Annotated in this window: 39 protein-coding genes (2 of these 39 running past the window's edge); 22 read left to right on the top strand and 17 right to left on the bottom strand. The window is 40.7% G+C overall.

Going from position 1 to position 57,671, the window contains the following annotated elements:
* Both AB3G73_RS18685 and AB3G73_RS18680 read left to right on the top strand, forming a co-directional pair.
* Window positions 1-1,279, top strand: the 3' portion of a protein-coding gene (locus AB3G73_RS18685) for an RNA-binding domain-containing protein (RefSeq protein ID WP_367745352.1). It extends 395 nt beyond the left edge of the window; only the last 1,279 of its 1,674 coding nucleotides appear in the window; its start codon lies beyond the left edge, outside the window; it ends in the stop codon at window positions 1,277-1,279.
* Between the two features lie 474 nt (window positions 1,280-1,753).
* The gene (locus AB3G73_RS18680) at window positions 1,754-2,692 is read left to right on the top strand and encodes a glycosyltransferase family A protein (protein WP_148364195.1); all 939 of its coding nucleotides are present in this window, start codon (window positions 1,754-1,756) and stop codon (window positions 2,690-2,692) included.
* Window positions 2,693-2,788: 96 nt separating this feature from the next.
* On the opposite strand, the gene AB3G73_RS18675 is transcribed toward AB3G73_RS18680, so the two are convergent.
* Window positions 2,789-3,793, bottom strand: a complete 1,005-nt coding sequence (locus tag AB3G73_RS18675; protein WP_148364196.1) for a glycosyltransferase — start codon at window positions 3,791-3,793, stop codon at window positions 2,789-2,791.
* A gap of 293 nt (window positions 3,794-4,086) precedes the next feature.
* Between AB3G73_RS18675 and AB3G73_RS18670 the strand changes: the two genes are divergently transcribed.
* The 7 genes from AB3G73_RS18670 (at window position 4,087) to AB3G73_RS18640 (ending at window position 10,771) form a co-directional block, all read left to right on the top strand.
* Window positions 4,087-5,076 (top strand): glycosyltransferase family 2 protein, encoded by a 990-nt coding sequence (locus AB3G73_RS18670; protein ID WP_148364197.1) that lies wholly within the window; start codon window positions 4,087-4,089, stop codon window positions 5,074-5,076.
* 305 nt (window positions 5,077-5,381) lie between these two features.
* A complete protein-coding gene (locus tag AB3G73_RS18665) occupies window positions 5,382-6,191 on the top strand; it encodes a glycosyltransferase family 2 protein (protein WP_148364198.1) in 810 nt (269 codons plus the stop codon).
* 1 nt (window position 6,192) lies between these two features.
* Window positions 6,193-7,242, top strand: a complete 1,050-nt coding sequence (locus AB3G73_RS18660; RefSeq protein WP_148364199.1) for a histidinol-phosphate transaminase — start codon at window positions 6,193-6,195, stop codon at window positions 7,240-7,242.
* Window positions 7,239-7,970: an NTP transferase domain-containing protein gene (locus tag AB3G73_RS18655; protein ID WP_148364200.1), complete on the top strand. Its 732-nt coding sequence runs from the start codon at window positions 7,239-7,241 to the stop codon at window positions 7,968-7,970. Before AB3G73_RS18660 ends, AB3G73_RS18655 begins: the two co-directional genes overlap by 4 nt.
* Window positions 7,971-7,985: 15 nt before the next feature.
* Window positions 7,986-8,798 (top strand): phosphorylcholine transferase LicD, encoded by an 813-nt coding sequence (locus AB3G73_RS18650; protein ID WP_148364201.1) that lies wholly within the window; start codon window positions 7,986-7,988, stop codon window positions 8,796-8,798.
* Window positions 8,799-8,828: 30 nt separating this feature from the next.
* Window positions 8,829-9,962, top strand: coding sequence for a glycosyltransferase family 1 protein (locus AB3G73_RS18645; protein ID WP_320974994.1), 1,134 nt, complete (start codon window positions 8,829-8,831; stop codon window positions 9,960-9,962).
* Window positions 9,959-10,771 carry an FkbM family methyltransferase gene (locus tag AB3G73_RS18640; RefSeq protein ID WP_148364203.1) on the top strand — a complete coding sequence of 271 codons (813 nt, stop codon included), beginning with the start codon at window positions 9,959-9,961 and terminating at the stop codon, window positions 10,769-10,771. The genes AB3G73_RS18645 and AB3G73_RS18640 overlap by 4 nt, the downstream gene beginning before the upstream one ends.
* Window positions 10,772-10,775: 4 nt before the next feature.
* Here the strand turns inward: AB3G73_RS18640 and AB3G73_RS18635 are convergent, their stop codons facing one another.
* The gene (locus tag AB3G73_RS18635; RefSeq protein ID WP_148364204.1) at window positions 10,776-11,687 is read right to left on the bottom strand and encodes a lipopolysaccharide kinase InaA family protein; all 912 of its coding nucleotides are present in this window, start codon (window positions 11,685-11,687) and stop codon (window positions 10,776-10,778) included.
* A 231-nt stretch (window positions 11,688-11,918) separates the two neighbouring features.
* On the opposite strand from AB3G73_RS18635, the gene AB3G73_RS18630 reads away from it, so the two are divergent.
* Entirely contained in the window at window positions 11,919-12,977 is a 1,059-nt protein-coding gene (locus tag AB3G73_RS18630; protein WP_217723339.1) for a glycosyltransferase family 9 protein, read from the top strand.
* Here the strand turns inward: AB3G73_RS18630 and AB3G73_RS18625 are convergent.
* The 3 genes from AB3G73_RS18625 to AB3G73_RS18615 are packed head-to-tail and all read right to left on the bottom strand — an operon-like array spanning window position 12,960 to window position 15,734.
* Window positions 12,960-14,036, bottom strand: coding sequence for a glycosyltransferase family 4 protein (locus AB3G73_RS18625; protein WP_367745351.1), 1,077 nt, complete (start codon window positions 14,034-14,036; stop codon window positions 12,960-12,962). The two genes, AB3G73_RS18630 and AB3G73_RS18625, sit on opposite strands and share 18 nt — an antisense overlap.
* A gap of 57 nt (window positions 14,037-14,093) precedes the next feature.
* The gene (locus AB3G73_RS18620; protein ID WP_148364207.1) at window positions 14,094-15,125 is read right to left on the bottom strand and encodes a glycosyltransferase family 9 protein; all 1,032 of its coding nucleotides are present in this window, start codon (window positions 15,123-15,125) and stop codon (window positions 14,094-14,096) included.
* 3 nt (window positions 15,126-15,128) lie between these two features.
* Entirely contained in the window at window positions 15,129-15,734 is a 606-nt protein-coding gene (locus AB3G73_RS18615) for a DUF4254 domain-containing protein (protein WP_004324325.1), read from the bottom strand.
* Window positions 15,735-15,851: 117 nt separating this feature from the next.
* On the opposite strand from AB3G73_RS18615, the gene pdxB reads away from it, so the two are divergent.
* Complete coding sequence (gene pdxB / locus AB3G73_RS18610) at window positions 15,852-16,892, top strand: 4-phosphoerythronate dehydrogenase PdxB (protein ID WP_217723344.1); 1,041 nt, start codon at window positions 15,852-15,854, stop codon at window positions 16,890-16,892.
* Here the strand turns inward: pdxB and AB3G73_RS18605 are convergent.
* Window positions 16,889-17,512 (bottom strand): phosphoribosylglycinamide formyltransferase, encoded by a 624-nt coding sequence (locus AB3G73_RS18605; RefSeq protein WP_217723346.1) that lies wholly within the window; start codon window positions 17,510-17,512, stop codon window positions 16,889-16,891. The two genes, pdxB and AB3G73_RS18605, sit on opposite strands and share 4 nt — an antisense overlap.
* Before the next feature lie 98 nt (window positions 17,513-17,610).
* Between AB3G73_RS18605 and AB3G73_RS18600 the strand changes: the two genes are divergently transcribed.
* Genes AB3G73_RS18600 through rnc form a run of 3 tightly spaced genes read left to right on the top strand, consistent with a single transcriptional unit; the run spans window position 17,611 to window position 20,047 of the window.
* Window positions 17,611-17,847 (top strand): acyl carrier protein, encoded by a 237-nt coding sequence (locus tag AB3G73_RS18600; protein ID WP_002558672.1) that lies wholly within the window; start codon window positions 17,611-17,613, stop codon window positions 17,845-17,847.
* Between the two features lie 15 nt (window positions 17,848-17,862).
* A complete protein-coding gene (gene fabF / locus AB3G73_RS18595; RefSeq protein WP_148364210.1) occupies window positions 17,863-19,125 on the top strand; it encodes a beta-ketoacyl-ACP synthase II in 1,263 nt (420 codons plus the stop codon).
* A complete protein-coding gene (rnc, locus tag AB3G73_RS18590) occupies window positions 19,091-20,047 on the top strand; it encodes a ribonuclease III (protein ID WP_148364211.1) in 957 nt (318 codons plus the stop codon). Before fabF ends, rnc begins: the two co-directional genes overlap by 35 nt.
* Here rnc and AB3G73_RS18585 read toward each other — a convergent pair.
* On the bottom strand, window positions 19,989-20,999 hold the full coding sequence (locus AB3G73_RS18585; RefSeq protein ID WP_148364212.1) for an ATP-dependent 6-phosphofructokinase: 1,011 nt from the start codon (window positions 20,997-20,999) through the stop codon (window positions 19,989-19,991). The genes rnc and AB3G73_RS18585 overlap by 59 nt on opposite strands.
* Window positions 21,000-21,136: 137 nt before the next feature.
* Here AB3G73_RS18585 and AB3G73_RS18580 point away from each other — a divergent pair, with 137 nt between their 5' ends.
* A complete protein-coding gene (locus AB3G73_RS18580) occupies window positions 21,137-22,663 on the top strand; it encodes a GH3 auxin-responsive promoter family protein (protein ID WP_367745350.1) in 1,527 nt (508 codons plus the stop codon).
* 253 nt (window positions 22,664-22,916) lie between these two features.
* Here the strand turns inward: AB3G73_RS18580 and mnmA are convergent, their stop codons facing one another.
* Complete coding sequence (gene mnmA / locus AB3G73_RS18575) at window positions 22,917-24,074, bottom strand: tRNA 2-thiouridine(34) synthase MnmA (RefSeq protein ID WP_258979019.1); 1,158 nt, start codon at window positions 24,072-24,074, stop codon at window positions 22,917-22,919.
* Window positions 24,075-24,127: 53 nt separating this feature from the next.
* On the opposite strand from mnmA, the gene AB3G73_RS18570 reads away from it, so the two are divergent.
* The 3 genes from AB3G73_RS18570 (at window position 24,128) to AB3G73_RS18560 (ending at window position 31,660) form a co-directional block, all read left to right on the top strand.
* Window positions 24,128-26,965, top strand: a complete 2,838-nt coding sequence (locus tag AB3G73_RS18570) for a DEAD/DEAH box helicase (protein WP_148364215.1) — start codon at window positions 24,128-24,130, stop codon at window positions 26,963-26,965.
* Window positions 26,966-27,109: 144 nt separating this feature from the next.
* Complete coding sequence (locus AB3G73_RS18565) at window positions 27,110-29,698, top strand: DUF4955 domain-containing protein (RefSeq protein ID WP_148364216.1); 2,589 nt, start codon at window positions 27,110-27,112, stop codon at window positions 29,696-29,698.
* A 21-nt stretch (window positions 29,699-29,719) separates the two neighbouring features.
* The gene (locus tag AB3G73_RS18560) at window positions 29,720-31,660 is read left to right on the top strand and encodes a PL29 family lyase N-terminal domain-containing protein (RefSeq protein WP_258979017.1); all 1,941 of its coding nucleotides are present in this window, start codon (window positions 29,720-29,722) and stop codon (window positions 31,658-31,660) included.
* A 74-nt stretch (window positions 31,661-31,734) separates the two neighbouring features.
* Here the strand turns inward: AB3G73_RS18560 and AB3G73_RS18555 are convergent, their stop codons facing one another.
* Entirely contained in the window at window positions 31,735-32,904 is a 1,170-nt protein-coding gene (locus AB3G73_RS18555; RefSeq protein ID WP_258979016.1) for an ATP-binding protein, read from the bottom strand.
* 166 nt (window positions 32,905-33,070) lie between these two features.
* Between AB3G73_RS18555 and AB3G73_RS18550 the strand changes: the two genes are divergently transcribed.
* From AB3G73_RS18550 to AB3G73_RS18535, 4 genes are all read left to right on the top strand, one after another.
* Complete coding sequence (locus tag AB3G73_RS18550) at window positions 33,071-33,883, top strand: Cof-type HAD-IIB family hydrolase (protein ID WP_217723357.1); 813 nt, start codon at window positions 33,071-33,073, stop codon at window positions 33,881-33,883.
* 231 nt (window positions 33,884-34,114) lie between these two features.
* The gene (gene cysS / locus AB3G73_RS18545) at window positions 34,115-35,596 is read left to right on the top strand and encodes a cysteine--tRNA ligase (RefSeq protein ID WP_148364218.1); all 1,482 of its coding nucleotides are present in this window, start codon (window positions 34,115-34,117) and stop codon (window positions 35,594-35,596) included.
* 242 nt (window positions 35,597-35,838) lie between these two features.
* Window positions 35,839-39,099, top strand: a complete 3,261-nt coding sequence (locus AB3G73_RS18540) for a TonB-dependent receptor (protein ID WP_342990992.1) — start codon at window positions 35,839-35,841, stop codon at window positions 39,097-39,099.
* 14 nt (window positions 39,100-39,113) lie between these two features.
* Window positions 39,114-40,754 carry a RagB/SusD family nutrient uptake outer membrane protein gene (locus AB3G73_RS18535; protein WP_342990991.1) on the top strand — a complete coding sequence of 547 codons (1,641 nt, stop codon included), beginning with the start codon at window positions 39,114-39,116 and terminating at the stop codon, window positions 40,752-40,754.
* 85 nt (window positions 40,755-40,839) lie between these two features.
* Here AB3G73_RS18535 and AB3G73_RS18530 read toward each other — a convergent pair whose 3' ends face one another.
* The 8 genes from AB3G73_RS18530 to AB3G73_RS18495 all read right to left on the bottom strand — a co-directional run.
* Window positions 40,840-43,701, bottom strand: a complete 2,862-nt coding sequence (locus AB3G73_RS18530) for a chondroitinase family polysaccharide lyase (protein WP_367745349.1) — start codon at window positions 43,699-43,701, stop codon at window positions 40,840-40,842.
* Window positions 43,702-43,833: 132 nt separating this feature from the next.
* A complete protein-coding gene (locus AB3G73_RS18525) occupies window positions 43,834-45,384 on the bottom strand; it encodes a sulfatase (protein WP_217723362.1) in 1,551 nt (516 codons plus the stop codon).
* A 151-nt stretch (window positions 45,385-45,535) separates the two neighbouring features.
* Window positions 45,536-46,738, bottom strand: coding sequence for a glycoside hydrolase family 88 protein (locus tag AB3G73_RS18520; protein WP_148364223.1), 1,203 nt, complete (start codon window positions 46,736-46,738; stop codon window positions 45,536-45,538).
* Window positions 46,739-46,941: 203 nt separating this feature from the next.
* Window positions 46,942-50,058, bottom strand: a complete 3,117-nt coding sequence (locus tag AB3G73_RS18515) for a GH92 family glycosyl hydrolase (RefSeq protein ID WP_367745348.1) — start codon at window positions 50,056-50,058, stop codon at window positions 46,942-46,944.
* A 62-nt stretch (window positions 50,059-50,120) separates the two neighbouring features.
* On the bottom strand, window positions 50,121-53,732 hold the full coding sequence (locus tag AB3G73_RS18510; protein WP_367745347.1) for a glycoside hydrolase family 38 C-terminal domain-containing protein: 3,612 nt from the start codon (window positions 53,730-53,732) through the stop codon (window positions 50,121-50,123).
* A 56-nt stretch (window positions 53,733-53,788) separates the two neighbouring features.
* Window positions 53,789-54,985 carry a glycoside hydrolase family 172 protein gene (locus AB3G73_RS18505; RefSeq protein WP_367745346.1) on the bottom strand — a complete coding sequence of 399 codons (1,197 nt, stop codon included), beginning with the start codon at window positions 54,983-54,985 and terminating at the stop codon, window positions 53,789-53,791.
* Between the two features lie 41 nt (window positions 54,986-55,026).
* Window positions 55,027-56,127: a DUF4185 domain-containing protein gene (locus AB3G73_RS18500; RefSeq protein ID WP_367745345.1), complete on the bottom strand. Its 1,101-nt coding sequence runs from the start codon at window positions 56,125-56,127 to the stop codon at window positions 55,027-55,029.
* A 1-nt stretch (window position 56,128) separates the two neighbouring features.
* Window positions 56,129-57,671 carry the 3' portion of a glycosyl hydrolase 115 family protein gene (locus AB3G73_RS18495; RefSeq protein ID WP_367745344.1) on the bottom strand. It continues 1,364 nt past the right edge of the window, so 1,543 of the gene's 2,907 nt are visible here — the last part of the coding sequence; its start codon lies off the right edge, out of view; the stop codon is at window positions 56,129-56,131.

The raw sequence follows: 57,671 nt of genomic DNA, 5'->3' as shown, positions 1-57,671 counted from the left end.
ATGGCAACGTGTGGAAGATTCGTTGGTGGAAATGACACAAGAACGACTTGCTGTTATTCTCGAAGAGCCTGTTTTTGAAGCAAAAGATTGGTCGGCAGAAATTGTACCAAATGCAACGATGGCAGATTTGGATGAATTAGCTGTGGCTAAGGCCCGTATCATGTTCAAAAAGGTACATTCCTCCAACATTTCGGCAGAGGAAATTGACACGTGGACTGTGGAAGATTTTCTTTCCAATAGCGGAATAATGATAGATAGGAAACTGACTCGTACCGCCATTATTCTGTTAGGCAAACCTGCTTCTGTATTCAAACTTCGTCCTGCTGTGGTTGAAGTGACATGGACTTTACGAGATGAGCATCAGAATGTGGTCGATTATGAACACTTCACTGTTCCATTTATTCTTACCGTTGACAAAATTTTGAGTAAGATACACAATCTTACAATGAGGGAATTACCAGGAGGAACATTGTTCCCTGAAACAATGAAGCAATATGACGACTACACTATTCGTGAAGCACTACATAATGCCATTGCCCATCAAGATTACACATTGCAGCAACGCATCAATTTTGTGGAAAACCCGAGCTGGCTTTATTATGCCAATGGAGGCAGCTTTATTCCCGGTACTTTGCAAAAGGCATTGGAAACCAAAGGCCCTCAACGCCATTTTCGAAATGAATGCCTTTGTCGGGCAATGGTGAATTTTAACATGATTGACACCGTAAGTCGTGGTATTAAAAAGATGTTTAACGAACAAAGGCGTCGTCACTTTCCTATGCCTGATTATGAAATAGATGTATTAAATAAAGAGGTGGGTGTAACAATATATGGAAACACCATCAATGAAAAATACACTCAATTACTCAAAGAAAACGATACACTTACATTGGAAGATTGCATTCTCCTGGATGCTGTGCAAAAGGGACACAGTATCTCTGAAGAGAATGTGATTGCCCTAATAACCAAAGGACTTTTAGAGGGGAATACCTCGGAATATAGTATATCACTTGATATTGCTAAAAAGACAAAACAGTTACCCGATTATACCCGCAACAGAGGATTGGAGAAAGCAAAACTCCAACAAATGATTTTACAGTATCTACAAAATGCGGGATCGTCAGGAGCAAAGCGTGATGCAATATTCGATTATTTGAAAGATGTTCTTCCCAAAACTAAGACTCAAGAACAACAAGAACGAATGGTCGGAAATATTCTGACTGAAATGAAAGAAGCAGAAACAGTCATAATTAAAGGTAGAATTTGGTATGCGAAATAGTCGTAAATCGAATATTACGACTAAAAATATCGAATTACGACTATTTATGACTAAATATGGCCAATTACGACTAAAAAGCAGCCAGCCTCTTTGCCCAATAAAAGATTTTGGTTACTTTTGCACATGAGCTATCTGACAGCAAAATACCGTAATATGTATATCTTTCTCCATTATATCATTTTTTAATTCCTGCATTACGCATATGGACAAATCTAGCTCATCAAAATGCAACACTTTTACACTATAGAATCAATATTAGCATATTCATCACAAATAGAGCAGAACTTCACGCTTGCAATTAACTATTATTGATAATACATTCATATAATCTGAAAAGCCAAAAGAGAAAATTCTATGGATTATTTTACAATCAGCAACTTGCTAAGTATAGTTTTCCATTACAAAAGTTTGCAAATACAATATTTAAACAAACTGAATGTGTATATTTGCAAAACCTAATTGATAGCAATAAAAATGAAAAAATTAGCAATTATCATACCAGCTTATAAACCACGTTTTTTGCAAGAAACACTTGATTCTATCGCTAAACAAAACAATCACGAATTTACCGTATATATTGGTGATGATGCAAGTCCCTACCCATTAGAGACCATAGTAGATTGTTACAAGAACAAATTTGACATTATATATCATCGTTTTGAACAAAATATGGGTAAAAAAGACCTACCCGGTCATTGGGAACGATGCATATTATTGTCAGAAGAAGAACTTATATGGCTTTTTTCAGATGACGACTTAATGCCCTTTGATGGAGTAGCACGTGTAATTCAAGCCTCACAAAAACATTCTGATGGAAAATATATATTCCGTTTCCCTTTAGAAGTCGTTGACGAGTATGGTAAACTAAAATATAAAAACCCTCCTTTTAAAACCGATTTAACTTCTGGATATGAATTTTTATTAGATAAATTATCTGGAAAAATTAGTTCTGCCGCCTGTGAGTATGTATTTAGCCGAACAGTATGGAAACAAACAGGAGGATTTATTAAGTTCCCTCTGGCTTGGTGCACCGATGATGCAACATGGGCTAAATTTGCAGAATTTACAGGAGGAATCATATCTTTACCAGGTAATCCCGTCAGTTGGAGAAATGCTGAAGGAGAGAATATATCAAACTCCACTCATTTCAACAAAGAAAAGATTAGAGCAACAATACTTTTCATAGAATGGATTGGTATAAACTACCATTCTCACCTTAACGAAAGAAAATTCAAAAAAGCAATCAAACGTTATATATATAAATTCTTACAGCATTCGCTAAAGAACGACTTTAGCTTACACGACCTTTTACTTTTATGCAATGCTCTAAAAAAACTCACACTAAATGTTTCTTTGCAAGTTTTAGTTCATCATGTTTGGAAGAAAATAAAAAGGCAATTAGCTAGCAATTAATAAGTTGCCTTATATTTTCGAATTTAAAGAATACCCTTACCAACAATGTCCTTTAAGAATTTTACTACAACAACTATAAATGACTATACTCTTCAATTATTCCAATAGAGATGACAAGCTAACACAATAATTATCGATAGAAAACTGCTGCGCTTTTCTCAAAGACATTTTTTTTAACGAATTGAGCAACTCTCGATCATTTGCTAAGATCATAAGACTCTTTATAAAATCATCGGGAGAAGAACAGAAACATGCGTTGGTCTCATCGCAATAGTCTCGTATAGATCCAACATCACTAACCACCATCGCTAATCCTGCTGCCATTGAAGTACAAATTACATTACTTCCAATAGTGTCCTTCATCACATTTAATGAAATATCAGAATCATTCATATAATGCTTTAATTCCGCCTCAGGAACATACCCCACCAATGTTACATTCTTTAAGCCTGAAAACAAATAATCAATTTTCTCCCGCCCTTTGCATATATAAAAATGAATTTGCGGAAGTTTTGAAACAATATAAGCTATCTGCTCAAAATCACGTGCCAAGGCACCCATTACTATTACCTTGACATCATCACCTCTGTTATATAGATTTGTAGAAGGAGTATAATAATTATTATCGACATAATGAAATGAAGTATAAACATTCTCTATTCCTAAATTATTAAGATAGCATGTCAAACTACTTCCCAACGTTACAATTTCTGTAACAAATCGTGAACTCTTCTTTATTTGTGCTTTCGAATATCGCCTTTCCAATTTTTCAGGAACAAGATGCACCATAGCATATATAGGTGCTTTAGGACATATAAAGCGTATTATTTTTGCAAACAATATTTGATATGAATCTCTATGCAAATATTCAGTGAGAATAAATTTATCTCCCGATTTATATGCCATTGCTAATTTGAGTGCCGTAAAAAGAACAGAGATTTTCTTCCCCTTTTTCCCCTTATCCAAAAAACGCCTCCCCATATTGAAAGTATACATTTTATACAATTCAGGATTTCTTTTTTGAATATATTCATAAAGATACCTCATTCCTGTATGATTACCAGATGTTGAAGGCCAATCATAACAAATAATATATATCATATTATTAAAATTTAAATTAAAGAACAATAGTCTTAAACAATAGAGGAATTGCAGAATTTACATCAGTCCTATTATTTAGACAAACATAATATTCAGAACAAAGGTAATGAAAATAATCCAAAGTTTTATTCTAATGAAATTATTCTTTTCTATTATAGCGCAAGCTCGGGATAAGAAATCAATAAAAAACGAAATAACTTTCATCATTACGAATATTAAAGTAACTTTGTAATCACCTAATATTATTGTGTCATAATGAATTAAAGAAAAGTATGTGCTTAATAACTCTCTCAATGCCTATTTATAATGTAGAAAAATACATTAAACGTGCCTTGTTATCTGCATTAAACCAAACTTATCAAAAATTAGAGATTTTGATAGTAGACGATTTAGGACATGATAACAGTATGAATATAGTCCACCAACTTAAAAGCACACATCCTAGAGGTAACTGCATCCGTATAATTACGCATAAAAAAAATCTCGGTTTGGGAGGAACGAGAAACACAGCAATTGAATTTGCTCGAGGAAAATATCTATACTTTATGGATAGCGACGATGCTATTGTTCCTGATTGCATTGAAACCTTATATAATGTTATTTCACAAGAAAAAGTAGACTTTGTTGCAGCCGGAATCAATCAAATTGATGAAAATGAAAATTCACTCAAAATTACTAACTACCCTAATATAACACGAAAAGGTAAATTATGCATGGCTCAATATTTTTATGAAGAAAAAAATGATATATGGGTAACTACATGGAATAAATTATATAATCTTTCTTTTTTAAAAGAATTTCATATTCATTTTTTGGAACACGTGTACCACGAAGACATAGTAATGCATGCTATGCTCGCTTTAAATACCAGATCATTTACCTTAACTAACCGAACAACTTATCTTTATAATTGCAAGAGAGAAGATTCTATTACAAATATGGGGCAAGGCTACACCTTAAAGCATCTAAATGATCTTACCATAGTTTTTAGTGAAATCAGGAGATTAATACAAGCAGACAACAACCTTAGCAAACATCTTCAAAAAGAAATAAACTTATATTATTTATTTGAAATTTATCATCGATACCTACCAGCGATGTACTCGAACATAAAAAGGGTTGACTTAATAAAAGGATTAGCAAGGCTCTCTCAAAACTGTATCCCTCCTATTTTGGAAACCCGACTAACCCTCAAATCTATAAAACGCTTTTTGTTCCTAAAGCTTCCCTTTAGCATTCAGTATCTAATTAAAAGTCATAAATACAAAAATGACAGAACCTAGGCGGGAAAACTATCAACAAACAGTATATTATAAGAAGTTTCTTAGAAAACATCATTTTCATTTACTAAATTTACAGTCCTATACCTCTTGAAGACGTGGAAAAAACATCTCTTTATTCCTAATTTATCTTAGTTATTATAACAAACTGATAGCAAAGAAACGGATATTATTCTTAAAAAGAATGCTAACCCTCTAATGTTTAGCAAAAAAGCCTTTAACGCTTGTCACAACCAAATAAAATGTATACATTTGTAGAATTTTAGTGCAAGCCCCCTTAACTATTTAACTAACTTAGTAATAATTATATGAATAAACCAATGGCGAGCAACATAAGTACATCGCTAATTATATCCACCTATAATAGAAGCGACGCATTAGAATTATGCGTTAAAAGCGTGCTACGTCAATCTCTCCTTCCTAATGAAATTATCATTGCCGATGATGGTTCTAAAGAAGATACAAGAGAACTAATTCATCAATTGGCTGTTTCTTCCGAAGTCCCCATTATTCATGTTTGGCATGAAGATTTAGGTTTCAGACTGGCCTCCATCCGCAACAAAGCTATTGCGAAAGCATCTAAAGAATATATTATACAAATTGACGGAGATATCGTCTTACACAAAGATTTCGTCAAAGATCATGTACATTTTGCTAAAAAAGGCAGTTTCGTAACCGGTAGCCGTGTATTAATCCGGGAAGGTTTAACCCAAAAGATGCTAGCAGAAAGGAACTGTATTATCTCTATTCACGACAAAGGTACTAAGAATGCAATCAACGGAGTACATTTGCCTTGGCTAAGCCCACTACTTCAGCATTATCGCCAATGGGATATTTCATATTCCAGAGGATGCAATATGGCTTTCTGGAAAGAAGATTTATTAAAAGTCAATGGGTACAATGAAGCTATTACCGGATGGGGAAGCGAAGATCATGAATTAGTGTGCCGCCTTATCAACAGCGGTGTACGCAAGCGTACCATCAAATTTGCGGGAATTGTGTTCCATCTTCATCACGAACTACATGGAACAGATAATTTGAGCAACAACCGCAGCATTTTGAACGAAACGAAAGTCAGGAAACTAGCCTGGTGCGATAAAGGAATCATACAAAACTAATATGGAAAAGAATTTGAACTTTTTAGATCGAAACGAATTTAACTACAGTCCATCAAAAGAAGTAGTAGAAGCTTTAAAAAACTTCGATATAAATAAACTTTGTTTTTATACCCGCATTTATGATGAAGGAAAGAAAAGTATATTATCTGTTTTCTTATCCGAACTTTACGATATAGATGAAACACAAGTCTTATTAGGATACGGCGGAGAAGATATTCTGAAACAAGCCGTACACTACTTCCTGACTCAAGAAGATGGAAATAAAACGATGTTGATTCCCAAGTTCTCATGGTGGTATTATAAATCAATTGCAGATGAGGTGAATGGCCATACTTTGCAATATCCTCTCTACGAAGACGGAAATACTTTTAAATATGACTTTGAGACGCTAAAAGATATGATTCGGAAAGAGAATCCGAAGATTCTTTTACTAGCTTCTCCCAATAACCCTACCGGCAATGGTTTGACTCCGAAAGAATTGGATGAACTACTTGCAGAAGTACCCGGCCAAACAGTGGTATTGATAGACGAAGCATACGCTTCTTTTGTTTCAACTGATACCAGTTATATCAAAAAGCTGGTTAATAAATATCCGAATTTGATTATTTCCCGTACCTTATCTAAATTTTATGGATTGCCGGGTTTACGTATGGGATTCGGATTTATGAGTAAGGAGCTGGAAAAATTCAGCAGATACAGCAATAAATATCTGGGATACAACCGGATATCCGAAGATATCGCCATTGCGGCTCTTAAATCGGACGCACACTATCGAAACATCGCAAAACTGATGAACGAAGACCGTGAGCGTTACGAAAAGGAAATCGGCGTGTTGCCCGGATTCAAAGTATATGAATCGGTTGCCAACTTTATTTTAATCAAATACCCGATAGAGCTGAAAGAGGCTTTACAAAAGGCTTTTGCTGAACAGAGTTATAAAGTGAAATTTATGAATGAACCGGATATCAATACTCATTTGCGTATCACATTGGGTCGCCCAGAGCAGAACCGGATCGTTATAGATACAATCAAAGAAATCGCATCCAAATGAAAGCAATAATATTAGCCGCAGGAATAGCTTCACGCTTACGCCCGCTGACCGATACGACGCCCAAATGTCTTCTCAAGATAGGAGAACGATGCCTTTTGGAAAGGGCTTTTGATGCTCTGATACAAAATGGATTTGATGAATTCATCATTGTCACCGGGTATCGCCAGCAGCAAATCGTTGATTTCCTACAGGCACATTATCCAACCCAAGATATTACTTTCATCTATAATGACAGGTATGAATCAACCAACAACATCTATTCATTATGGCTCACCCGCCCATATACGGATGGGGAGGAAATTCTGTTATTAGACAGCGACATTGTATTCGATCCGCAGATTGTAGAGAAGCTGCTTCATTCGGATAAGGACGACATATTGGCACTGAATCGCCATGAGCTCGGAGCAGAAGAAATAAAAGTCATCGTGGACGACGCACAAAAGGTCGTGGAAATCAGCAAAGTCTGTTCGATATCCGATGCTATCGGAGAGTCCATCGGTATCGAAAAGATGTCAGCTGAATATACCAAGGCGCTATTCCGTGAACTGGAAATTATGATTACTACCGAAGGACTGGATAATATATTCTACGAACGGGCTTTTGAGAGACTGATTCCGCAAGGATATAGTTTTTACGTTATGGACACCACCGAGTTCTTCTCGGCCGAGCTGGACACAGTAGAGGACTTTCAACAGGCACAGAAGCTGATTCCATCCAGTCTTTATTAATTAAAATCAGATAAAATGGCTAATTACGACATCCGCCCTCTACAGCTTCGCATATTAAAGAACTTATTAGCTGTTGACAAAGTTTGCAAAGAACATAATCTGCGATATTACATCATGGCAGGCACCATGTTGGGAGCTGTACGCCACAAAGGATTCATCCCCTGGGATGATGACTTGGATATCGGAATGCCAAGAGCTGATTATGATTTACTAATGGCTAATGCCAAAGAATGGTTACCGGAACCTTACGAAGCGGTATGCGCCGAGAATGATAAGGAATATCCTCTTCCGTTCGCAAAGGTGCAGGATGCCAATACAACCTTAATCGAGCGTATGCATCTCAAATATCTGGGAGGTGTATATATTGATATATTTCCACTCGATGGAGTTCCGGAAAGCCGCATGGCGCAAAGAATGCATTTTGCGAAGTATGAGTTCTACAAACGAATACTTTACCTGATTCATCGTGATCCATACAAACATGGAAAAGGTCCCAGTTCATGGATACCGCTATTATGCAGAAAGTTTTTCACCCTTACCGGAACACAGGAAAGCATCAGGAAGGTAATGAAGAAATACGATTTCGACCAATGCGCATTAGTCTGCGATTATGATGACGGAATGAAAGGAATCATGTCGAAGGACATTCTGGGCACTCCTACTCCCATCCGGTTTGAAGATGAAGAAGTATGGGGAGTACAGAAATACGACACTTATCTGTCACAGAAATATGGAGATTACATGACCATACCTAAACAAAGTGGACAAAGACAACACAATTTCCATTATTTAGACTTGAATAAACCTTATCGGAATTTTGAAGTCTAAATTATAATCATATAAAGGTAAGAAGTAGAAATGAGAATAGGTTTTGACGGAAAACGTGCAGTACAGAATTTCACCGGTCTGGGTAATTATAGCCGCTATATAGTGGATATTCTATGCCAATTCGGTCCGGAGAATGAATATGTGCTGTATGCCCCCAAGAAACGGGAAAACAAGAGGCTGGACAAATTAACGAAGCAGTATCAGCAACTACAGCTTTCTTATCCCACTACTTCTTCCTGGAAAAAGTTAAGTCCATTGTGGCGAGTATGGGGAGTCACCCGCCAATTGGAAAAAGAAAAAATCGATATATTCCACGGGCTTAGTAATGAGCTGCCCCTGAATATTCATCAAAGCGAGGTAAAAAGTATTGTAACGATCCACGATCTGATCTTTCTGCGCTATCCGCAGTATTACCATTCGATCGACAGGAAAATATACACATACAAATTCCGTAAAGCCTGCGAAAATGCCGATAAAATCATTGCTATCAGCGAATGTACCAAGCGTGATATTATTGAGTTTTTCAGGATTCCCGCCGATAAGATAGAAGTTGTTTATCAGGGATGTGACCCTTCATTCATACATCCTGTAGCAGAAGAGAAGAAAAGAGAAGTCCGGGCTAAATATCAGCTACCGGATCACTATATCCTTAACGTAGGAAGTATTGAAGAACGCAAGAACGCCCTTTCAGCGGTGCAGGCACTAATGATGCTTCCTGAACAAATTCATCTCGTCATCGTAGGACGCCATACGGAATATACTGATAAGGTTGAACATTTCATTAAGGAGAATAAGCTGGAAGAAAGAGTGCATATCATCAGTAATGTTCCTTTTGATGATCTACCGGCTTTTTATCAGTTAGCAGAAATTTTTGTATACCCTTCCCGTTTTGAAGGTTTTGGTATTCCCATCATAGAAGCTCTGTACTCCGGTATTCCGGTAGTGGCCGCTACAGGATCTTGTCTGGAAGAAGCGGGAGGTCCCGATTCTATCTATGTACATCCTGACGATATCAAAGGAATGGCCGATGCCTTCAAACAGATATACACAGATCCCGAGAGAAAAAAGAACATGATTGAAAAGGGGCATTCTTTTGCCAAAAGATTCTCTGAAGAAAAGCAAGCGGAAGAGATCTTAAACATCTACAAGAAACTAATGAAATGAACGTACTTAAACATACAATAAAGAAATTTATATATGGCACTCTTCCATATTATTTCATGAAAGGGTATAAACCTGATTCACCCTATCTGAAATATTATGAGTATATTAAAAAACACGGGTATTCAAGACATTTGTATGAATTCAAAGATGAATATACAAATATGCCTGTCAATGTACAAAAGGATGAGAAAAAAGGCTTATACTATGTACAACAAGAAAAGAAACGGCTATATTTCAGAAAGAGTACTCCACCCAAGAAAATCCAAAAGTACTACAGGGCTTTGAGTATGGAGCAGGACAAGCGATCACCGCACCATTATTTCGATAGTGTAAAAGATGTCACAGGAAAAGTTTTTGTGGACATTGGTTGTGCCGAAGGATATTCTTCACTGGAAATCGTAGAAGAAGCCAAGCATATCTATTTGTTTGAGCAGGACGAACAATGGCTGGAGGCTATCAGAGCTACTTTCGAACCATGGCAGGATAAAGTTACAATCATACAGAAGTATGTGAGCGACCATAATTCTTCGAGAGAGCAAACTCTTGATGATTTCTTCAATAACCAGACGGATGAACATCTGTTTCTTAAAATGGATATAGAAGGAGCCGAACGGCACGCATTGACCGGATGCAAGAACTTATTTCAAAATTGCCAAAAGCTGGATTTTGCTATTTGCACATACCACTTGCGTGATGACGAAGAAGTTATCTCTACATTCCTGAACAAACACAACTGCGCATATATTAATCAAAAAGGTTTTTTCAGGCATAGAATCCGCAGTGTAGTGATGCGCGGAAGTAAGAGGTAATCAATCATTGATAATCAGCAGAAAGCAATTCACAATAATCATACTTGCACAAGTATGTATCATAGATATGCTTTTCCTTTTTCAATAAGAAACGTGAGATATGCGGCTCCCAAGAAAAGAATTTACGTACGGAACGGTATAAACGGAAGAATAAAATCAGGGATACAATATGCTTTTCTTTTTCTTTCCGTGCCGCACGACGATAAATGTAATGAGTAAAGAACTGATCGCTGTAACGAAGAGCCAGACTGACCGTAGATTCGATGTCCCATCCACGCAAAGAAGCATATTCTGTCATGATGTAAGTCAGTACCTCACGCGAAATACACAAACGGCACATATTACGGCATACCGTATCACAATCAATTTCCGATAGCAACTGCATGCGATTCACATCGACCAGGGAGAAACTGTATTCATTCGTTTCATTCTGATGGATCAGTATATTACCGGGAGAATAGTCTAAATGGAGGATACCTGCCTGATGCAAAGCAGCAGTGTAGCGTGCAAAAGCTGAAAGTTTGTCTTCATTCCCCTCCACCTTTCCATCCATCAGGGAACGGACAGTTTCGCCACCATCATAACAACAAATGTAATAGCTATGCGAGAGAAGACCATCTTGAAATTGCTCGATCATAGCCACTGGCTCCGGAGTGTCAAAACCATGCTGTTGGATCTCCATAGAATAAATATAGGAACGTTCTGCCTTCGACTGGCGGAAAAACGAATATACAACACGATTGATGATGTGGGGCTTTTTAAAGCTCTTCACCACAACATCAATGCTGCCCAAACTAATCCGTTTCAGAACATTACGACCATCGTACACCACATCTCCTTCGTTCTGGAAGGACCTCGGAACTTCTTCTATCTCCTTCTGCAAATGTGCGTACTTGGGATTTACAATCACTCTCATTACACTCTCCTATATAATCCTAATTACAAAGATTGAGCAAAGATAAAGAAATTAGGCCATATTCCGACTATATTTTTCTCTTTTCTCACAAAGATTGGCTAACTCTCTCCACATATAAGCAGCATCACGGTGGCTTTAATCGTTTTTTCTTTTTTCTTTTCATTTATATTTAGACATAAATGCTTTTTTTTAGTTATGTTTGCACGGTAAAAAGCATAAAGAAGTTTAAGCATGAAACCAATCAAAAGAATTCTGATTATTCGATTTAGACAAATAGGGGACTCTATTCTGGCTGTTGCATTGTGCAGCACACTGAAAAAAAGCTTTCCCGATGCGGAGATACACTTCGTGCTTAATAAAAATATTGCTCCACTCTATGAGGGGCATCCGGACATAGACAAAGTCATTACATTTGACAAGAATGAGAATAAGCCGTTCACTGCATATATAAAAAAAATATGGCAGGTAATGCACCAAAATAAATACGATGTAATCATCGATATGCGTTCTACCATCCGGACTCTTTTTTTCTCTCTTTTCTCATTAAAAACTCCTTTTCGGATAGGACGTATCAAAGGATATACCCGTTTTCTACTGAACTACCGCACAGATACTTACAGCAAGAATCTGACAACTGATATGGTACAACGCAACCTGTTACTTGCAGCACCATTAGAGAAGATCAGACCTATTCAATACACAAAAGAATTCAAGTTATACCTGACTGACCGGGAGAAAGAAGATTTCCGATATTATATGGAAAAGGAAGGGATTGATTTTACACACCCCGTGTTATTAATAGGAGTCACAACCAAACTCATACATAAGAAATGGAATACGGAGTTCATGATAGCCACACTGAAAAGAATATTAGAGGAACACAAGGACATACAAATGATCTTCAACTACGCACCGGGGTACGAAGAAGAAGATGCCAGAAATATCTACAAGGAATTAGGATGTCCGGAACGCATCAAGATTGATATACAAGCTTCTTCATTACGACAACTGGCAGCACTTTGTGCCAACTGTTCATTTTACTTCGGGAACGAAGGAGGAGCCAGACACATCGCCCAGGCTCTTGGAGTTCCTTCATTTGCCATTTATTCACCAAGTGCGTCAAAATCAATGTGGTTACCCGCCAATTCCGTACTTGCCGAAGGAATTAGTCCTGACGACATTCTTCCGCCGGAACAGCAGGCAACATTAACCTATGAAGAGCGTTTTGCATTAATTACTCCCGAAAAGGTATACGGGCAATTGACTTCAATACTAAGGCAATTGAGCTAACTCCCGATACAAATCAAGGTAGGCTTGTATATGCTTCTCGTAACTGAATGAAGCGGCATGTTCCTTGATTTTTTCCAAGCGCTCCTTGTCTTTATAAAAATCAGGTAGATGCTCCCGGATACTTTGCACCATAGATTCTGTATCCAAATGCTCCCACATGATAGCGTGTCCATTACAAACTTCCGGTAAACTAGTGCGATTAGCGGCAAATACAGCCTTCCCAAATTGCATAGCTTCCACCACCGGCAATCCAAAGCCTTCTCCCTCACTAGGAAACAGGAATGCCTCACAGTTCCGATATAACCATATCTTCTCGTTTTGAGAGATAACATCCGTCAAGAAGACATTAGTAAGCTGATTCTCACGAATCAGATTGCGCACTTCTTCAGCATAAGCAAAATGAGCATCTCCACAAATATATAGATCATATTCCGGAAAATGACGCATTACGTCAACCAAGAGATGGAAGTTCTTTTTTCTACGGATTTGTCCAATCGTAAAAAAGAAAGGACGCCCTGTAGCAAACGACGGTTTTGTTCCTTCCAGTGCATCAATCCTCTCCACTCCATTATAGATGACCCGTACCTCTTTCCCTTTCAAATCTACATGCTGTCGAATGACATCTGCCACATAATGAGAGATCGTAGTCACGACCGCTGCCTTATTGACCTTATTCTGCATCCGGCGAAGATACATTTTCGCCTTCCAGGGCTTTTTCTCGGTTAAGAAATTAAAGTCATGTATAGTAAAGATAAATTTTGTACCACCGGCAATACGCAACAACTTGCGCTGTTGATTCACTGCATGCCATACATCTACCTTGGGAAGGGTAAAAGGAAGAAACTTATTGATACGACGTACCGGAACAGAAGTCACATTCGGGCCAAATTCCTGCATATATTTCTGCCGCAATAAATATACAAAATGAAGATCTTCTACCGGCATAGACGAAAAGGCGGTTGCATAGTTGGCCGCAATCTGCCCGAAGCCGGCTGTGAGACTACCATAATTCGTAAGATCTATCAGTACTTTTTTCTTTCGTTGTATCTCTTTCATCATTATTTGATTCTACGCTCTTTCGGCTCAATAAACAGCTAATTTGAACTTCAGCAAGGATTAATCTACAATCCCTTCTATTTTCGCAATGACCTGCTCCGGTTTTATATCCCTCAGGCAGGCATAATCACCTCGCCAGCAAGGCTTCTGTCCATATACGGAACAGGGGCGGCATGACAAATCGAGTTGTACGGTATTGACCGGCAATTGTTTCCAGCCCATAAAACCGGCATAAGGATGGGTGGCTCCCCAAATAGAGACAACCGGAATATTGACCAAGGATGCCAAATGCATGTTGGCAGAATCCATTGAAAGCATCACATCCAGATGGCTCATCAGATTCAGCTCGGTACGCATATTCAGTTTACCGATCATTGAAACAACAGAAGGATATTTAGCAATCCATGCATCAAATACGTCCTGTTCGCTTTTACCACCTCCAAAAAGGAAAACCTTTACTTTGGGGTTGGCAGCAAAATGTGCTATAACTTGCTCTTGCAGTTCTAACGGATAAATCTTACCTGCATGTTTGGCAAAAGGAGCTATACCAATCCACTTCTGGTCTTCTTTAGGTCCTGTGACTGGTTCTATTTCCGCAAAGTTTCCTTTTCCTTCGCCATAAATGGAAGAGAAATTTAATAGTACCGGTAAACCTAGCTTCTCAAGTACATCGGCATAACGACGAAAAGAACTCTTCTGATTTTCCATCACCTTATCATGACGGCGAACCAGCTTCTTTTTGCCTGCCCTTCCTTTACAAATGGAAGCTACCGGTTTATTGGCAAGACGGAATCGCAAACATAAATACTTAGAACGAAGTACATGATGAAAATCAGCAATGTAATCAAAATGCATCGCTTTTAATTCCGAATAAAGGCTATTCAAGCCCCAAAATCCCTTGTGTTTGCCAGTTAAATCAGCTCCGACAAAACCCACATTGGCAGGCAACCCCTGAAAGAGCGGCTGCCATACAGCACGACTTAACACTGTTATTTCGTGCTGCGGGTATTGCACAGCCAGCGAATGTATTACCGGGATTGTCATGGCTACATCGCCAAGAGCTGAAAAACGAATAATGAGAATACGCGCCATTCGTTATTTTTTCGCATAAAGCACCGGATTTAATGCCGGGTCATTATACATCTTCATCTGTTTATATACTTTCATATATTTTCTTCCGGCCTCGATATCAGCCAGCAGCTGTTCAATAGCCGTAGAAAGGTCTTTGCGTTGTTCCAACAGGATATTCAACTTAGTCTGGCATTGAGCACGGTGTTCCTCGGTAGTATCCGTACGCTCCACCTCCTGCTGCATGTGGTAAATTTTCAATGCAAGAATTGACAGGCGGTCAATTGCCCATGCAGGGCTTTCCGTATTGATCGTTGCGTCAGAGAGAGGTTTTACCTCTTTGTATTTGTCTAAAAAGTAGCTATCAATTAATTCCACCAGATCCGTACGGTCCTGATTTGATTTATCAATTCTTCTTTTCAAGGCCAATGCTTCTACCGGATCAATCTGCGGGTCACGGATAATATCCTCAAAATGCCATTGCACGGCATCAATCCAGTTCTTTAGATATAAATAATACTCAATAGTTTTCAACTCGTAAGGATTGTTCATCGGAGCATCCACACTATCCGTCACATGGTAATCAGTTGTCGATTTCCAAAAAATCTCGTTGCAAAGGTTACTAAATGTCATAATCTTAACTAGCTAATAGATATATAATAGGGCAAATCTATGTAATATTTTTCAGACAAGCAACCGTTTCTTACTTTTTTATTTGTTACCTTTGTGGGTACAAAAGATGAATTGTATATGAAAATTATTATCGACAATAAAATACCTTATATAAAAGAGGCGGTTCAGAGAATAGCCGATGAGGTGGTTTATGCACCGGGTAAGGATTTCACCCCGGAGCTCGTACGAGATGCGGACGCTCTTATTGTCCGTACCCGCACACATTGCAACCGGGATTTATTGGAAGGTAGTCGAGTGAGATTCATAGCGACCGCAACCATAGGTTTCGACCATATTGATACGGAGTATTGCAAACAGGCAGGCATTGAATGGACGAATGCACCGGGATGTAACTCGGCTTCTGTCGCCCAATATATACAGTCATCGCTTCTGGTGTGGAAATCTTGCAGAAACAAAAAGCTAAATGAACTGACGATTGGAATCATAGGAGTAGGAAATGTCGGGAGTAAGGTAGCTAAAGTTGCCCAGGATTTTGGCATGCGTGTTTTATTGAATGATTTGCCACGGGAAGAAAAAGAAGGTGCAGAACGGTTCTCTTCACTAAAGAAAATAGCGGAAGAGTGTGACATCATCACTTTTCACGTACCTTTATATAAGGAAGGAAAATATAAAACGTTCCACCTGGCAGATGAAGATTTCTTTCAGTCACTCAAACGGAAGCCTGTTATTATCAATACCTCACGAGGAGAAGTCATCCAGACTGATGCTCTTTTAAAAGCCTTGAACAGCCGGATGATTTCGGATGCCATCATCGACGTATGGGAGCATGAACCGGAAATCAACCGTGATCTACTGGAAAAGGCATTTATCGGAACTCCTCACATTGCAGGTTACTCTGCAGATGGAAAAGCAAACGCCACACGTATGTCATTGGATGCTATCTGCAAATTCTTCCAAATAAAAGGGGATTATGAAATTAACGCACCCGCACCCGCCTCCCCCATTATTCACGCTAAAAACCACGAAGAAGCAGTCCTCCAAATGTATAATCCAACCGAAGACAGCAACCGGCTAAAAAATCAACCGGAGCTATTCGAAACCCTGCGCGGAGATTATCCTTTGCGGCGGGAAGAGAAAGCATACATTATTAAGTATTAGGTGTTACTTAATACCTGTTCTATGATTTTCGGGAAGTGTTCATATTCCAAAGCATGCACCTTTTTAGCTACATCACCCGGAGAATCAGTCGAAAGAACAGGGCAAGTAGCTTGAAAAATCGTATTTCCTTCGTCGTAATGCTCATTTATATAATGTATAGTGATACCGCTTTCTTTTTCACCGGCAGCTACCACTGCTTCATGCACTCGGTCGCCATACATTCCTTTACCTCCATACTTCGGCAGAAGAGCAGGATGTATATTTATAATTTTATCGGGATAAGCATGCAAAAGCAAATCCGGTACACGAACTAAGAAGCCGGCCAACACGACAAAATCAATGCGGTACTCCTGCAAAATAGCCAAAATTTCATCTCCGGCTATCCAATCCTCCTTTGGAAACACGTTAGAAGGCACTCCCAAGCGATGCGCACGTTCCAAAACATAGGCATCACTCTTATTAGAAAGTACCAACGAAACCTGAACGGAATCGTTTTTTTGGAAATACCGGATAATATTCTCAGCATTAGAGCCGGAACCGGAAGCGAAAATTGCGATGTTTTTCTTCATAACCCTCAAATTCGATGCACAAAACAGTGAAAAATGTGCAAAACATTGCATTTATTTAGTCAAATATTTGCGCAAAACGATAAATATTCATTCCTTTGCACCGCAAATTTAAAGAAATAAAACTAATTATTAATTAAAAACTTAAAGTTATGTCTGAAATTGCATCAAGAGTAAAAGCGATTATCGTTGATAAATTAGGCGTAGAAGAATCAGAAGTTACAACCGAAGCAAGCTTCACTAACGACCTGGGAGCAGATTCTCTTGACACTGTAGAACTTATCATGGAATTCGAAAAAGAATTCGGTATCTCTATTCCTGATGACCAAGCAGAAAAGATTGGTACTGTAGGTGATGCTGTATCTTATATCGAAGAACACGCTAAGTAATTCGATTTCATCAATATGGAATTAAAAAGAGTGGTAGTAACAGGCCTTGGCGCCATTACTCCCGTTGGCAATAGCGTTCCCGAATTTTGGGAAAACATTGTGAACGGGGTTAGTGGAGCAGGGCCTATTACTCATTTTGATGCGTCGTTATTCAAGACCCAATTCGCATGCGAAGTGAAAGACTTCGATGCAACGAAATACATAGACCGCAAAGAAGCAAGAAAGATGGACTTGTACACTCAGTATGCCATCGCTGTTGCCAAAGAAGCGGTAAGTGATTCGGGGCTTGACGTCGAGAAAGAAGACTTGAACAAAATCGGTGTTATTTTTGGCGCCGGTATTGGTGGTATACATACATTTGAAGAAGAGGTAGGCAACTACTACACTCGTCAGGAAATGGGTCCGAAGTTTAATCCGTTCTTCATTCCAAAGATGATTTCGGATATTGCAGCCGGACAGATTTCTATCATGTATGGTTTCCATGGTCCTAACTACGCGACTTGTTCAGCATGTGCTACTTCAACCAATGCCATTGCAGATGCCTTCAACCTGATTCGTTTGGGTAAAGCAAATGTAATTGTATCCGGTGGTTCGGAAGCAGCGATCTTCCCGGCAGGTGTAGGTGGTTTCAACGCTATGCACGCCTTGTCAACACGCAACGACGAAGCTTCTAAAGCTTCACGTCCGTTTAGCGCAAGCCGCGATGGTTTCGTTATGGGCGAAGGTGGCGGTTGCTTGATCCTGGAAGAACTGGAACACGCTAAAGCTCGTGGTGCAAAAATCTATGCAGAAGTTGCCGGTGTAGGTATGTCTGCAGATGCACATCACCTGACAGCTTCTCATCCGGAAGGTCTGGGAGCGAAATTGGTGATGAGAAATGCACTGGAAGATGCGGAAATGGATCCGAAAGAAGTAGATTATATCAATGTACACGGTACATCTACTCCGGTTGGTGATATTTCAGAAGCAAAAGCAATCAAGGAAGTATTCGGTGATCATGCGTTCGAGTTGAACATCAGTTCAACCAAATCAATGACAGGTCACTTGCTGGGAGCTGCCGGTGCGGTAGAATCTATTGCAAGCATCCTTGCCATCAAGAACGGCATTGTTCCTCCGACTATCAACCACGAAGAAGGTGACAACGACGAGAACATCGACTATAACCTTAATTTCACGTTCAACAAAGCACAGAAACGCGAAGTTAATGTTGCCTTGTCCAATACATTCGGATTTGGCGGTCACAATGCGTGCGTTATCTTCAAGAAATACGCAGAGTAATATCGTGTTACGTAACGAAATAGATAAGATAAGGCTCTTGTTCCGCAAGGATAGAGAGTCTTATCTTTGTTTTTACCGGATACTCGGATTCTACCCGCGCAATATCCAGCTTTATGAGCAGGCTCTCCTGCACAAATCGACTTCTGTCCGCTCCGACAAGGGACGTCCCCTCAACAATGAACGGCTGGAGTTTTTAGGTGACGCCATCCTCGACGCCATCGTGGGAGATATTGTCTACAAACGTTTCGAAGGGAAACGGGAAGGTTTCCTGACCAATACACGTTCCAAGATTGTACAACGGGAAACGTTGAACAAGTTGGCCGTTGAAATCGGCTTGGACAAGCTCATCAAGTATTCCACCCGCTCCTCCTCTCACAATAGCTATATGTACGGAAATGCTTTTGAAGCGTTTATCGGAGCTATTTATCTGGATCAGGGATATGAACGTTGCAAGCAGTTTATGGAGCAACGGATCATTAACCGTTATATCGACCTGGAGAAAATATCCCGAAAAGAGGTTAACTTCAAATCCAAACTTATCGAGTGGAGTCAAAAGAACAAAATGGAGGTTTCCTTTGAATTAATAGAGCAGTTTCTCGATCATGACAGCAATCCTGTATTCCAAACCGAAGTACGCATTGAAGGACTTCCGGCAGGAACAGGTACGGGGTATTCCAAGAAGGAGTCTCAACAGAATGCCGCCCAGATGGCTATAAAGAAAGTAAAGGAGCCTACATTTATATCAACTATCGAAGAGATCAAAGCACAACATTCTGCAACTGCTGCTGAACCGGAAAATATTTCAGAAGAAAACATCCTCGTCGATGAGATTTCCACAATGCAGGACGCAGAAGCTCCGGAGTCTAACCAAAGCAAATCCCCATGCGACGACCCTGAATCACCAAATCGTGATCTTCAGTAACTAATTTCAGTTTTCCTGCAACTTCTTCAAGAGGGATAGATGCTATATCATCCCCTTTTAAAGTCACCATACGCCCGAATTGGCCATTGGCTATCAATTCTGTTGCATGCCCGCCCATGCGGGTAGAAAGATTGCGGTCGAAAGGAGTAGGCGAACCACCACGCTGGATATACCCCAAAACTGTTTCGCGGGTTTCTATACCGGTTTCATATTCAATTTCCTGCGCGATATATTCAGCAGCACGTTTACGCCCGTCAGTCTGAATACCTTCCGCTACCACTACAATAGAATAGGGTTTGCCTTTCTTTAGTCTTTCCAGAATCGTATTGCCGATATTCTTAATGTCATAAGCAATTTCTGGGACGAGAATCACATCCCCTCCTCCTGCCATACCGGAATACAAAGCAATCCAACCCGCTTTATGCCCCATCACTTCAATCACCATCACCCTTTTATGAGAACTTGCGGTAGAATGTAGACGGTCAATGGCATCAGTAGCAATACTTACCGCCGAATCGAAACCAAAAGAGATGTCCGTGCCCCAAATATCATTATCAATGGTTTTAGGAACAGATACGATGTTAACTCCCATTGCAGCAAACTTGGCTGCGGTCTTCTGTGTTCCATTTCCACCGATACAAACGATACAATCCAGTCCCATTTCACGGATATTCTGAAGAATTAAAGACGGTTTGTCAACATCCGAGACAACACCTCCTTTTTTGAAAGGCTTCTCGCGAGAGGTTCCCAACATCGTTCCACCCAAATTCAGCAGACCGGAAAGCGACTTGTCTGTAATAGATTCGACATCTTTGGTCAGCAAGCCCTGAAAACCGCTGTGAATGCCTATCACTTCCATCCCATAATAATTGATGGCAGTTTTGCACACGCCACGAATGGTGGCATTGATGCCGGGACAGTCCCCGCCGGATGTTAAGATTCCAATTCTCATTGTCGCATTTTTTAGTCTAAAACTCGGGTATTCTATGGAAGTCGTCAATTTTTAACGATTATTTCCGTCGTAAAGATAGAAAAAAAAGATAAATAAGTTACTTTTGCACGACTAAACATTATTATGTTAAAGCAGAAATGAATATTACAAAAATTATTAGTAAGACTTTCGATTCCCGTTTAAAACAGATAGACCTATATGCTAGTCAGGCTAGTGAGATACAGCATCGTGTGTTAAGCCGCTTAATACACCAGGCCGCTCAGACTGAATGGGGAAGAAAGTACAATTACTCCTCTATCCGTAACTATGAAGACTTCCGGAAACGTGTTCCTATCCAAACATACGAAGAAATCAAACCTTATGTAGAACGTTTGCGAGCCGGGGAACAGAATCTGCTTTGGCCATCGGAGATACGCTGGTTTGCAAAATCCTCCGGAACGACTAATGATAAAAGTAAATTCCTTCCTGTCAGCAAAGAGGCACTGGAAGACATTCATTACAGAGGAGGAAAAGATGCGGCAGCTCTTTATTTCCGCATCAATCCGGATAGCCATTTTTTCTCCGGCAAGGGACTGATTCTTGGAGGTAGCCATAGTCCGAACCTCAACTCCAACCATAGTTTAGTAGGAGATTTATCCGCTATTCTGATTCAAAATGTGAATCCGCTTATCAATTTCATTCGTGTACCCAGCAAGAAAATTGCATTGATGAGCGAATGGGAAACCAAAATAGAAGCAATCGCCAACAGCACTATTCCGGTAAATGTGACAAGTTTGTCCGGCGTACCGTCATGGATGCTCGTACTTATCAAACGTGTTCTCGAAAAGACAGGAAAACAGACTTTGGAAGAAGTATGGCCCAATCTGGAAGTTTTCTTCCACGGTGGAGTGGCTTTCACTCCTTATCGTGAGCAATACAAGCAGGTGATTCAAACACCGAAGATGCATTATGTTGAGACTTATAATGCTTCTGAAGGATATTTCGGAACTCAAAACGACCTCTCCGATCCTGCCATGTTATTAATGATCGACTATGGAATCTTCTACGAGTTTGTTCCGCTGGAGGAAGTAGGAAAAGAAAGTCCACGGGTTTACTGCCTTGAAGAAGTCGAGCTCAACAAAAACTATGCAATGGTTATTTCTACTTCTTGCGGTTTATGGAGATACATGATTGGTGATACGGTGAAGTTTACCAGCAAGAATCCCTATAAGTTTGTCATCACAGGAAGAACAAAGCATTTCATCAACGCATTTGGCGAAGAACTGATTGTCGATAACGCTGAAAAAGGATTGGCAAAGGCTTGTGCCGAAACCGGAGCGCAAGTTAGTGAATACACCGCGGCACCTGTGTTTATGGATGAGAATGCAAAATGCCGGCACCAGTGGTTAATAGAGTTCGCTAAGATGCCGGATTCAGTAGAAAAATTTGCAGCGATACTTGATGCCACACTAAAGGAGGTTAATTCCGATTATGAGGCGAAACGATGGAAAGATATAGCCCTGCAACCATTGGAAGTGATCGTTGCCCGTGAGGGATTATTCCATGATTGGCTGGCACAGAAAGGAAAGCTGGGAGGACAACACAAAGTTCCCAGATTAAGTAATACGCGCGAATATATAGAAACAATGCTAGCGCTGAATGACAGTATTCCTTCGGAAGAATAACCAAAAACCAAGACATAACCGACACAAGTATCTTTATTACAGAGATTGCTTGTACAAGGAAGGTATTTCGAAGCAGAAGCACCATTCTAGTATCTTTTAGGCACGGATTACGCGGATTACACGGACAAGTTTATTCTCTTTCCATGTTCATCCGTGTAATCCGCGTAATCCGTGCCTAATCTTTGTCAGTCAATAAGCTAAATTTCGTTTTGACTCACCCCTGTCAGACGAATCACCTTCCCCCATATAAAGATTACCGGGCATTGACTATTATCCCTCCTCCCAATAATAAACCATCTTTATAGAATGCGGCAGCTTGTCCCGGAGCAATGGCGGTTAAAGGCTCATGAAGTTGCACATGTAGTAGATGATCCGGTGTAATGGTAATCGTAGCATGGTTTTCCTGTTTGCGATACCGTATTTTCACAATGATGTCAGAATGCCCTAAAGTACGCTCCTGATTGACAAGATTCCAGTCTTTCAGCCACATTTCTGTTTTCTCCAGAGCTGAAAGAGAAGCTAATACCACTTCGTTCTTTTCAGGATTAATCTCTTTCACAAATACGGGACGGTTCAAATGAATGCCCAAGCCACGTCTCTGTCCAATGGTATAAAAAGGATAGCCCTCATGCCAGGCAATAAAATCTCCCTTTTCATCGACAAATCTTCCTCGTTTCACTTTATTGAGTCCTGCCTGACTGCTTCCAACCAATCTCTGACAATCTTCAACCAATGATTGACCCTCTTCCATCATCAGCTTTTCCCCTGCCAATACCACACTATTTTGAGCCAACCAGTTTTTCAGAAAAGTCCGATAGTCCATTGGGCAAAAACAAACGCCTATACTGTCCTTTTTAGTTGCCACCTTCCGGAACCCATGTTCGGCAGCCCAGGCACGGGCTTCCACTTTCGTAATATTTCCCATCGGCAAGAGCATCCTGCAAAGAATATCTTGTTTCAATCCCCATAGAAAGAAAGTTTGATCCTTATCCGAGTCGGCAGCGTATGTTATATAAAAGGTATTATTTAGTTGTATATTCTGCGCGTAATGCCCGGTAGCGATATAGAAAACACCCATTTCATCGGCAATTCTAGCAAGCAGAGGCCATTTCAGATAATTATTGCACAATGTACAAGGGACTGGAGTCCGTCCTGCCAGATACTCCTGCACAAAATAGTCAATAATCTGCTTACTGAATATTTCACGGGCATCGTACGTTATATGCCGTATTCCTAAACGTTCTGCCAGATTACGGGCATCTTCCAGATACTCTGTCGAGCCATTCAGTTCATAAAAACGAAAGGTTACTCCGATTACTTCATAACCGGCTTCCAACAATCGCATAGCAGCAACAGAACTATCTGTACCGCCGCTCATTCCAAGCAATACTCGTTTGTTTTCCTCCATCATGCTGCAAAATTAAGTATTTTCCCGTATCTTTGTCTGTTAAAGCCTAAAAGAGAATGAAAGAGAGACCAACTAACGGACAAGTTATAATCGTTTTCACAGAGCATCCGATACTCGGCATATTGCTGATTCCCTATATTGCGGAAAGGCTGGACGATGGAACCTTGCAATTGGTGGAACAAGCATTTCATGCCTCTCCCGAAGCTATGAGCAAGATGAGTGAGGCAGAAAGACAAGCTATTCATATCGCCTCTTATTATACAGAGAAGCATCTAATGAGCGTTTACTCCCGCGAAAAAACAGTATCGCGTTTTCTACATAAGTTATCCGAAGATCCGGAACGAATTAAAAATGATATCCGTCCGTCTATCGAAAAGAAACTGTTGGAGATGCTGGCACTGATACGGGACAATGGACTGCCTTTTTATCAGAAACAAGCCGGCAGTAAAATACTATACGCCCATCATGCCTATCACATAAATCCTCATAATGCAGAAATTCGCGTAACGTTTCATGTTGACAATAAAACGTTCCGTTATCAGTTGCAGTGCTATTATGAAGGGCAGCCATTCTCTTTGAGTGAGTTGAAACCTGTGGTTGTACTGACTTCCTCGCCGACGACGCTATTATTGGGAATGGAGCTATACTTCTTTCCGCACATTGAAAGTGCACGTATCTTACCTTTCACAAAGAAAAGATCGATCAGCGTAGACGCTTCCCAAATTGAAAAATACATAGATAACATTGTCATCCCGATTGCACGCTATCACGAAATCGAGGCTCACGGTTTGAGTATGATGGAAGAAAAATGTACTTGTGAAGCAATTCTCTCATTCGAAGACACGACGTACAACGGACAAGCATTGCAGCTTGGTTTCCGTTATGGAGATCAGACATTTACACCGGATAGCGCCCTTGAAATGAAGAAAATCGTCTATCGGAAATCCGGTGGGATCTTCTTTTTTCGCCGGAACATTACTGCTGAAAAACAAGCCGTTCAGCTCTTAACGGATGCAGGCCTGCAACAACTCAATGATACACATTTCAGCCTATCCCCCGAAGCTCCGGAAAAAACGATTGTCGAATGGATCAACAGCCATCGGGAGATGTTGCAGCAGTCCTTCCATCTCACCAGCAATATGGGAAACACACCTTATTGCCTGGACGAGATACGCATCGAGCAAAGTTGCGACGATGAGGTCGACTGGTTTGAATTGCGCATCACCGTTGTTATCGGTAATCTGCGTATTCCTTTTTCACGTTTCCGCAAACATATCCTGGAAGAAAAGAGAGAGTATCTGCTACCCGATGGCCGCATGATTCTCCTGCCAGAGGAATGGTTCAGCAAATATGCGAATTTATTAGAGATAGGAATTCAAACGGAAAAAGGAATCCGCTTGAAACATACATTTGCAGGTGCTGCACAAACTGCCTTAAGTGAAGAGGAATTAAAGAAATTTCCGGTGAAGCAACAGATACAAAATGTTGCCGTACCCAGAAAACTCAAAGCAACGTTACGTCCCTATCAGCAGAAAGGATTCTCATGGATGGTACACTTGCACAAACAAGGATTTGGCGGATGCCTGGCAGATGACATGGGACTTGGGAAGACACTTCAAACTCTCACTCTATTACAGTATATATATAAGCCATCTACTCCCAAGCAACCGGCTACCCTGATCGTTGTCCCCACATCGCTACTTCATAACTGGCGACGGGAAGCCAAACGCTTTACAGCGCTCTCGATGACGGAATACAACAACACCGTGGCTATAGACAAGGAACGACCGGAAAAATTCTTCGGTCATTTTCACTTGATCTTTACGACGTATGGTATGATGAGGAATAACATTGATATACTCTGCTCATACCGTTTCGAATACATCGTGCTCGATGAAAGTCAGAATATCAAAAATAGTGAATCGCTCACCTTCCGGTCAGCCATTCGACTACAAAGTAAACACCGGCTTGTGCTTACAGGTACTCCCATCGAAAACTCATTAAAGGACCTGTGGGCTCAATTTCACTTCATACAACCAGACTTACTGGGCACGGAAAGTGCTTTCCAAAAGCAGTTTATAATGCCGATTCGTCAGGGGAATACCCGTGCAAAAGTATTATTGCAGCAGCTGACAGCCCCATTTATCCTCCGTAGAAGCAAGAAAGAGGTAGCTCCGGAACTTCCGGCACTTACCGAAGAGACCATCTACTGCGACATGACTGAAGAACAGAACACTTGTTACGAACAGGAGAAAAACAGCCTGCGTAACATCCTTCTTCAGCATCCTCAAAGTACCGACAGGCTTCATTCGTTTAGTGTATTAAATGGCATCTTACGTTTACGACAACTATCCTGCCACCCGCAACTTATCCTTCCCGACTATACCGGAACATCCGGAAAAACGGCACAGATAATCGAAACATTCGATACGCTACAGAGCGAAGGCCACAAAGTTTTAATTTTCTCCTCATTCGTCAGGCATCTGGAGGTGCTCGCCGAAGCTTTCCACGAACGGGGTTGGAAATATGCCTTATTAACAGGAACGACCAACAACCGCCCTTCCGAAATCGCCCATTTCACCGATCAAAAAGATGTCCAGGCATTCCTGATTTCACTAAAGGCAGGAGGCGTGGGACTTAATCTGACTCAAGCCGACTATGTATTTATCATAGATCCCTGGTGGAATCCTGCCGCCGAATCGCAGGCGATCGCCCGCGCCCATCGTATCGGGCAGGACAAGCAAGTGATTGCTTACCGCTTCATTACCCAAAACAGTATCGAAGAAAAGATTCTTCACCTACAAGATGAGAAACGGAAACTGGCGGAAACATTTGTTGCCGATAGTGAGCCATTGCCTATGTTAAGCAACGAGCAATGGGTAGACCTGCTCTAATAATACATAAGTCACAATCTATCACAGAGGCGTGTAAAATGTATTATTTCATCGTATTCCTGAATTTTTTTATCCATATATTCTTATTTTATCCGGTTATCTTTGCCATTGTGAAAATTATAAATAACCCGAAATAATAAACGTATGAAAAACAGGAGCATTACCTACCTATTACTATTTGGTATTTGCAGCATGTTGGCAATCATGCAATCGTGCCAGAAAACAGATGACCTGGAAGCAGACATCAATTCTCTGAAAGACCGTGTCGCTGCTTTGGAAAAAGCAACGGAAGGACTGAATACTTCATTTGCCAGTCTGCAAGCCCTTATGCAAAAAAACAAAGTCATTATCGGAATTACTCCGACTAAAGATGGTCTGGGATATTTGCTGGAACTTAGTGACGGAACAAGCATTAAAGTCATGGAAAGTGAAGCGGTACAGGCATCTGTCCCTGAATTTTCCGTAGATGAAGAAGGCTACTGGATATATAAAACAAGTAGTGATACCGATTTCAAATATCTGCCGGGAGCCGATGGAGAGAAAGTATCGGCATGGCCCCGTGATGAAGAAGGCAATGTGGTGGCAACTCCATTAATCAGCGTATCCTCCAGTGGATATTGGCAAGTGAGCTACGATAATGGACAAACGTATACAAGCTTAGGAACTAAGGCCGAAGGTGGAAGTCAGGGAGGAACCAGTATATTCAGTAAGGTAGAATATAATGAAGCAAACCATACTTTCTCATTCACATTATCCGATGGAGGAAAAACATATACCTTTCCGGTAGATGACACCTTTGGACTGATAATTTATGGTCTCAATGATGCCGACAGCGAACAAGCCGTGCAGGTTTTCGCCCCCAATGAGAATCATAAGGAATATAAAGTAGAACAGAATGACGTACAACAAGCCGTAGTACAAGCTCCTAAAGGATGGAATGTTCTTTTGTCCGAGAACTTGTTAACTATCACACCACAAGCAACTGCGACAAAGGATGTGGAAGAAACTATTAAAATTGTACTGACTTCATCAAAGAATTATATCCGTATTGTATCTATTGAAGTTAAACAACTTTCCAGCGAAGCCGGAGCAGAAGCCTGGCAGCAGTTTGTTAACGCTGACCAACAGAATGTGTTATTAGACTTTTCATACGCCGGATATAAGTATGGTGAAATGGCTCCTCCCGAAATAGAAACGCTAACAGCGCAAGGATATAAAGTATACGATGTTACAGATCCCAAATATGGAGCTATCCCCAACGACGGTAAATCTGACAGAGCAGCTTTCATGAAGGTCTTGGCAGAAATAGCGAGTCAAACAAAGCAAGAAGACAACAATATGACCGACCGATATATCAAGGAAAATGCTAAAGCTATTATCTACTTCCCCGAAGGAAACTATATTCTGCAAGATGAGGATTCTAAAGATCGCAGGATTCGTATATCAATGAGTGATATTGTTTTAAAAGGAGCCGGAAAAAACAAAACGACACTCGAAATGACCGCTGCCAATAATTCTCCCAAGCCAACCGAAGAGATGTGGAATGCTCCTGTCATGATGGAGTTCAAACACAATACAGGATTAGGAGAATCTGTCGGTACCATCACCGAAGACGCTCCGATAGGCAGCAAAACCATAACGGCTAGTTTAACAGGAGTAAGCGGAGGCAGCTGGGTATGCCTTGTGTTGGAAAATACGGATGACAATGTAATTAACTCCGAATTATATCCACACAAATGGGAAGATATTAAGATACAGCAAGGTGGTACTCCCAATATCAAGACAAAAGGGATTCAGATATACGAATATCATCAGATTGAGAAAATCAGCGGTAACAATGTTACCTTCAAAGAGCCGATCATGCACGCTATCAATAAAGATTGGGGATGGAAAGTACATAAGTTCGCAAACTATGCCAATGTGGGTGTAGAAGACCTGACCTTCAAAGGACACGCCAAAGAGAAGTTCATTCACCACGGCTCTGACATTGACGATGGTGGTTTTAAGCTCATCGATTTTGTGCGTCTGACCAATTCGTGGATGCGCCGGGTTAATTTTGAGAGTGTTAGTGAAGCCATGTCAATCACCAGTTCTGCCAACTGTTCTGCTTATGACATCACTATTGGCGGTAATCGTGGACATGCTTCTATCCGATCGCAAGCTTCTTCCCGTATCTTTATTGGAAAAGTAACTGAAAACAGCAATGGCTACACACTTAGAAAAGGAGAAGGTGAAAACACATTGATGGAATATAAAATGAATGTTGGACAATATCACGCTTGCGGTGTTTCAAAGCAAAGTATAGGTGCTGTAATATGGAATGTTAGATGGGGAGATGATTCTTGCTTTGAATCACATGCCACACAGCCACGTGCAACACTAATCGACTGCTGTTCCGGTGGTTTCATGCATTGGAGACAAGGAGGAGACTCTGCCCAAATGCCTAATCATATGGAGAATCTGACAATATGGAATTTCTATGCAACAAATGCACAAACAGACCAGGACATCGATACAGAAGGTAAATTTACCTGGTGGGATGGTAACGGCTTTTGGTGGAAATTTATGCCTCCTATCATTGTCGGTTTCCACGGAAGTCCTTTAGATTTTGATGATACTCAAATGAAACGACTCGAAAGCAACGGAACTGCTGTGGAACCATATTCACTCTATGAGGCTCAATTACGTAAACGTTTGGGATATGTTCCTTCTTGGCTATCCTCTTTAAAATAATAACTTTAAAACAATATAATCATGAAAAAAGTATGGAGTATGTTCATGTTATTGGCTGTATGCCTGGTAGCATGTACCAACATTGACGATTTGGAAGATGATGTAGACGCACTGAAAAAGCGCGTTACCGCACTCGAAACACAAGTACGTGATATAAATAGTAATACTGAAGCTCTTCGCGAACTTTATAATGAAGGAACATTTATTACTAATATAGAGGAAAAGTCTGATTCTTACACACTCACTTTGAGCAATGGAAAGACAGTAAATCTATATATGAAAAACGATAATAACCTCTTATGCCCTATTATCGGTATCGATTCAGAAGGCTACTGGACTGTTCTTTACAACAAAAATGAAACTCCGGAACGTCTGACTGTAAACGGACAACCTGTGAAAGCTAATGGAGAGAGTGGCAAGACTCCTACATTCAATGTAGATAGTGAAGGTTACTGGCAGGTTAGCTATGACGGAGGAAAGAATTATAGTTATATATACAAAGAAGGAACTACTGACAAAGTCAGTGCAACCGGTGACGGTTCTGCTCCGACAGAAGACAAAAACTTCAAGAGTGTAACAGTAGAAAACAACGAACTGGTCTTAGTACTTGCAGGTGAGGATGCTCCAACCATACGCATCCCTATCGTTAGCGATTTCGAATGTAGTTTTGCAGCCGAAGATTTAAAACAAGTACAGGAGTTTTCGGCAGGTGAAGTGAAAGAGTTTACCATGACCGTGAGAGGAGTAGAAAATACAATGATTACTGCTCCCGAAGGATGGAGTGCTAAATTCTCTAAGGAAGCTGGAAAAGAAAATGTATTGGTTGTTACTGCCCCTGTATCAAGCGCAAAGATGATGACTCGTGCAACAGCTGATAACAGTACTGATATTGCGGTATTGGCAACAAGCGGAAAGTACGCTATGATTGCTAAAATTCAGGTTAGTATTAAGAATCGTACGGATTACAAGGCAATGTTTGAAGCCGGAGAACTTCAGATCGGTGAAGAGACTCTAAATCCTGAAAATTATACAAGTAAGGTAATAGACAGTAATACAACAAGTGATATAAGTAGTGAGTTAGGTGCATCCGAAGGAACAATTTTGTTCCTAACAGGAACAGGTACGTTCACTATCAGCTCCAATAAAGCGATTAGTGCTCCTATCATCATTGTTGGACAATATCCTGACGAACGACCCAACCTGGAATTTGGAGAAACTGCTTATCTAAGTTTAAAGAGTGGTAAACTTCTGTTGAAGAACATCAACATTAAAGCACGGGCCGCAAACTACTTATTTAATAGTCCGGCTAGTGGTGATGCCACATTTACCAATCTGACTATTGAAGACTGTAAAATGACCAATATAACAAAAGCTATGTATTACGTAAGTGCTACTACTGTAGGTATTGGTAACATCACATTTAAGAATTCTTTATTCGAATTTGTGAATACTGGCAACATAGCTTTCTTTAATACTACAGCAACTGTTAAACCTAGTATTTTTGGTAAACTCATTCTCGAAAACAATATCATATATCATAAGACTGGCGTAAGTGCCATACAGATATTCAACTGGGCTACAACAACCAACACTACGGATGAAGGTACTATGACTGTTAATATTAAGAATAACAGCTTTATCAATGTCAAAGGCAGTAATGTATTTATCAAAGCAAATAAAGCCAACATTGATTACACAAATAATATTTTCTGTGTATCTTCCGAAAGCACCTTAACTTCATATCTATATGAATTAAAGGATGCAGGTTCTACAGTAAATACAACCGATAACATTTTGTATGATGCAAAGGTGAACTGGAACTATGCCAATAGTGATGTATGTAAACCCGCAAATAATACATTGTCGAAAGAGAGCACTATTCCTTTTACAGAAATTGATTGTATCAACGGGGTTTTCACTAAAGATCCTGCTTATATAAACAATGGTGCAACAATTGAATAAAACTCTTTTACCAGTTTAACAATAAAGCCGCATAACTTTCGTTATGCGGCTTTTATTTATCTAAATGCGAGAACCTAATATCCCATTCCGAACTGCCACAACGGCACCACATTCATAAAGCCTCTTTCAATATCATCCTTCACTACAAATCCTTTCTGTACCTCCTGAATCTGCTTTTGTCCCTTTTTCTTTCCTCCCACCTCAAATGTCATATCATCAATCAAGAAATCAGAAACAGGAGAAGCTACTACATCCGAAAAAATACGGGTCTGGTTCAAAAAGAAAGTCTCCCTGATATTTCCAATATTAAAATTATCTTGAGCCAGACTATATATCAAATTGGTATTATCCAGATAAATTTTATCTACTTTCCCTAACCCGCGTATTCCGCCGGTGGCGTCTCTCAACTGCGCTATCAACCCTGCCTCTTCAATATAAAGGCAATAATCGGATATATTATTACGGCTCACTTCAAGAATTTTAGCTATGTTGCTAAAATTAGGCTTGAACGGCACACTCTTGGCAATGATAGCAAGAAGTTGCTTAAGCTTACGCCCAGTGGAAACATTCATATCAGCAAATTGTGGTATGTCCGACTCCAAAGTCAAATTGATGATCTGTCGCAAACGTATATCAAAATCTTCCTCCAATGCAAAAGGATAGTAGCCTTTCCGCAAATAGTCATGAAAAAGTGGAAGCGGATGCTCCAAACCCGGAATTTCCACTTTATGCGCTACAATATCCCGCAAACTGTATATTTCAGAAGGTATACGATGAAATAAATACAAATACTCACGAAAAGAAAGTCCCTGCATCTGATACATGACAGCGCGACGACTCAAATCTGAAGCTCCTTTATTAATATCCAATACAGATGAACCTGTAAAGACTATATTCAATTCTGAATGATAATCGTAAATCAATTTAAGCTCTTTCGACCAGTCTTTATATTTATGAATTTCATCAATAAATAAATGCCTACCACCCATCTTGACAAAAGCATCCGCTAAGTCCAGCAAACGATGGCTCGCAAAATAAAAATCCTCGGCTGTCACATACAAAGAATCATTCAAATTCAGACTTTCTTTAATATGTTGTAACACAAGAGTCGTCTTCCCTACTCCTCTGGGCCCTGTAAGCCCTATCATGCGACTATTCCAATTTATCTTGGAATAAATATACCGGTGAAACTCTATATTAGTTTCCCGTATCATCTTGTTGAAATACTCAAATAACTTATCCATATATCATTGGTTTATAGGCAAAGATACGATTATTTGCACTGCGACAGTGCAAATAATAAAACAAATTGCACTATCACAGTGCAATTTTGGCTAAAACCACATCTTTTCCCCCACCACCTTGCAGAAAAACTTTTTTAATTTATCTTTGCATCCAAAACAACCCTACATGAAATACAAACTTATCGTGCTCGATCTTGACGGCACACTCACCAACTCTAAAAAGGAAATCACTCCCCGCAACAGGGAAACTCTGATACGTATGCAAGAGCAAGGAATACGACTGGTATTAGCTTCCGGACGGCCTACTTATGGCATTGTGCCATTAGCTAATGAGTTACGTATGAATGAATTCGGTGGATTCATCCTGTCCTATAACGGAGGAGAAATCATTAATTGGGAAACACAGGAGATGGTATATGAAAATGTGTTGCCTAATGAAGTCGTTCCAATGCTTTACGAATGTGCCCGTACCCATCAACTAAGTATATTAACCTATGACGGAGCAGAGATAATAACCGAAAACTCTCAAGATCCATACGTATTAAAAGAGGCCTTTCTCAATAAAATGGCAGTTCGGGAGACAAACGACTTCCTGACAGACATCACGCTTCCCGTAGCCAAATGCCTCATCGTAGGAGATGCCGATAAACTGATTCCACTTGAAGCTGAACTTTGTCTCCGGCTGCAAGGTCGCATTAATGTTTTCCGTTCAGAACCCTATTTTCTCGAATTAGTCCCGCAAGGTATCGACAAAGCTCTTTCTTTGGCCGTCCTGTTAAAAGAAATAGGAGTAGCACGTGAAGAAGTTATTGCCATAGGTGATGGCTATAATGACCTATCCATGATTAAGTTTGCAGGATTGGGGATTGCCATGGGAAATGCTCAAGAACCTGTAAAGAAAGCAGCAGATTACATCACTCTAAGTAACGAAGAAGACGGTGTAGCAGAAGCAATCAATAAGTTTTGTAATCAACAATAGCCAAACATTTACTGACATGCTGACAGAGTTTTAGTTTCTCGGTGAGAAACCTTTGGTTCCTCGTAGTGAAACTATTGTTTCCTCGGTGTGAAACTGTCAGTTTCATACCGGGAAACAAATCACCTTACTAGCAAAAACGACCCAACACTTAAAATCAACCGATTAAAGATAGGGCGCATATTCAGATTTTATACTAACTTTGCGACTCCAATAAAACAAATATAAAATGTTATGGAACATCAACTTACCATTTACAACACCTTAGATAGAAAGAAAGAGTTGTTTGTACCGCTTCATGCACCTCATGTAGGCATGTATGTGTGTGGACCGACTGTTTACGGAGATGCCCATTTAGGACACGCCCGCCCGGCTATAACCTTCGACGTGTTATTCCGCTATCTCACCCACCTAGGATATAAAGTACGCTACGTACGAAATATTACCGACGTAGGTCATCTGGAACACGATGCCGATGACGGAGAAGACAAAATCGCCAAAAAAGCACGTCTGGAAGAGTTGGAGCCAATGGAGGTTGTTCAATATTTCCTGAACCGCTATCATAAAGCAATGGAAGCGTTGAATGTACTTTCTCCAAGCATTGAGCCACATGCTTCAGGACATATCATTGAACAAATCCAACTGGTACAGAAGATTTTGGATGCCGGATACGCCTATGAAAGCGAAGGCTCCGTCTACTTCGATGTAGCCAAATACAATAAGGATTACCACTACGGAAAACTTTCCGGACGTAATCTGGACGACGTATTAAATACCACCCGTGACCTCGACGGACAAAGCGAAAAACGCAATCCTGCCGACTTCGCCCTTTGGAAAAAGGCACAACCGGAACATATCATGCGCTGGCCGTCTCCATGGAGCGACGGTTTCCCCGGATGGCACGCCGAATGTACCGCTATGGGACGCAAATACCTGGGTGAGCACTTCGATATTCACGGAGGAGGAATGGACTTGATTTTCCCCCACCACGAATGTGAAATCGCACAATCGGTAGCTTCGCAAGGGGACGACATGGTTCACTACTGGATGCACAACAATATGATTACCATCAATGGAACAAAGATGGGTAAATCACTTGGCAACTTCATCACACTGGACGAATTCTTCAACGGTACCCATAAGCTGTTGGCACAAGCCTACACACCAATGACAATCCGCTTCTTCATCCTGCAAGCTCATTACCGCAGTACGGTAGATTTCAGCAATGAGGCATTGCAAGCATCCGAAAAAGGCCTGCAACGTCTGATGGAAGCTATCGACGCATTGGATAAGATAACTCCCGCATCGGCAACTTCAGAGGGAATCAACGTGAAAGAGCTACGTGCAAAATGCTACGAAGCAATGAATGACGACTTGAATACACCGATTGTCATCGCACAGCTTTTCGAAGGCGCCCGCATCATTAACAATATCATTGCCGGCAATGCCACTATCTCCGCCGAAGACCTGAAAGACCTGAAAGAAACATTCCATCTGTTCAGTTTCGACATCATGGGATTGAAAGAAGAAAAAGGCTCTTCAGATGGTCGTGAAGCAGCTTACGGCAAGGTAGTAGATATGCTACTGGAACAACGTATGAAAGCGAAAGCCAACAAAGACTGGGCTACTTCCGACGAGATCCGCAACACACTGACAGCACTCGGATTTGAAATCAAAGATACCAAAGACGGTTTCGAATGGAGACTGAATAAGTAATATTTATATTTCCAAGCTTTACAATAAAAAGAAGATAGCAGGTCTGTAAAAGATCTGCTATCTTCTTTTTATTGTAAAGATACTGCTGCAAAAGGCATCATTCCTGCATACTGACTAAAAAATTCACATCAAAGATTAATTTTTCCACATTACAACTATAAATAATTTTTAATTTCGCATATCGTAACAGCATAAATTATCCTGTTATACACCTTATTTAATAACTATAAAAACATAAAATTATGGATCTAAAAACGCAAGTCCGAAAATTAGCAGTGACTCTTTTTCTGAGCATGCTATGTTTAATTGCCTTTGCACAAGGCCGTCAGATCACAGGTACAGTACTCGATTCAACCGGCGAACCTGTAATTGGGGCCAATGTAACAGAAATCGGTACAACCAACGGAACAATCACAGACATTGATGGGAAATTTACCTTGCCAGCCGTTTCAAAAGGTGCAAAAATCAAAATCTCGTTTATCGGCTATCTTCCACAAACAATTACAATTGCCGACCAGACAAACCTAACAGTAAAGCTGACGGAAGACCTTCAGACTCTTGATGAAGTGGTCGTTGTGGGTTACGGTGTGCAAAAAAAATCCGATTTGACCGGAGCAATCAGTAGTGTGGACAACGCAAAATTGACCGGCAAAGGTGCATCAACCGTCATGGAATCCTTGCAAGGACAAGTGCCCGGAGTCGATATTTCCCAATCATCCAGCCGTGTAGGCGAAAGCTTCAGCATTTCCATTCGTGGTAAAAGTACATTAGGTAGCAGTACAAGTCCTTTATTCGTAGTAGATGGAGTGGTATGTGATGATATCAATTTCTTGAACCCGTCGGATATAGAGAAAATAGATATATTGAAAGACGCCTCCTCCACAGCCATTTATGGTTCACGCGCCACGAACGGTGTAGTCATCGTTACTACTAAATCGGCTCAAGTAGGGGCGGAAATGAAAGTAAACGTTACATACGATGGTTATGTAGGCTATAAGACAGTAGCCCGCATGCCCGAATTCATGGACGATGTGGAATGGATGGATTATCGTTATATGAAATATACTTCTCCTGTGAAGAATGCGGGAATTGTGGATGGTCGTCTGCCACTTGAAATGACTGAGGGTAACCTTGCCTCTGTCTGGAATGACAAAGGAAATGCTCTTTCTACTAAGATGCGCGAACAGTTCATCAACAGAGATTTTACAGACTGGCGTGATTTGATGTTGAAGGACGGAACACAGCAGAATCACTTCATCCAAGTTGCAGGCGCCGGACAAAAAGTATCCTACCGCCTTGGAGCCGGCTATCAGCAGGAGGACGGAGTGATGGGCGATGGTATGAAACGCTTCAATGTGAAAATGGCTATTGACGGCAAAATCAATAAATATATCAAGGTAGGGGCAACAGCCAATCTAGTCGCTTTCAATTATGACTACGGTTCCAAACGTGCCGTTCAAGAGTCATTCCGCGCTAATGGATATTGGCTGCCTTATAACACAGAAACCGGTGAGGTCAACTACCTCCCGGGCAAAGATTTAGCACCGGGACAGGCTTCCAGCTCTACTTTCCCCGCCGGGTTTTCTTCTTCCGTTTCTCCGCTGATCGACTCTCAGAATTCGGAGGACAAGACGAAAGGATATCGTGTGCTGGGAACGATGTACGCCCAATATCAACCGGTCAATGACGTGATTATCAAGACTACCTTCTCTCCTACGTTCTCTACCCGTCGCAGAGGGGAATATTACGGAGGACTGTCGTCTGCACAATCCAGCACATATAATGCTTCAACAAACCCTACCGGAACTTCTTCGGCTACCGTCACCCGCAATGAATCTTTCTCCTATACTTGGGACACTCAGGTGAATTACGTCAAGACGGTCAAGGAAGACCATAGCTTTAACGCCATGGCATTGTTGAGCGTATACAGCACAGAAGCAGAGAAATACGCCTTAACCGGCGAAGGAGTCACTCCGAAAACATTATGGTATAATATGGGCTCTGCCAAAAGTTACAGCGATATTGAGAGTTCTTACGGAAAGGCGACCATGCTATCCTACGCGCTTCGTTTGAACTATGCTTATAAAGGACGTTATCTGGCGACAATCTCTTCCCGTTGGGATGGCTCTTCCAAATTTCAGGACGGACATCGCTGGGGAAGTTTCCCTTCCGCAGCTTTGGCATGGCGCATCAGTGAGGAATCATTTATCAAAGACAAAGCTCCGTGGATCAGCAACCTGAAACTTCGTGGCAGTTTCGGAGCAACGGGCAACAATGCTTCCGTAGGCAACTATGAAACTATGTTTCTAGCTAATCAGCTTTATTATTCCAGCTTTGGAAAGGGTTATGGTCCCGAAGTCATCAATGAGTTATTGAGCTGGGAGAAAACGACTGAGTTGAACTTTGGTCTGGACTTCGGTTTCTTCAACGGTCGCCTGTCCGGTACCATCGACTGGTATAACAAAACCTCCAAAGACCTGCTGATGGATCAGAAATTATTGCTTGAGCAAGGTTCTCCCACAGGTACAATGACTGCCAATGTCGGAAAAGTCCGCAACAGTGGTATCGAACTTATGTTGAAAGGTGTTTTGCTTCAGACCAAAAACTTTTATTGGGATGTCACCGCAACATTTGCTAAAAACAAGAATGAGATTCTCGAACTGCAAGGTAAAAAAGAAGATATGCGTGCTGAACGTTGGTTTATCGGACAGCCCATCGACGTGGCTTACGACTTACGTCAAACGGGCATCTGCACACAAGCAACAGCCAATGAGAAAGTAACGATTGACGGAGTGACGAAAACCAAGAGTGAATGGTATGGCTATTTTGAGGGCTGCATGACCTACGAAGACATCAACAAGGATGGTAAAATAGACGACAGCGACCGCCAGATTATCGGTCAGGCCATGCCCAAATGGACAGGTACTCTTTCCACGTCTTTCTCTTACAAGAACTGGGATTTCTCCATGTCTGTAAACACCAAACAAGGACACACGCTCTACAGTCCGTTTATGCAAGAATTCACGGATTATTCCGACCGTGGCCGTACGAAACTAAAAATGGACTTCTACATCCCGGAAGGTGCACCAGTATTCAACTACACATGGGATGGAAGCAATCCGTCTTCCCTGACTTCCGATCGCACAGTTGTTGCCGGACAAACCCACGTAGGCAGCTACCCCTACCCGCTCAACGATGTCAACTACAATCATGGTGGCGGCAATGGCTGGTACACTGGTAAGAACACTGAATTCAAGTCAAACAATTATGTAGATGCTTCTTATTGGAAAATCAAGAACATCACGCTGGGATATACTTTCGACAAGCAACTCACCAAGAAGATCGGTATCGAACATTTGCGTATATATGCCAACGTATTGAATCCGTTCACTTTCACAGACTATAAAGGATTTGATCCGGAATGGGCAGATGCCGCTATACTTGACGGAACAGGCGGCCCAAGTTCCATTTCTTACCAGATAGGTCTTAATGTTAAATTCTAATCACCATTACAATTATGAAAAAAATATATATACTTACAGCTACAGCACTACTAACCCTGTTTACCGGTTGCTCCGATTTCCTGAATCAAGACTTGAAATCCGACATTCCCGGTGCCGACTATTATGGAACAGCCGAAGGTTTTGAATCTCTGTCGAATGCAGCTTACAGTTCATTGCGTACCATATACGGCGGTGACCCGTGGCTCTTTGAAGGAGGAACAGATTTATTCGCTACCGGCCGTACATCCGTTCCGACGTGTAATCTGTACAGCAATGCCTATTCTGCCGCAGAGGAGAACGTGCAGACCTTTTATACAAATCATTACAAAGCCATTTCCTTGACTAATGAAGTTATTTACTGGGGTGAAAAAGAGGCAAGCCGTGCCGGTCGTATCGATGAAGCTCGCGGTCTGCGTGCCTTGTTCTATTTAAATCTGGTACAGCAATTCGGCGGCGTGCCGATGATAACGGAACGTTCCGCCACTCCTATCACAGGTATTGCCCGCAGCTCGGCAACGGATGTTTATGGATTTATCATTTCCGAAATGGGTGCATTATCCACTTCTGTCAACTTGCCTGAAAGTGCAACAGACGGCCGCTTCAACCGGAAAGCCGCCTACCACTACCTGGCTAAAGCCCTGCTATCAAGAGGATATCTTACCAATAATGACCAGGACTATCGTGACGCTATCACAGCTGCCAATGCAGCAGGTGCGGGAGCAGCTCTGACTACTTCATTCCCGACTTTATTCAGCAATGCAGGCGAAGGTAATGCCGAAGTCCTTTTCTCAGTGGTTTACAATGTTGCTACTGTCAACGACCCGAAAGCAGACGGAAACAAACAACAGGCTCATTTCTGCGATTACCTGGACGGACAGGAAAAAGGTCATAAATATACTTCGTCTACATTGACTCCCACCTTGTGGATGCATGAAGTCTTTAACACCAATACTTCCTCACCCAATCTGGATATCCGTTATGAAAGCACATTTATGACAGAACTTCGTCAAAGTTACTGGGATTATTACGATGACAATAAAAACACAAGTGCTGTCACCTACTACTATTGCCCGTCATGGGAAATAGAAAATGTGGATGCCTGGCGTGCAGCACTACCGAGTCGTGCTAATGCGCAAGTAGTGGAAATGCTTCCCATGGGTACCAACATCAATGGAGATGAAACCAGTTATGAAACAAAAATGAAAGAAGACGTGTATGGTGTTGCTTCCTTCCGCAAATTTGATGATACAGAGAACGGACGCACTTATTTCAGTACTACTTCTTCCATGCGTGACATTTATCTGGCTCGACTGGCAGAAACAAATTTAATTGCCGCCGAGGCATATGTGAAACTCAATGATGGAACAAATGCCGCTCGATACATTAACATTGTCCGCAATCGTGCCAATGCAACTTTAGCTACTGCAAGTGAAATGAATATTGACTATATTCTGAATGAACGTGCCCGCGAACTAGCCGGCGAATATCATCGCTTCGCTGACCTGACCCGTACCGGCAAACTTTCTGAGTATGCAAAAGCACACAATCCGGATATTAACAGTGACATTGATTCTAAATTTAATCTGCGTCCTATTCCATTGGCAGCTATGGAGCTGAATCCGGCATTGGAGGGAGACCAGAATCCTAAATGGTAGAAAAGAAATTGTTGAAAGAAAAAAGCAAGAGGTGCACAAAATGTGCACCTCTTATTCTTTACGATCATTTCTCTATAAAACTAAATCAATCGGATTGCATTACCATCTCAACAGGCTGCCCATGCTGGCAGACGACTGTCAACTGCGTGTTATTACCTTGTTGTTCCAACCGCACATTTTCCTGTGGATTCTTCAATGTCCAACGTCCTTTCAGCAATACCTTTTTAGTAATCGGGCGACTCGGTTCTTTCGTCGTATAAGTCTTTTCCGCAATATTCAGATTAGGGTCACATACACTGATACGAATCTTCCCTTCTCCTTCTTTACCTGCCATCACCATCGTTTCCGCCGGAATAGCGATGAATATTCTGTCGCTGGCTGGATGGTAGTTTTCAAATGCAGCATAGGCCGTAATCTCCGTTTTCCTGTCAAAGACTACGTGAGCAGTCTGATCGCGTTGCAACACCTCGTATACAGAGGTTTTACGCAGCTCGTCGAGTTCGGAAGCCGAAGGCTGAATCAGCACCATATACTCGTATGTTCCGTCTTTCGGAGCCTTACCATGTTCTATCCAGGCAGAAGAGAATTTCCCCTTGGTTACTTCACGTGTCTTTTCATGTCGTGATTCTTGATCTGCCACTTGTGAACGAACGGTTCCGTCCACTACATGATAATAATTGTCATAACCATCATGAAGCCAATAGTTATCCTCTCCCACCTTGGGCTCCTTCCCATTGTATTTTGTCTGGAAAAGAGTGGTTTCCGTAGGATAGTCCGCATTAGAGTTCGAGATACCTGTTCCCAGGCAAACCATCCGGTTATCAAAACAGAAAACAGATTTACGGGCCACAAAGTCCGGTGTGAAGTTCTCATAATCCCGTTCTGACAACTTCATGGCAAACATACCATTTTGGCCATTCAAAGAACTGCTTCCGGAAAAATTCTCTTTGGAGTGTGCCATAGTTGTTCCTTTCAGCGGACTGTCGAGTAACTCAAAAGGCAGATGAATGGTCGTTGTACCCGGCAAGCGATTCCAGTCCCATCCCTCCTGCACAAAGCCGCTTCCGGCACGTGACACGGGACTTCCTTTCCCCATAATCTGCACGGAACCATAGCTCTGATAACGTCCGTAACGGTTATCTTTCGTATAAATTTCAGCCCCCCATACATCAGTGGTATATCCTTTCAATGTCACCATCCAATCCGCACGACGGAAAATCCCCGCCGAACCGTAGTTGTAAACGAAGAATCCCTGTGGAGCCTGTGCCGGTTGAATACCTTCCTTCTTGAAGAAACGCGCATTCGGAGTATCACTATTGCGTATCAGACGTAAATAGTCGGCAGCCAGACCACGATCAAACGCGTTTCCCTGACCGGACAAATCGCCGGATAAAGCGATATTGGCAAATGCTTCGATATCATCGCTTCCCATCTTCCCTCCAAAAGGATGACGGCCACTGATTCCGATGCCCCATTCATAGAGATTACAATAATTGCGCATAGCAATAAAGGCTGATTTCATGTGTTTGCGCGCATCTTCTGTCAGCTCAAAACTTGTGCCATTGGTAAATGCAATATATTCTCCTACAGTCGCAAGTACTCCAGTAGTATATCCCGGATAGAAACCGCCATGATGGAACGTCGTACCGTCTACCTTTATACCACCGATCGTTCCCGGAGTATAACGCAAAGAAGAAGACAACCAATGCGACAAGCCGCTCAAAGCTTGCGCTTGTTCCCTTGCATCGGGAAACATCATAGCGGAAATAAACTTCGCCATCAATAACGTATGCCAGGAATCCAACAATTCGTCACGCGTTGGAGAACATGGCTGACGGGTTTCTTGCAGAGCCGCCCAAAAACGCAGTGTGGAGAGATAAGCATCCCGATGAGGATGTTTATAGATTGCATCACGCATCAGCCAGGCAGTCGTATATATCTTACGCACCTGATAACCATAATGATGATTGGTACCCATACCGCTGCCATAGGCAAATCCCTGATCGATAGCATAGTCGAACACAGTAAAGTAGTTTTTCTTTGATGTTTCGTTCCGGTTATAATAAGCATCATAGGCAAAACCGGAAAGCATCGTTTCAATATCATTCCATGACATCTCCCCTTTCTTCTTGTCCTGTTCATCAGGAGCAACAATAGGAGTTCCTATAAATCCCGTTCCGGCGATGGATGGACTGATAGCCGCTTTCTCAAACGTTTTATAGGCAGCATTAATCGGTCCTTGCGGAGCCTTTTTCACTTCCAAAAAGTCAGTCAAACGTTGTTCGATAGTCTTCAGCTCCTTCTTTTGCTCGCTTGTCAATTTAGAAGGCAGAGGAATAGCATACGACTGTTGTTCCCATTTCCACACCAGACACCAATGCCACAAATCACGATTAGACAGCCCATTATTAGCAGGCAACTGCTGGTCGGGAGTGGTACGAAGATTCATTTTCTTTTCCGGGAAAATGAGACGGTCAAGAAAGATACGTCCCTTCCGTTGCGGGGCAACCAGCCGATAGGCTACGATCTTCTTATCTTTCTTGTCGCCCTGCATATACTCAAAAGAGATCCAGCAAGCCCGCCATCCTGCTGCCTGCAAACGATAAGAGAACCAATAAGAGACTTCTCCCTCTTTATTCAGAAACTCAAAACGAATAGAATCCTGCTGTGGTTTCTCATTATAAATCCACAAAGTAATGCCGAACTGCTTCTCGTTTCTCGTATTCAACGATAAAGGAGCAATCTGAACATCCAGTGTAGAACCGGGCTGAAAGTCCCATTCCAGACTGCTTTCACCCTCCTTGTAAAAAAGAGAAGAGATTTTCACTTCTCCCTTTCCGGAAACTTTAAATGTTTCGGGCACTTCCTTTTCAAATCCGATGAGTTGGGCGAAAGCTGAAGGAATAATTCCCAAAAGGAATAATACTATAAAACAACTGTCTTTCATTACTGAATTGCTTTCGTTTTTTAGGCATGGATTACACGGATGAACGCGGTTGCCTTGCAACAATGAGAACACTAAAGACCGTGAAATCCGTGTAATCCGTGCCTAAATGATTATATAAGAATACATAAATCGCTAATAAGGGATCCGATCCGACAGAATCTTTTCCGTATACCAAGGATCGTTAATCTCTTTCAACATAGCTCCCATTTCACCGCAAAGTTTTGCCACAATCTCCTTATTTTCTTCCAAAGGCAAGTTATGCAGCTGATATGGATCTTTTACATCATCGAATAAGAGGCTTTTCTTCAATTGCTTCGTATCACGGTCGATATATAAAGCCAATGTATATTGAGCTGTCTTGATACCTCTTGAAGAAGGGAAGTAAGTCTGCACCAATCCATTTTCATCTTTATCACCGTCTACATTCTGAATATACAGTGCACCTGTAGGGCGAACAATTTCAGCCTTTTCATCGAAGAAAAGAGGAGCAAAATTACGTCCCTGCACTTCTGCCGGAATAGAATCACCCAGCCCGCATAAGCCAAGCACCGTAGGCATAATATCAGGAGCAGAGAGCAATAAATCATCTACCCGCGGCTGAATCTTACCGGGAAAACGAACCAGAAACGGAATATTCATGGATTCAGAATAAGGGGAATTCTTCGGATCATCAGTGCGCTGGCTACACATCGTCTCGCCATGGTCGGAAGCAAAAATTACGACTGTATTCTTATCCAATCCCAGCTCTTTCAATGTCGTCAAAATCTGTCCGAAAGCACGGTCTACTCCGGTTACGGAAGCGAAATAATAACGTGCGGACTCCGCTTTCTTCATCTTCAAATCGACATTCGGGCGAATCAGCAGACTATCCAGAGGCTGATCTTTATAAAGATTGAAATCCTGCTCTTCACAGTCATTCAAAGAACGATACGGGCTATGGGGAGGATTCATACCCACCATTATAAAGAAAGGTTTCTTGGTATCACGCACGTTACCGTCATTTTTCAGATAAGAAATGACTTTGCCTGATTCATGCAAAGGTGACCATTCCTTCGGATCATGTCTCTTACCATCCGTATCCCAGTAATGCGGATTCTTGTGTTCATCAAATGTTCCGTAAGAATACCAGTAGTTAAAACCGTGCCGGCGTTCTTTCGGTGTATAAGCATCCCATGCCGGACGTTTTTCCTCCACATACTGTCCCGGATGTTCGGGATCGTTCGGAGTTGGGAAGTCAGCATGAAGTTTGCCAAAATAAGCACAGTCATAGCCTGCTTTGCTGAATACATCGCCGATACATTCCGCATCCTCGCGCAAGGAACTGATCGGACGTGTAGAGTTGCAATTCAATGGTACACCACTTTTGTTCGGATACATACCGGTCAGTAACATTCCACGATGGGGGCTGCTCAACGGACAGTTACTCTGCGCAGACGACAAGACCATAGATTCACGTGCAAAGGCATCCAGATTAGGAGTATGCACGGGGTCTCCTTCAAAGTTTACTTTATCCCGGAATCCGTTCTGGCTCCAGAAGCCCATCGCCTGGTTACGGTATTGATCGGGAAATACATAGATTATATTAGGATGCTCCGCTTGTTGGGACACTTGTTTCGGAGCCTTGCAACCTTGTGCGGCAAACAGCGTCAATCCTCCTACAAGAAGGTTAATAGGTTTATTCATGATAGTTTATGATAAATGATTAAAACAGGTAAATGACAAACGGTCAATAGAGAGTTATAAACAATAAGTAGCGAATGATAAACGGTAAACATTTTCCGTCAGAATCCGCCAAGCATTCACCGTTCACTGTTTACCGTTCATTGTCTATTTCTTATTTCTTTTCCAAATCTCTTTTACGCATCAGTCCTTCCAGGAAGTAATAGTCAGCATAGTTCAAAGGAACGTCAATTTCCTGACCGTGAGGAATACTGCCAACGGAGTGCATCAGGATAAAGTTGCCGTTTGTTCCGACCTTTGCACGATAAGCAGGTGAGCCTAAACTTTCCATTATCTTATCAGCAGTTTCCTTGTAGTGGTTGCCCGGCAGGTAGCCATCCAGTTCGTAAAGGGCAGAGGCCGTACAAGCTGCTGCAGAAGCATCGCGAGGTTCGTTCGGAATATTCGGAGCATCATAATCCCAATATGGCACGAGGTCTTCCGGCAAGTTCTTATTATTAAAGATGAAGTTATAGACCTTTTGTGCCTGGTCGAGATATTTCTTATCTTTGGTATAGCGATAACAGGTAGTATATCCATACAAAGCCCATGCTTGTCCGCGAGCCCAAGCCGATTCGTCGGCATATCCCTGTGCAGTTTGTCTCTTACGCACTTCTCCTGTCTCTGGGTCGTAATCTACCACATGGTAGCAGCTGTTGTCCGGACGGAAATGGTGAGCCATTGTTGTATCAGCATGTTTCACTGCAATATTATAGAAAGTAGAATCCCCGGAAAGGGCTGTTGCTTCAAATAAGAGTTCGAGATTCATCATATTATCAATAATCACCGGACATTTCCATCCCCGTGTTCCTTGCCAACCTTTATCGGCATCCCATGACTGGATAACGCCTGCATTCGGACGAAAACGAGTGGACAATGATCTGGCAGCTTCTATAATGACGTCTTTATACTCTTTCTTATCTGCCATGCGATAGCCGTTCAAATAACTGCAACCGATCATGAACCCTACATCATGATGCCATTTCAAATATTTCACTGAATCAAGAGCCTCTGTGTATTTCTCTGCCAGCGGCAACCATTTCTTATCACCCGTCAGATTATAAGTCAACCATATACTACCGGGAAAGAAACCTGAGCACCAGTCTTCCATAGGTATGTAAGAAATACTCCCATCTTCGTTGATTGTTCTCGGATTCAAGATTTTACCGGACTTCTCAATAATGTCCGTCTGGATTGTGTTCTGTGCCACAGCGTTGTCGATGTTGTCCTGAATAAAGTCTACTTCAACCTTTTTTTGTCCACCGCAACTCGTAAAGATCAATAGGGAAAGTCCTAATGCGCTAAGAATTGTTTTCATAATACAGGGATTATTTGTTAAGTGATTAATTTTCCTGATGGCAAAAGTAGTGCATTTAAATAGAATTGACCGACCTAAATAATCCAAATGAAAGACAATTTTGGTACATTTCAGCCTAAAAGACATACTTGTACTGATAATCCAAAAGGGTTAACCCGATAAAGGACCTATAAAACTACTAATACTTAGATCTTCAATATTAATCAAATTCCCCATCGATAATTAGGTTTATCTCCCATAATAAGTATAAGCTCTCCTCCTCTCAATAGTTCTGAAGCTTGAAAATAAAAAGTATTCAATTTCTTTCCATTCAAAACCGCACTCTGAATATATTTATTTTTTCTTGAAACATTCTTTGCTTCAATAACAAAACTATCACCACGACCATAAAGACGGCCAAGATTGATAACAACCTTCTCAAAAAGAGGACTAGCTATCTCATATATAGGATTGACTCTACATCCTCCATCAGTTTGAAACAATCCTAATGCAGCCATCACAAACCAAGCACTCATCTGCCCTTGATCTTCATCACCAAGATAAGCATTAGCTACACCATTACCATAATATCTATCCATAATTGAATGTGACCATTTTTGAGTTAACCAGGGTTTCTTTGCCCAATTAAACAAAAATGCAAAATGCATGGATTGCTGATTACCTTGCACAACAGGATAATCCCAATATTGGTCATTAGGAGCATTGTATCGCCATTGCTTACTAACCTCAAATCCCCAATTAAGACGTTCCACAAAGTTTTTCTCACCTATTGTTTCTATAAGAGCAGGCACATCCTGTGGCACAAAAAAAGTAAGTTGCCAAGAGTTGCCTTCCACATAATGTTGATTACGTCCTGTAAGAAAAGGATCAAAATTTGAAACAAATTTTCCGTCTACTCCTCGCATATGGGCATAGCCAGTTTTAGGATTCATTGCATTCTTCCACCAATATCCTCGCTTATTAAAAACTTCATAATCATGAGATTTACCAAGTGCTTTTGCCATTTGACCAACAGTCCAATCATCATAAGAATATTCCAACGAGTTAGAGAATCGCCCTTTCTCAAAAGGCACATATTGATATTTCAAATATTCAACAAGATTGCGATTGCCAGCAAATCCACCCCCTATACGTACAGCAGGAGTCGTTTGCATTTTCTTCATAGCTGCAAAAGCTTTCTCCGAATCAAAATCTCTAATTCCCATCTGGTATGCAGATACTATCAAAGGAATCTCATGTTCAGCTACCATTACCGGTATATATTCCATGCCCGCCGGACCTTTGGCAAGCCATCCATTTGAATCATACATTGCCAGTTGTGAGTTTACCCATTTAGATGACCACTCAGGAGTAACCAAATTCCAAAACTGATTTAAATTCCAGAATGTATTCCAAAATGCATCGCATCCTAAAGCCAAATGATCCGGATTGGACAACTTATGTACTTTCTCATCAGCCGATACCCATTCTCCATTTACATCACTAAATAAGTTACGGCAAAGCGCACGATACATGTTAGAATAAAACCGGATCTTTTCTAATCTATCATTAGTAGAAATAACTACTCTGTTAAGAAAACTATTCCATACCTCTCTCTGATATTTTACCACAGCTTCAAAATCCCAGCCGAAACGCTCTGAAATCTCTTTATTCAAGTTTTCAGAAGCATTACCTACACTAACATACGATAAACCTGTGCGAACTTGAACTATGGGATGTTTTCTCGTGTCAAACTCCACAAATAGCCCTGCATCACTAAGCTCTTCTCCCGAAATATGAGAAGTATCAAGAATCTCATCATTCTTCCATCCTCCAACCTTTTTTATCGGAGTATCGAACTCTATAACGAAGTTAACTACATATTCCTGTTCAGCATCCTTACCCCATATACGAGAGGATATTTGCCGGCAATGTCCTTCAATACGGTTATCACTAACTTTATTAACATCAACATCAAACAACTTATAATCATATTCCGCCTGAATATGCAAATCAATCATCACACGCCCATCCTTATTCTGCGGAAAACTATACCGCTGAAAACTTGCACGCTCTGTGGCAGTTGCCTCCACTTCAATCTGTGTGTCAGTTAAAAAGGCCTTATAATAACCTAATGGCGCTTCTTCTGTTCGTTTCTCAATTCGAGAACGGTAGCCTTCATCAGGAGAAAACTGATCACCTACTCTTGTATAAAGTTTACCATTCGTCGGCATCATTCCCAATCCAGCCATAGTCCATTCATGTATATGACTAAAACAACCTACTGTCTCAAACGTTGGCTGATAACCAGCCTGCCAACCTCTATTTTGATTATCAGGACTTAATTTAACCATACTAAATGGCATCCAAGGCCCTGGAGCGATCATCCAACGAGAATGTGCAGTCCCCATTTTCGTATCAACATAATCGGCTAAAGTCTGTTCCTTTTGTGGAGACCGTAAAACAGTAGCACTCTCCAACAATTTACCATCAGCAAATATTTGATACTTGCTCTTTACCATTTTCTTTACTGCAGGCATAGGCGCCTCAAACATATAACGAGCAGTATCAAGTTTAGAGGAGAAAATACGTTTTCCGTCCAGTTCAACTGTTAAATCTGGATTTCCCGAAAGATGTTCTACATCAATCAAGAGAGGCTGCACCATGGAATCACCGTGTTTTATCTCATACTTAGCAGGAGATACATTACGAAGAAACACCGAACTATGTGTATTCTTTAGCTTAATACTATGCGGACCTTCAAGCCTGACTTGATCAAACGCAATCCAACCGCCTTCTAAAACAGAGATCGTAACAATATTACCCCCGATCTTTAAATCAGAAGCGGCAATAGGTATTTCCAACACCTGTTCCTTCGCCTCATCAACAACTCCGTCAAGCACCTTTTCTGATTTCCCTTTTATTTCAAACTTTTTTTCAACAGAATTGACCAAGACCTTGACCAAAGAACGCTTTGGATCAGCATCCAACAGATCAATAACCAATCTACATTCCCCATGTTCTGTTATTCTGTCCAAACCAAATAAAATATTCGTGCTATGAGTACGCCAGCCGGAAGTGCGCCATGTGCCACCCCATACGTCATTCGGCCCTGGCAATACATATGGAAAGTCCTTGTCGTCTTTTGAGTTGCCAATTAAGAAGTACCTATCTTCATAACCAAAATCTTTTGCCAGAAAATCCTTATAACTAGAAGGACCAAGAGCCAATTCAGAAGCAGAGTTGTCAGCCTTACCTATTTGCCAGATAATATTAGCGGCATTTGTATTTAGCACACATAAAGCTGCTACAATATAAGATACAACATATGTTTTTCCCATAATCTAAAACATAAAACAGGGATGTTTCCAACATAGAAAACATCCCTATACAATAAGCCTAATTAAAATAATTCAAACTCATTAATTCGAAGAACATCTCCATCAGCATTCTGCATCGGCCGAGTTATCATCAGACGGACATATCGTACCTTAGCTGGTGACTTCATTGTGCGTTGCACAATATTCTGACGATTATCATCAAAGTTATCAAGCGGCTGCCATTCCTCATCAAGACTATTGCGTCCCAACAAGAAACATGCAGAAGTAACATAACCTTTATCTTCGCGACCGGCATTCACTAACTTCCAGCCTGTAAGTGATTTACTCTCACCTAAGTCAAAATCTGCATAATTAAAATGTTTTCCGACATCACACCATTTTGTATTATAATTACCATCAATAATCTGATGAGGTTTTTCACGTTCATTATAAGAACCGGAGAATCCAATGACTTTCGCCCCCTTTAGAAGATTATCATACTTAATATCCCCATCATTCAAATGAACAGTATTCTCTTTGATAGCTGTATTAAAGTGAGTAGATGCAACTTTTACCGGTTCTATCAATTCATTAACCAATGTAGCTGCAAAAAGAACAACCTTTTCATTATTAGGCAATATAATACTACGGGCACCTTTCGGTATATCAATACTGACCTTAAACATATAAGTAAAGTTATATGGTTCATCATCTGTAGACGAATGGCGATGCGTTCCTACGAATGCAACATTTACCTTTTTCAAATAACCTTTAGTATGTCCCGTATGCCCCCATTGTCCAATAAAGCCAGTGTATGAAGGAATATATACTTTACTCTCAATATGACCACTTCTAAACGGAACCATATAATCTCCATCAGTAGCGGCAGCCAAAACATACAGTTTGTTATATGTTTCTCCTTGAGGTAAATATAACGTATCCCCTTTACAAGACATTCCATTGGCAATATCTTTCTCACCTAACTTAAAAGGAATTTGATCAACGTTCAGTTCTGACGGCCACAATTCTGCTGCATATGAATAACCTGCATCAAAATCACCCTCTGCACGGAACTCATTGAAAGATGAGCACTTTTGATCATACTTCAAAGGCAGACTGGCATATTGCAACTCAAAGCGCTTCAAGCCAAATGTTTTGAGACGAACTTTGAAAGTCTTGATAGAAAATGGTTTTATACTGAAGGACAACGAGTTATTACTAAACTGTGCTTGTGCTATTTTCTTTTCAGTACCATCGGCCTCACATGCTTCTACGATATTACCTGCAAAAACAATAGTAGCCTTTTGTTCCTTTTCACCACCAATTTCATAAACACGCACTACATATTCATCCGAATTTTCCGCTTTCTTTATAGCTTTAATAATAACATTATTATTGCTTGAAGATGCAAAGGAGAATTCTTTACCTAAAGTTCCTTGATGTTTTTCTGTCGAGAAAGCCTTCAACTTCTGATTTAGTAAATCAGACTTACGTACCGCTTCTGGCCTTTCCAACTTTCCGGAGTGTCCCACCAGACTATAAGTAAATGTATGATAACCTAGATCTTGTTTATTCTGATATATATAACGTTTATTGGTCCCTGGAGTATTGAGAAGGGTCAGACGAATCGTATTGTCATCAGGCTTATCCCAACCATACTTACAGTCATTTAAAACCGTAACACCATAACTGTTATCCCTATCAGTCAGATCAGTCCATTGATGAGCATAAACTTCATATGCAGTAGTCGTATTATTGCCTCTTTCAATAGAGCCCAGTCCGAGATCATACGTCGCATTCTGATTAGTAACATTCAATGGAAATTCCGCCTTCAGCAACGAGTTGGTGGATTTCCAATCCACCTCATTATAAAAATCAATGCGATCTGCGCGGCTTCCCTCATACATACGAATATACTGCTTGAAATTCGACTCTCCATAACGCTTCTCAACACAAATAGATTTACGTAGAATACCGTTCTCCAACACTGTTATTTTAACATCATCGGTAATAGATTGAGGAATAGTGTCAATGATTGTTTTCTTTATTTCCCAAGCAGGCCAAACATATGATTTATTATCAGTAAATAGAGCTAAGCGAATAGCTTTCCCTTCTTTAACCAACTCTTTATTATTCTTCTTATCAAACAAAGAGACTACATCGCCATTCTGATCAAGAGACAACTTATATATTGAGTTCTCCAATACAGATGCATCAGAAGAGATAACAGAATGCTTTGAAGAACCTGAAATACGTACATCATACACCGCATATCCAACAGCAGGAACTGTTGCTTCCAACAACAACTTAGCCTTACCATCAGTATAGCTTAAAAGTTGAGCCGGAACTTTCTTACCATCAGCATTATATACCGAGACGTCTTTAGGAGCCTTAGAAGTCTCTATTTCGACCTCTGCAAGATCAGTAACATCATATCCCAAAGAATTGTAGATCACTACAGGCATACCTTTAGTCTTCGTATTCATCTGGCGAACAACCGCATCCACTGATGATGTAAGAATTCCAGAGAGCTGTTGAAGCGATATTAGTTCATCATTCCATGAGAACTCATAAGCGCGAGGTATACTAGTACCAGTTAAATCATCATGAAATTGATGAAGAATAAAGCGACGCCAAATTTCAGTAAAAGCATCTCCCGGGTAACAAGCCTGGTTTAACCAATCCGCCACAACAGACGAACGCTCCGCAGCATCAGCTAATAGTTCATTCTGACGATTATACAATTTCATCGCAGCTTGAGAAGTGTAGCAACCGGTGCCATGTACGTCCATCAGTAACTCACCATTATATTGTGGAAGTTCAGGATGGTTTCCGTATGGTTGGAAGTCCTTATATAATTGATCGCTAGTGGCACTAATAATCTCAACCGGGCCATTGCCTTTAACTCCCTTCTCCACAGCACGAACAGACTCCAATGTAGGAGAGCCACCAATATCACCTGTACCATAATAACGATAAGCGATGTTCAATGGAGATTGAGATGTAAACTTAAGCAGGTCTTTATTATTAGACAAGTCTTCCTCTTTCCACCGCTTATTATAATCTTCCCCATGTGCCATCATTATAGTAGAACCATCTACACCTGTCCATAGCCCTATTGTAAACGGATACTTACTCTTTCCATAGAAAGGATTAGTACGCCATTTTAGTTTCTGGGATGAAAATCCGATAAGTCCACAATGTGAAGCTATCGTTGGCAATGTCCAACCGAATCCGAAACAATCAGGCAAAAATATATCAGTACTTTCAACTCCAAACTCCTTGCGATAATAATCCTGTCCAAGCATAATATTGCGTAAGGAAGATTCGATCGATGGAACCAACACGTCTGTTGCATCCCAGCTCGCACCGCTTACATGCCAGCGCCCAGTTTTAATATATTTCTTCACCTCTTCATACTGGATAGGAAAATACTCCTTCATCCATGCATATTTAGCACCACCTTCAAAGTTGAATACATAATTAGGATATTGTTTAAGAAGCATCAGATTCTGATTTATTGTATTCCATACATACTCCTTAATCGTAGTCTGTATATCCCAATTCCATTGAGTATCCAAATGTGCATTCGATACAATATATGCTTTTGGTTTCTCCGGTGAAGCAACATTTTGAGCATAAACACTGCCAGATAGCAAAAATACAGAGGCTACCAATGCGATGTTTTTTCTCATTCTTTTAGTTTTTATTTTGCTCATAACAAACATTCTATGATTAATACAAATCTGTATTATTTATTGGTTTCATGTCCCCAAAGAGTCGGTTCATTACCTTTCGATTTGCGCCAAGCATCACGCCAGCGGTGCATATCTTTATAATTTATAAATGGTTTCAATGCTCTTTGTTCTTTTGTAGGAGCTGCCGGCAAAGCAACTGCTGAATCCTGATACCAATATGCTACGGAAGCCAAATCTAAAGTAAGGTTATTATTAGACCCATGCTCTATCGTTCCTTTCACACTGCTCTCAAAGAAAATAGGATCAGAAATAAAGAAGCGGTATACATGAGTACGTCCTAACCATCCGTGATCATCATTAACACGAGGAGCTCCAAAATATGGAAATGAGAACTTCTCTTTAGGACACCATGATGTATTAAAGAAATCTTCGGTACCAGTACCAATAAGTGAAGGTAGTTCTTCACCATCAATGAACCACATATCATCCCCTTCTCCATACCACATAGGAGTCGGACAATGAATATAATAGTTTATACCTACAAAATGGCCTTTACCCTTTGTTTCAATAAAAACATAATTACGTTCTCCTGTTGAGTTTGGATGTTGCTTCCCCGTAAGTCCCCATTCAGTTTCCCCTTCCGGTAAGGCTTCTGTAAGGTTGTGATTATACCATGCATGGAACCGCCCCATATCCTTAGGAAGTTTTTTCATTTCAAAATAGTCTACATAAAAATAGAAAGCCTTAATGGTCTTCCCGCTTTGGTTCTCAATCTCAATGCGTGCGCCTTTCTCAAAAGGCATTGCAAAATAAGAAGTAAGACCTGTACCTTCTTTGGGTCCGGCAGCAAGAGGCATAGAACTATAATTATAAGATTCATTCCATCCCTGCCCGAAAAAAGGACCGATCGGAGATTCTACAGATGGATAATCATTACCATCCCAGTACATACGAATAATAATATCATTACGACTTAGCTGATCAGGTGTAGGAGACATAGTAATCCAAATATGATTAATTACTCCAGTTCCTTTTATTTCAGCGATGGTTCTTTTCTCACCAGACTTAAACGGCTCCAAATGGTCACGATTCCCTCCAGTCGGGTCAGTGCTTGAAATTCGCTTGTTTTTAATTCCAGATTTCATCTGAGCCAGATTGAATAGATCATTGTCTAAACCAGTCTGTGCCAAAACAGATGAATACACATTTCCTAAAAGGATAAATAAAAATAAGAATGAAATTTTCTTCATACAACAATCAAGTTTTTAATTTATAATTTACAATATAATATTCACTTTTTAAAAAGCACAGTTTTCATGAGAAATACATTATACGGTTTCCACATTGACATTAAAAAGTAAAGTTCATCACCATAAGAAGACAATGGATGAAAAAAGGAACCATATAATTGAGGATACTCTTTTGAATCAACCAATTTATACGGTTCACTCCAAGGACCTGTTATATCATCAGCCATACGAAGAGTGATATCATATCGGGCTAAAGCAAAATATGCTATAATCCATTTTTTATACTTATAGTTATAAATAAATGATAGTTCACCGACTTTGTCATCAATTATCACAGTTGCGCGTTTCTCATCACCGCGTACCCATTTATTTATTGTTCCATCCCAGTATTCATAACGTTCCTGCCGTTCAATATCACGCTCTCGAAAACGGGCTAGACGTGCGGGAGTATCACGACCTGCTTCCGTTCCAATCATATAGACATATCCATCTTTTTTAAAATAGCCTATCTGACCAAAATAGCTATCCGATGAAAACTTAACATTAGCACACGGCTCCCAACTCATTCCAGAGTCAACAGAACGATACAGAGCCGAATAGTTAGTATCCCAATTACGCCAGTTCCGCATATTAAAGTAATGAACATAATCTATCCCACCAGCACGAATTGCCGCTGTTGGAATAGATGTCCAATCTCCCTTTCCCGACTTATCTTTCCCACCTGGAATAATCTCACGAGCTTCACCTTTATTATCTGTTACTACACCTGAAAATGATAATCCATCATTCAAATAGGTGTCTGTTGAAAAAGCAAGGAAATTACATCTCCATTCGCCAGCTGCATCATTAGGTTTAGGACCGAAAGGTTTAAAATTTCTGCCATAACTATCACCAAAAAATATTCCGTATTTACCGGGCGCCTGCTCCCAAATGATTCCAAGATCAGTTCCTCCAATATTCCATTGCTGAACTGTCGAATTTGGCGACATAAACTCTTCTTCTGGCAAAGGCATTCCTGTTAATCGAGCGATACAGGTCACTTTCCCAACAGCTGTACTAGACATATCCATCTTTTGTCCATACAATATCATGTATGGACAAAAAGACAAATATAAAGACAACAGAATATTTAACCTATTCATTTTATTCTACCATAGTTACCTTCGGTCCCAAATATGACTGCTTCATTCCTCCAAAATCCAGTACTACCTTTTGGATAATCATACCCGGATCAGCACAAATCAGTTTAAAGGTATGTTTTCCTGGTTTTCCAACATGCATGTTCACCATAGCAATATCACTGTTACGGAAAACATTACGATGCCATTCACCGGAGTATTCCTTAGAGGAAACCGTCACCCAATGAACCAAGCCATCATCAATCATAACACCATAACGAGTATCATGCTTCGGATCTATAGGAAACAGAGGAAGAGCGTATATATAAGCCACTACATTACCACCATTAAACGAGTAGAAATCATATTGAGCCTGAGAAACCTTATGAGTATTCCACATGCTTTGAGTTTCCTGAGTAGCCTCACCCAACTGTACACATTCATTTTCATATCCCAGTCCCATAACCGTACGCACTTTTATTCCATTAGCTTCTTGCTTATGATGGAACTTTCCTGCATTAATTGACACACATCCATTATCTTCCACATAAAGCCCTTTAAGCTCTGTTACTGATGGACTCTTCGGATTGAACACCGGCAGGATTACTTTCTCTACCTTATTTTGTGTTCTAAATTCAATTTCAGCAATAAGATTATCTCCTGTAGGAACCTTATTCCAATCAACAGATATATTAATACGATCCTGCAATAATGTAGTCCCAGCCTTCTTACTAAGTTTTATCCATGGTACGTTTGTTGTTGCTTCCCACGTAAATGCTTTATCTCCCCTATTATAAAGTTCAACAAATAAATGTTTCTTGATAAACGGATTTGCCGTTGGCAATACATTAGCGGCACCAAGGCCAAAAGTACAATCTTTACCAGGTATAAATATCTGCATATCTTCACCTGACTTCGGATGGTATTTTTCTACCGGAGGCATATTCTGATATTTACCTTTCCAGCCCGGAGAAACTGTAATCATATGATTCCACTTTCCGTCAAGCATCGTATTATACTCTTTTGTATAATAATTGAGGCTATCATGAAAAGCTTTCGTCTTATCGCCATAAAGATTCGTAGCAGCACGATTCTGACGAGCATACCAACGATTCTTTTGGGCAGTCAACATTTTCTTATTCATTAATGCTGCTCCTTTTACTTGATAATGGACAAGTTCATAAAAAGGTGCTTTCAGCTCCACAGGAAGAGATTTCCATATTTTCTCACTTTTATCTGAGATACGATCATATTCGTTCATACGATCTTCTGCTTCATTATAATTAATCAAAGAAAAATCGGTATCTATAACTCTTTCCATGTGTTGATAGTTATTCCAAAGATACCCCCATCCCATAGACTCTGGTTTATGCTGAAAACCCAATAGGAAATAAGTATCAAGAATATCCTTCAAATCGTCTCTATACTTCTCACCAAAAATCGAAGTTAGATAATCTGTATTAAAATCATAAGAATTTTCGAAATTAAAAGAATCAACATCCCATGCCATATCAAAGAAGTATTTCAGTGCAAGCTCTCCCGGTTTGATATCTCCAACATTCAACAAC

It is taken from the genome of Bacteroides sp. L008, assembly GCF_040812255.1.
Lineage (GTDB): Bacteria > Bacteroidota > Bacteroidia > Bacteroidales > Bacteroidaceae > Bacteroides > Bacteroides vicugnae.
This window is presented reverse-complemented; position numbering and strand designations above follow the sequence as displayed.

Coding starts and splice junctions, on each gene's coding strand:
- AB3G73_RS18680 (WP_148364195.1), top strand. CDS start 1,754: ATGAAAAAATTAGCAATTATCATACCAGCTTATAAACCACGTTTTTTG.
- AB3G73_RS18675 (WP_148364196.1), bottom strand. CDS start 3,793: ATGATATATATTATTTGTTATGATTGGCCTTCAACATCTGGTAATCAT.
- AB3G73_RS18670 (WP_148364197.1), top strand. CDS start 4,087: ATGCCTATTTATAATGTAGAAAAATACATTAAACGTGCCTTGTTATCT.
- AB3G73_RS18665 (WP_148364198.1), top strand. CDS start 5,382: ATGAATAAACCAATGGCGAGCAACATAAGTACATCGCTAATTATATCC.
- AB3G73_RS18660 (WP_148364199.1), top strand. CDS start 6,193: ATGGAAAAGAATTTGAACTTTTTAGATCGAAACGAATTTAACTACAGT.
- AB3G73_RS18655 (WP_148364200.1), top strand. CDS start 7,239: ATGAAAGCAATAATATTAGCCGCAGGAATAGCTTCACGCTTACGCCCG.
- AB3G73_RS18650 (WP_148364201.1), top strand. CDS start 7,986: ATGGCTAATTACGACATCCGCCCTCTACAGCTTCGCATATTAAAGAAC.
- AB3G73_RS18645 (WP_320974994.1), top strand. CDS start 8,829: ATGAGAATAGGTTTTGACGGAAAACGTGCAGTACAGAATTTCACCGGT.
- AB3G73_RS18640 (WP_148364203.1), top strand. CDS start 9,959: ATGAACGTACTTAAACATACAATAAAGAAATTTATATATGGCACTCTT.
- AB3G73_RS18635 (WP_148364204.1), bottom strand. CDS start 11,687: ATGAGAGTGATTGTAAATCCCAAGTACGCACATTTGCAGAAGGAGATA.
- AB3G73_RS18630 (WP_217723339.1), top strand. CDS start 11,919: ATGAAACCAATCAAAAGAATTCTGATTATTCGATTTAGACAAATAGGG.
- AB3G73_RS18625 (WP_367745351.1), bottom strand. CDS start 14,036: ATGATGAAAGAGATACAACGAAAGAAAAAAGTACTGATAGATCTTACG.
- AB3G73_RS18620 (WP_148364207.1), bottom strand. CDS start 15,125: ATGGCGCGTATTCTCATTATTCGTTTTTCAGCTCTTGGCGATGTAGCC.
- AB3G73_RS18615 (WP_004324325.1), bottom strand. CDS start 15,734: ATGACATTTAGTAACCTTTGCAACGAGATTTTTTGGAAATCGACAACT.
- pdxB (WP_217723344.1), top strand. CDS start 15,852: ATGAAAATTATTATCGACAATAAAATACCTTATATAAAAGAGGCGGTT.
- AB3G73_RS18605 (WP_217723346.1), bottom strand. CDS start 17,512: ATGCAATGTTTTGCACATTTTTCACTGTTTTGTGCATCGAATTTGAGG.
- AB3G73_RS18600 (WP_002558672.1), top strand. CDS start 17,611: ATGTCTGAAATTGCATCAAGAGTAAAAGCGATTATCGTTGATAAATTA.
- fabF (WP_148364210.1), top strand. CDS start 17,863: ATGGAATTAAAAAGAGTGGTAGTAACAGGCCTTGGCGCCATTACTCCC.
- rnc (WP_148364211.1), top strand. CDS start 19,091: ATGCGTGCGTTATCTTCAAGAAATACGCAGAGTAATATCGTGTTACGT.
- AB3G73_RS18585 (WP_148364212.1), bottom strand. CDS start 20,999: ATGAGAATTGGAATCTTAACATCCGGCGGGGACTGTCCCGGCATCAAT.
- AB3G73_RS18580 (WP_367745350.1), top strand. CDS start 21,137: ATGAATATTACAAAAATTATTAGTAAGACTTTCGATTCCCGTTTAAAA.
- mnmA (WP_258979019.1), bottom strand. CDS start 24,074: ATGATGGAGGAAAACAAACGAGTATTGCTTGGAATGAGCGGCGGTACA.
- AB3G73_RS18570 (WP_148364215.1), top strand. CDS start 24,128: ATGAAAGAGAGACCAACTAACGGACAAGTTATAATCGTTTTCACAGAG.
- AB3G73_RS18565 (WP_148364216.1), top strand. CDS start 27,110: ATGAAAAACAGGAGCATTACCTACCTATTACTATTTGGTATTTGCAGC.
- AB3G73_RS18560 (WP_258979017.1), top strand. CDS start 29,720: ATGAAAAAAGTATGGAGTATGTTCATGTTATTGGCTGTATGCCTGGTA.
- AB3G73_RS18555 (WP_258979016.1), bottom strand. CDS start 32,904: ATGGATAAGTTATTTGAGTATTTCAACAAGATGATACGGGAAACTAAT.
- AB3G73_RS18550 (WP_217723357.1), top strand. CDS start 33,071: ATGAAATACAAACTTATCGTGCTCGATCTTGACGGCACACTCACCAAC.
- cysS (WP_148364218.1), top strand. CDS start 34,115: ATGGAACATCAACTTACCATTTACAACACCTTAGATAGAAAGAAAGAG.
- AB3G73_RS18540 (WP_342990992.1), top strand. CDS start 35,839: ATGGATCTAAAAACGCAAGTCCGAAAATTAGCAGTGACTCTTTTTCTG.
- AB3G73_RS18535 (WP_342990991.1), top strand. CDS start 39,114: ATGAAAAAAATATATATACTTACAGCTACAGCACTACTAACCCTGTTT.
- AB3G73_RS18530 (WP_367745349.1), bottom strand. CDS start 43,701: ATGAAAGACAGTTGTTTTATAGTATTATTCCTTTTGGGAATTATTCCT.
- AB3G73_RS18525 (WP_217723362.1), bottom strand. CDS start 45,384: ATGAATAAACCTATTAACCTTCTTGTAGGAGGATTGACGCTGTTTGCC.
- AB3G73_RS18520 (WP_148364223.1), bottom strand. CDS start 46,738: ATGAAAACAATTCTTAGCGCATTAGGACTTTCCCTATTGATCTTTACG.
- AB3G73_RS18515 (WP_367745348.1), bottom strand. CDS start 50,058: ATGGGAAAAACATATGTTGTATCTTATATTGTAGCAGCTTTATGTGTG.
- AB3G73_RS18510 (WP_367745347.1), bottom strand. CDS start 53,732: ATGAGAAAAAACATCGCATTGGTAGCCTCTGTATTTTTGCTATCTGGC.
- AB3G73_RS18505 (WP_367745346.1), bottom strand. CDS start 54,985: ATGAAGAAAATTTCATTCTTATTTTTATTTATCCTTTTAGGAAATGTG.
- AB3G73_RS18500 (WP_367745345.1), bottom strand. CDS start 56,127: ATGAATAGGTTAAATATTCTGTTGTCTTTATATTTGTCTTTTTGTCCA.